This is a genomic window from Empedobacter sp. UBA3239, assembly GCF_002362875.1.
Taxonomy (GTDB): Bacteria; Bacteroidota; Bacteroidia; order Flavobacteriales; family Weeksellaceae; genus Empedobacter; species Empedobacter falsenii_B.
Window position 1 is genome coordinate 1 of sequence record NZ_DEVJ01000073.1, and the last position, 57,671, is coordinate 57,671.

Consider the following 57,671-nt stretch of genomic DNA (forward strand, 5'->3'; position numbering starts at 1 on the left):
CGAAATTATGCAAAGACTTTAGAAGGATTTAAAACCAGAATTTTAGCTAAAATTACTGCACTTACTGTGGTTCAGTACATTAATAAAACATACTTTAATCGAAATATTAATAATCTAAAAACTCAAATTATTTAAAATGCACAACGGGTGAAGAAATATATTGCATTATTCTCTTTCGTTATGATTACGACGTCATCATTTTGTCAAAATTATAATTTAAAAATTGATTCTTTGAGTAGTAAACAAACAACTAATTTTAATCGATTTAATAGTTTTGTTTATAAAACAAATCTTGAAAAAGATTTAAAACTAATTCCATCTAACAGAAAAATAGATCTAAATAATCCAAATTTTGGAAAAGTGAATTATGATATTTCTAACCCGAATAAATCGACTGATTTACCAAGTTTTTTCATTCATGGTGTATCTAATTTAATTGAGAGTCTACTAAATTAATTCTTAACCTTTATTTTGTAACTCAAAAAATACAATACAAAACTGATTAAAATCGAAAAAGTTGCTGGCACAAAATAAGCCAATGCGAGATTTTTGGTTGCAATAAAATTAATTGGAAGATTGATTAATCTGAATTGAAAAACTAAAAAACACAACACTACTATAATTACAGACATTTTCCAATCGTAATTGCGTTTATGGTTGATAACTGAACATAAAATATATGCCAAAACAATACCTACAAAACTCAAAATTGTTTTCATTGTAGCTAAATGTTTCAGTTTTTCGCTGATTCCGAATTCGTCACTTTTTCTAACCAAAAAGGCAAAATTATCTTTTCCCATTGAATGAATTAATTCAATCAAATCTAATTCAACCAAAACGTAAAATTGTTGAATTCCTAAAAATAACAAAACGCTTGCTACAAGTTGAATTGCAAATATTTTTATGTCAAAATTTTTCATTCAAAATAGGTTTAAAATCGATCATAGAAACGTGCAATATTCGCTTCTTTATCAATAGGTTGATTATTTTCTAAAAAATCGTACAAATCATCCACCATCACAGGGGCCAACATTGTTCCGCGCGTTCCCATTCCATTCAAACAAATCAATTGTTGATGCGTAGGATGCACTCCAATAATCGGACGACGATCGACAACCGTTGGACGAATTGACGCATGTTGTTCCACAACTTCAAAATCATCTTTAAAAAAATTCTGAACACCTTCAACCAAATATTGTTTTGCATCCTCAGTATTTTTATAATTCACATAATCGCGATCGTAAGTTGCGCCTACAAAATATTGTTTATTTTCTAAAGGCATCAAAAATTCTTTTCCTTTCACAACTGCTTCAGGTAAATTAGCTTCTGTTTTAATTCTCAACACTTCACCTTTTACACCAATTATAGGTAAATTTTTGAAATAAGGATTGTTCAAAATATTATAACCTTCGGCAAAAATTATTTTAGTTGCTTCGATTTTTTTATAGCTCGTTTGATTATCCTCTAATTTTAATTCATTAAAATCAAAAGTTTCATCTAAAAAAGCATCATTTTCGACTAAATAATCTTTAAAATCAGCTAGAAGATTTGTCAAATCAACACGACCTGTGTGCAAAACTTCACCAGAACCAATTGGAGAATTGATTGAGGAAAAATCATTCAGTTGTTCTGAATCTGTTGCTAAATAATCAATCAAATCTGGATGAGTTGTCGCTTTTTTCAACCACGTTTTTTTCTCTTGTTCGTCATTAAAAATTCTATAAACTGGAAAATTGTAGATATATTTTTTGTTTAATAATTGTTCAAAATCACCAAAAACCTCGCGCAATCTTTCGATTTGTTTTGTCGCATTCCAAACAATTGAAAAACGTTTTAGCACAACAGGATTAAAAATTCCAGCAGCAATCGCCGATGCTTTATGAAAATGATTATCAATCACCACAAAAGTTTTCTTTTCCTGCAACAATTTCATCGCCATACAACTCCCTGCAACACCTTGACCAACGATGATATATTCTACTTTTTTCAATTTCTAAAATTTGATTACAAAGGTAAATAATGTTTCGGTTTTACTTATCTTTATTCTTAAAATCAACCATTTTATGCAAATATTCTATACCATAATTTCTTGTCTCATTATCCTTTCCGTCATTATTCCTTTCATCAAACATACACATTGGATGGTTAGAGTATTTGATTATCCACGATTTCAGAAATTTGTTTTGGTAATTGCTACTTGTATTTTATTCATTGTTGTGCCTAAAACTTCAATTACAATAAGTCTATTTATTTGCTTAATTTTTACTTCAATTTATTTACTTTGGGTCATTATTCCTTATTCTCCATTTGGTAAAAAAATGATTGAACAAGTATCCTTAAAACCAAATGAAAAACCGCTTGATTTACTTGTTTATAATGTTTTGCAAGACAATACGAAATATCAAAATTTGGTTGAATTAATTAAGAAAAGAAATCCTGATATCGTTTTTTTATTAGAAACGAACAACGAATGGATGGAACAAATAAAAGAAGCTACAAACGATTTTGAGTACAAAATAGAAGTTCCGTTAGAAAACACTTATGGATTATTGTTTTACTCTAAATTACCTATAAAATACCAAGAAATTAATTATTTAATCAGCACAGAAATCCCTTCAATTATTGCTGATATCGAATATAATAATCAAATTGTGCGTTTGTATGGTTTACATCCAACTCCGCCAGTTCCGCAAGAAAATGAAGAAAGTGCTGAACGCGATGCTGAGATTTTGATTATTGGAAAACAAGCGAAAGAATATGGAAAAGCGTGTATTGTTTTTGGAGATTTGAATGATGTTGCGTGGAGCAGAACAACACGTTTATTTTTGAAAACTTCGCAACTTTTAGATCCTCGTCGTGGTCGTGGAATGTTCAATACTTTTCATGCGCATCATTGGTTCTTACGTTGGCCTTTGGATCATTATTTTTTGAGTTCTCAATTTCGATTAATTGATATGATAAGAGAACCAAATATTGGTTCGGATCATTTTCCTATTAGTATTCAAGTTGTTTTACGTAGTGATGATGATTCGGGAGAAATGAAATTAGACCATAAAGAAAAGGCAGAAGTTGAAGAAAAAATAGAGGAAGGAATTGAAAAAGGAGATGCAAATTAGATTTTAGATTTTAGATTTTAGATTTTAGATTTTAGAAAGTTAAATTCTTATAAATACATAAACAAAAAAATCCAGTCAAATGACTGGATTTTTTGTTTTGTATTCTGATTAGTAATTCCACATATCAGCTTCTGACTGAATGATAGAATTTCTAATTTTGTGATGTTCTTCTAATTGACCTTTCGCATCATTTGGAATGTAATCATCAATCATTTTCGTTCCATACATTGTTTGAGCTTTGTAAATAATAGAACTAAATCTACGTGCATTTAACATCTCATCATATGTAATTGCCGAATTTGAATTACTTGGATTGAATACCGTTGCATTCACCAAAACATTACGAGCATCTGGATACCAAATCCAGAATAAATCTACGAAAGCTCCGTCAGCAAACTCAGTTCCTAACGATTGCGCATCAGGTCCCATAATTGCTAAACCTAACAAACGATATTTTAATTCTCCTAAACGACGGTCGATGTACCATAGACCTTTCGTTTTTACCATTTTGATATCGTCAGATTTAATTTTATAATTAAAAATAGCAGCTTCGTCAGGAGTTTCTCCAGCAGCTTTCATATCGTAGTAATACTGTTGTGTATCTTTCTTCTCATTACGAGCCATAATTTGCTCATAACTCATTTTAGTTTGAAAGTACTCATCGTCGTAAACTTCTCTAATCTTTTTGCTACGAACTCCGTCAACCAATACATCATATAATGATTTTGAATTTTGCACTAACTCATCACCAGATCTATAATAAGGTTGATTTAGACGCTCATTCAAATCAATTACTTCCCATACAACTTTCGACCATAAAACATCTTTATCTTCGATAAAGCCATATTTCAAAGGATCTTGAGCCGTACTTACTGTATCTCCAGCTTCATCAACTCTTGTTTTATTTTCGCGGTCTTTTCTTAACTGTTCTGGCGAAACAGCGTTAAGAACATTTTGCGCCATTGTAAGAGTTGAGAAAAAACTCATTAAACCAAACAAAAGATACTTCATATTTTAAATTTTTACTTTTTAAATTATTGTACTTGAATTGCGATAGATGATGCTTCTCCAGTTGCTCCTGAATTTGTACGATATTTAATATCGAAAACACCAATTACATCACCTTTTTTCGCTTTAGAAATTGCTCCAGCTGCTCCTGACATTTTATTTCCAGAAACACGTACTGTTGCTTGACCTGGTACTCTTACATTGAAAGATGTTACTTCACCCGAAATTGGGAATAAGAAATCTGGCCAATCTACACGAATTGTTTGTGCTGCGATTCCATTATCTGGAATAGCTGGACTTGTATTTCCTAAAATAACACCACGTGCCGGTGGAACTGGTTTGATACGGAATGTTTCGCGAACCGATAATGTTTTACCAGAACTTGCTCTTGCAGATGCCGTAAACACCACTTCGTTTCCTCCTCCAGGCGTATAATTCCATTTGTTAGCTCCCGCTCCAGAAGGACTTCCAGAAGAAGCACTTAAACTAACAGGTCCGTTTGCACCGTTAATTGTTGCTGAAATTGGATTAGATACTCCACGATAAACTACACGTAAATTATCTGCAACAATAGACCCTCCTGTTGGGTCTTTTTGAATAACCTCTTTAAATTTAACATCTGATGTTTGGGCTACAACTTGATAAGTTGAAGGTGCTATGGCTACCGTTTTCGTTTTTCCATTCGATACGTATGTAATGTTACCTGTTAATTGATGCATACCAACTGCAGATGTATTCAACTTAATAGATGCTTTACCATCAACAACAGTAGCAGAACCAACACTTGTAGAAACAGAACCTTTGATTGAATTATCGTAAGCTCCTAAAACTACATTAAGAACAGCTTCATCTCCGACTTTCACAACACCTGGCGATAAGAATAAACCTTGGAATGCATCCAACTCAATTTTTTCTTCTAATTTACCAGATAATAATGCTCTTACTAAGTTACCTTCTTCTGTACGTGCATCCATTTGCATTTTAGATAAATTCGTTAATGACGCAACCATTGGTTGGTCATAGAATTTCTCTTGCATCCAGCTTTGATTTTTCGTTTTTGGAGTTGTTCCAAAAAATTCATTGATACGCGCTTCAGCATTTTTAGCATCTGGACTTTGTTTAGCAAAAGTCATTAAGAAATTTCTGAACCCATCAATTTTATTTGTAAACTCTTGTGCTTTCTCATTTCCTTTGTCTCCTCCTTTTCCTTTAAAGAATAAAGAAACTACAGGCTCTGTATTAGACAATGCATTGTAATCTGTATCTTCTGATCCTGAAACAAAATCAGCACCAGCTAATTCTTTTTTCAATCCATCGATATAAGCAACAAAATCATTTGTTTGTTTTTTAACTTCTGCAGCATCTGCTTGAGTTTTTGCATAAGTTGGATCATCCTTCGCTTTTAGATCAATTTGACCATAGAAGGTATCGTTATTTGTTTTCGTTAAAGTCGTTGTTGACTCTAAAGATGTATTTATCGTTTCGAAAGATCTCAACACCTCACGATCCACGTTCAAAGCCATCATTGCAATGAACACGAGATACATCAGGTTGATCATCTTCTGACGTCCGGTTAGTCTACCACCTCCTGCCATAATAATTTATAGAATTAATGAATAATTAGTTTAATTTATCGTACAACGATTAGTTATTTTTCATTGCAGAAAGCATACCTCCGTATACTTTGTTTAATGCATTAATGTTTGCAGAAAGCTCTTGCATTTCTTTCAAGAATTGCTCTGAACTACCTGAAGATTTTTGCATTTCTTCGATAAATTGTTTATTTAATTCTACTTGTTTTTGGCTATTAACAATTTGCTCAGCATAAACAGCGTTTAATTGGCTGATGTTAGTTGATGCTTTTGCAATTTCGTTGCTATATTGTTCTGTTGAAGCGACAGCAGATGTTGTTGTGTTTAATTCGTTAACAGCTGAACCAAATTTATCTAAAGAACCACGTAATCTTTCGAAAACTTCTTTATCTAATTTAGCATCTGCTAATACTTTGTCTAATTCTGCAGTTAAATTATTTCCTGCAGTTGCAACAGCAGCAGTTTTTCTTTGTACTGGCTCTCCAGTTAATAATTCTGGATAAGCTTTTTCCCATTCGTAGCTTCCTTCTGGTTTATCGAAGAATGCTGAATATAAGAAGACGATTGCTTCAGCTACTAAACCTACTGTTAAGATTAAATTGGCTGATATTGGTCCTATATTCGTATGTGTAATTTTACATAATGCCCCGATAATTACTACTGCGGCAAAGAAATTATACAAAAAATTTGTAAGACGTTCTTGTTTTGAAGCTTGTACTGCCATAAGAGTGCTTTTTATTAAATTATTTTATTAATAGGTTATTTGGTTTTTCTAAAATTTACTTTTGATCCTTCTGGGAAAGATTGTACTGTACGGAATCCGATGAAACTTCTTGCAGAATCTTTGTGTTCCCAATCGCGAGATGATACCATCAATAAGTATCCAACATCTTTCCAAGATCCTCCTCTAACACTTCTGTTTACTTCTCCAGACATTGTAATTGACGGATTAAGTGATGAAGACATTGTGTAAGATGATCTGTTGTAAGGAGAACTTGTCCACTCAGCTACGTTACCAGCCATATCATACAATCCGTATCCATTCGCTTTGAATGTTTTTACAGGAGCTGTATACATATAACCTGTTTTCTTACCATCGTTGATTTCTAAATAATCTCCACGTTTTGGTTTGAAATTCGCTAAATAACAACCTCTATCGTCAGTTAAGTAAGGACCTCCCCAAGGGTAAGGTGCATTTTCTAAACCACCTTTTGCAGCATATTCCCACTCAATTTCTGTTGGTAAACGGTAGCTAATTACTTTTACTTGACTTCCTCTTTTCTTTTTATTATTCAATGCTGTGTTATGATATCTTGTGCGGAAATCACAAAAAGCTGTTGCTTGATTCCAGTTAACACCTACAACAGGATAATTTGCATAAGCTTTGTGCCAAAAATAGTCTTGGTGCATTGGATCATTGTACGAATAGTTGAAATCTCTTACCCAAACTGTTGTATCAGGATAAATATTTAAACTAAATTCTTTACGAAAATCTACACGGAAAGTACCACGTTTTTTTGCTGCAGCAGTTTGATCAACTGTCACATAAGAATAGTTTAATTTACGCGTATCAATACGTCTTTCTCCATTCATACGCTCTTCTGGTGGATAATATAATCCTTCCATAACCTCAGCATAATCTACATCTGGATATTTGTATTTATCCCACTCCAAGCGCTGTTTCCAATTTAATTTCTTTGCATCTAAAGATTGACCATCACGACCTGTATTACTATTTTTTAAATATTCGTCATATGGCGTTCCTTCTCCATCTGCAGATCCCGAAACGTAAGCATAAGCTCCAATTCCATCGTTCTCAGTTGAAGGATTCATTGGATCAAAACCTAAAGTTTCTGCCTTGTTAGCCAAAGCAGTACGAGCGATAGAATCTTTTACGTAGTTTACAAAAATTTGATACTCAGAGTTTGTAATCTCTGTATCATCCATAAAGAAACCTGTAACAGTAACCGTTTTTACTGGAGCATCATTTGTTTTTGTAAAATCGTAATCGGTCTGTCCTAAAACAAACGATCCACTCGGAATCGGAACCATTCCCTTTGGACGAACTGGCGTCCAAGCCGAAGATGTTTTCGAAACTATTTGTCCATCATTTCTATCACTACTCCCTCTGTTTTTCAACATTTTACATGATGATAAAGAAAGAGATAGCAACAATGCACTTACCAAAATTCTATTCATTCTGTTATAGATTTATTTTTATACAGGTTTTATACTTTTAGTTCTCAATTAATAAGGCTACAAATTAAGGCAATTTATTAATTGATTTTTAAAATTGTTCTTTATTTTTTAATAAAATTTTTTGAAATATTTCCACCACCTATTTGGTATATCACCATTAAGGGCTTGTTCGTAATCTTTTTCTGAACACGGAATAATTTCAAATTTTCGCTCTCCATCAACAGTGTTATCAACTTCTATCCACAATTGATTGGTTAATACATTTCGGTAAAAAATATAATTGTATCCTTCTGTAGGAACAAAAATTTTTTCAAAATATTGTGTATCGTCAAAACTTTTTATCTCTGGACGGTGATTTTTTCCATCAATAAAATACCAAATCATCTGCGAAATTAATAGATGATCTAATTTTTTATAATTCTCGATATAATCACAAACGTAAAGTGAAGTCAATTTATTGCTGAAACCTAAATATCTTGTCAACGCACAAATTTCGCGCGAAGTAAATCCATTTGGCGTCATATTTTTTGAAGAAGAGAAATCCGAACCTTGTAAACTCGATAAATTAAGCAAAGCCGCATTTACATCTCTCGAATAAGGTTCTATTTCTTTTACATTTTCAGAAATCACACCCAAACGAATAGCATCAAAATTTAACTGATCTAACAAATCTAATTTTTCTTGAGCAACAAAATACGTTTGAAAACCAATATTTGTGTAATCCAATAAATTGAAAGGCTCATTAGAAATAATTTTTGTTAAATAATTATTTTCCGTTGTTTGCGCTTCATCTTTTCCTAATCGTAATTTATGATCGATTGTTAAGTAGTAAACTTTATCAACAATTTCATCATACGCACGATATTGTTGATAACCTAAACTTGGATTTCCACCCAAAATAACAACAACGTATCCATCACGAATTAATCCGTTTGTAACTTCTCTAAAAACTTTTTCGGTTTCGGATTTATCATCATAATAAATAACATCACCAAAATCGTACAAATCGATCGACCAATTTCCCATTTGCAATTCGTACAATTGTGTACGAACAAGGCTAAAATCTACATCTTCGATCAAATCTTTTTGTTTCGAACGAGATTCTGTCACACCAATAATCGCGATTTTATCGTTCGATTTTTCATCGATTTCGATCACATCTTCGCGAAATTTTATAGCTTGTCCTAACGCAAAAGAATTACAAGATTTAGCAAAATCTTGTAATTCTTCAGAAACGGGTTTTAAAAAGTCGTTATACATTACTTTTTAGTCGTTGTTTTTTTAGTTGTCGTTTTCTTCGCAGTTGTCTTTTTTGCTGGCGCTTTCTTTTTAGGTTTTGCTGCTTCTATTAATTTTTCAACCTCAGCCAAAGTCAACGCTTCTGGATTCGTCTCTTTCGATAGCTCAACTTTTACTTTTCCTTGAATCAAATTATAACGTCCCCAACGTGCTTTCTCCAAACGAATTTCCTGTTCTGCCCATTCGCGTACCACACGTTCAGATTCTTTACGTTTTTTATCTTCAATCAATTCGATAATATCAGCTTGAGATAAATGATCGAAATCGTATTTTTTTGGAACATTAATAAACCATTCATTCCATTTGATAAATGGTCCAAAACGTCCTTTTCCTTTTGTTACATCATACCCTTCGTATTGTGCAATCGGTGCATCAGCTTTTAATTTTTCTTCAATTAATTCTACTGCACGATCAAATGATAAATCCATTGGATCTTCCTCTTTCGGAATCGAAATATATTTATCATCAAATTTCACATAAGGCCCAAAACGTCCAATATTCACTTCTACTTCGTGCGCTTTATACTCACCCAAAGTTTTTGGTAATTCGAATAATTTCATTGCCTCTTCTAAGGTAATATTATGAATAGATTGATGCTTTTGAAGACTTGCAAAACGAGGTTTTTCTTCATCTTCTGCTTCACCAATCTGAATCATTGGTCCAAAACGTCCAATACGTGCATGCACTTTTTTACCCGAAACAGGGTCAATTCCCAATTCGCGTTCTCCAGTTGCACGATCTGCATTTTCTTGAACATCTTCTACAACATGATGAAATTTCGTATAAAATTCATCAATCATTTTTGTCCAATTCAATTTACCTTCTGCAATATCATCAAAACTATTTTCAACACGTGCCGTAAAATCGTAATCCATCACATTCGTAAAATAATCAACCAAGAAATCATTTACCACGATTCCGATATCAGTTGGCATTAATTTGCGACGATCAGCTCCAAAAATTTCTTTTTGTTGAACTTTTTTGATTTGATTATCGATTAACGTTAAGGTATTATATTTTCGTTCTTGACCATCCAATTCACCAACTTCCACATAACCTCTATTTTGGATTGTAGAAATCGTTGGTGCATAAGTTGACGGACGACCAATTCCTAATTCTTCTAATTTTTTCACCAAAGATGCCTCTGTATAACGAGCCGCAGGACGAGAAAAACGTTCAGTACCGTTTATTTCATCTGCTTTCAATTGCTCATTAACTTTTACATTTGGCAATAATACTTTATCGTCATCTGCATCTTCTTCGTCAAACGATTCTTGATATACTTTTAAGAAACCATCAAACACAATTATTTCTCCTTTCGCTTGGAAAATAAAGTTGTTTTTGTTGTTATCAATATCAATAATAGTTCTCTCCAGTTCTGCATTTGCCATTTGAGAAGCAACTGTACGTTTCCAAATTAATTCGTACAATTTTCGCATTGAATCGTCTGCATTAATCGAATGATTTTCGAAATGTGTTGGACGAATCGCCTCGTGCGCTTCTTGTGCAGATGAATTTTTATTTTTGTATTTTCTTATCTCAACATATTTGTTTCCGTAAGCAGATTCTATCTCAGCTTTTACCGCTGTTAAAGCGTCATCAGACAAATTCACACTATCCGTTCTCATATAGGTAATATGTCCAGATTCGTATAATTGTTGTGCGACACGCATCGTTCTCGAAACTGAAAAACCTAATTTGCGAGATGCTTCTTGTTGCAAAGTTGATGTTGTAAACGGCGCAGAAGGTGTACGTTTTGCTGGTTTCTTTTGTAAATCATTTACTTTAAAATCTGCTCCAACACATGTTTCTAAGAAATCTTCGGCTTCTTTTAACGTAGAAAATTCTTTTGTTAAAACTGCTTTTAATGTTCTTCCTTCATTCGTTTCGAAAATTGCAATGAATTTGTATGATGAAACTGGAACAAAATTTTGAATTTCTTTTTCACGTTCGACAATTAATCGAACAGAAACTGATTGAACACGTCCTGCAGATAAACCTGGTTTTATTTTTTTCCATAAAATTGGCGACATTTCGAAACCAACTAATCTGTCCAAAACACGACGAGCTTGTTGCGCATCAACCAAATTTTCGTCAATCTGACGTGGATTTTCTACCGCACGTTGAATTGCTTTTTTCGTAATTTCATTAAAAACAATACGCTTTGTATCCTTTTTTTCTAATCCAAGAACATGATACAAATGCCAAGAAATTGCTTCTCCTTCGCGGTCCTCATCGGATGCTAACCAAATTGTTTGGGCTTTCGAAGACAATTTTTTTAGTTTACTTACAACCTCCTTTTTATCAGGTGTTACTTCGTATATTGGCTTATAATGATTCTCGATTTCGATTCCCATTCCTTTCTTTGGTAAATCGACCACGTGACCAAAACTTGATTCCACGATAAAATCATCACCTAAAAAACCTTGAATGGTTTTAGCTTTTGCTGGGGACTCAACAATAACGAGATTTTTAGACATATTGTTTTCTTAAAAAATTTCTGCAAAATTAATAACAAAAAAATGAAGCAGCCAAAAATGATTTTCAACTGCTTCATAATTTTGTCTATTTCATGTAAGGATTATCCTTGTAAATATCTGTTCCGATTTGGTCTATTTCTGATTGTTCGTCATCAAAGCCAATAACTTCTTTGTATATAACATAAATTAAGACAAAACAAAATGGATAAGCTGCTATAATTCCTATACAACAAGCTAAAAATCCTAATATACAAACTCCTATTAAAGCTAGAATTAATTTTAAAAAACCAAGAAAATTTTTCGATGTTAATTTAAAACTCAGATTAATTGATTCACCTACACCTGCATTTCCAAAAATAATTAAAGGAATTACAAAAGTCAACATAACCATAACAAGTATTCCAGGGAAAAAACACAATGTAAATCCTATCATAAAAAATATATTTAATAAAATTGTTGCTAAAAATAATTTTCCTAAGCGTCCATTTTTATACATAATAAATATATCTGAAATCTCTACATTCTGTTTTAAATCATATTTTCTACACATATGATAAACACTATACCCTATAGGTGCAATTAATCCATTTAATAACAATTTATAAATATACAAGGCTTTAAATTCTGTTTTTCCGAATTCTGTTCTATACCATTCAATTAATTCATTATAATCGCTACCTCCCATGATACTTTCTAATTCTTCTTGATTTGGTTTATAAAAAAGATCTCCAAGTAACTCTCCTAAAACATAAAAAATTGAATAGAAAACACCTGCAAGAATAACATATAAAGCGAGCTCTTTAAAAATTGTTCCAGCTTTATCTAATGCCGCACGGACTTTAAAATTGTATCCATTTTCTAATCTTGAATTAATCCTATCTTGAAGTTTTTGATCAATCATACCTGTTTTTCATTTAGATTTCCTCAAATCTACAAAATGTTAATAAAATGCAAAAGAAAATTTTACTGCCAATATGTCACATAGATTTATTATTTTTGCACGATAAAATATCCATTTTAGAATGCATACAGAAGAAAAACATATAGATGAAGCAAGACAAGGAGAGGCTTTGATGACTGCTCCTACTCGTAATGCAACAAAGAAATTATTCTTAGAAAGTTACGGATGTCAAATGAATTTCTCGGATAGTGAAATTGTTGCATCTATTCTAAATAACGAAGGTTATCAAACCACTCAAAAAGTTGACGAAGCAGATTTAATTCTTTTAAACACTTGTTCTATTCGTGAAAAAGCGGAACAAACAGTTCGTAAACGTTTAGGAACATTAAACGCGATCAAAAAACAAAATCCAAGTCTTAAAATTGGTGTTTTGGGTTGTATGGCGGAACGTTTGAAACATAAATTTCTTGAAGAAGAACATTTAGTTGATATCGTTGTTGGACCTGATGCTTACCGCGATTTACCAAACTTAATCAACGATGTAGAAGATGGTCGTGATGCGGTAAATGTACAATTATCAAAAGAAGAAACTTACGCAGAAATTTCTCCTGTTCGTTTAGGAGGAAATGGCGTTACAGCTTTCGTTACGATTACTCGTGGTTGTGATAACATGTGTACGTTCTGTGTTGTACCTTTTACACGTGGTCGTGAGCGTTCTCGTGATCCGCACTCAATTTTGAATGAGTGTAAAGAATTAGCAGAATCTGGTTATAAAGAAATTACACTTTTAGGTCAAAATGTCGATTCATATTTATGGTATGGTGGAGGACCAAAAAAAGATTTCAAAAATGCAACTGATATTCAGAAAGCGACTGCTGTAGATTTTGCTCAATTATTAGACATGGTTGCTACGCAGTTTCCTAACATTCGTTTACGTTTTTCAACTTCTAATCCACAAGATATGGAAGAAGGCGTATTGCAAATGATGGCGAAACACAAAAACATTTGTAAATACATTCACTTACCTGTTCAATCGGGCTCTACGACTGTCTTAGCACGTATGAATCGTCAACATACTCGTGAAGAATATTTCGAATTAATTGATAAAATTCGTCGTATCGTTCCAGATTGTGCTTTATCGCACGATATGATTGCAGGTTTCTGTGGCGAAACAGAAGAAGAACATCAAGATACATTATCATTAATGGAATATGTGAAATATGATTTCGGTTATATGTTCGCTTATTCTGAGCGACCAGGAACACCAGCCCACAAAAAAATGCCTGATGACGTTTTACCAGAAGATAAAAAGCGTCGTTTACAAGAAATCATCGAAATGCAACAAAAACATTCTGCAGAGCGTATGAATAGTTATGTTGGAAAGACGCATGAAGTTTTGATTGAAGGAAACTCTAAACGTGACGAAAATTTCTGGTACGGACGTAATACACAAAACGCGGTTTTAGTTTTCCCTAAAATAGAAGGAACTAAAATAGGAGATTTTGTAAACGTAAAAGCAAATAGCTGTACAACGGCTACTTTGATTGGTGAAATGATAGAAGGATAAACAATCAATCCGTCAATTGTATACTAAAAATAAAATTCGTCAATTCGAGTGATTTTTATAAATGAAATGATTAAAAATCGTATTGAGAATAGAATTTTAATAGTTTAAAACCTTATTTTCGATACAAACTCTAAAAAATTTTACTCGAAATGACGGTTTTAATAAGACAATAATTGAAATTTGATAGATCATTTTTCAAAAACCTAAAAAATAAAAAAATGGATTCTTTACAAACTATCAAACAACGTTTTGGAATCATTGGAAATAATATAGCCTTGAATCGTGCTTTAGAAAAGGCGATTCAGGTTTCACCTACAGACATTTCTGTTCTTGTTATCGGAGAAAGTGGTGTAGGTAAAGAATTTATTCCGAAAATTATTCACAATCAATCTGCACGCAAACACAACAATTATATTGCAGTGAACTGTGGTGCGATTCCAGAAGGAACAATCGATTCTGAATTATTTGGACACGAAAAAGGTGCTTTTACAGGCGCTACACAAACACGTAAAGGTTATTTTGAAGTAGCAGATGGTGGAACAATTTTCTTAGACGAAGTTGGTGAATTGCCTTTAGCTACACAAGTGCGTTTGTTGCGTATTTTAGAGTCGGGTGAATTTATGAAAGTTGGCTCTTCGGAACTTCAAAAAACAAATGTTCGTGTTGTTGCTGCAACGAATGTAAAATTGAAAGAAGCTGTTGAAAAAGGGAAGTTTCGTGAAGATTTATATTATCGATTAAATACAGTTCAAATTGATATTCCAGCTTTGCGCGAGCGTAAGGAAGATATTAATTTATTGTTCAGAAAATTTGCTTCAGATTTTGCAAATAAATACAGAATGCCTCATATTGAGCTTTCTCCAGAAGCCCAAAATTATATTGCGAATTATCCTTGGCCGGGAAATGTGCGTCAATTAAGAAATTTTGCTGAACAAGTTTCTGTTGTGGAAAAAGACCGTGTGATTTCGTTAGAAAAAATCATGGAATTATTACCCAATAATTCAACAATGTTGACGGTAACAAATACATCAAAAGATGGAAGTTCTTCAGATTTTATGGAACGTGAATTATTATTCAAAGTTTTATTGGACATGAAAAAAGATTTGAACGATTTGCGTGCTTTAACATTAGATTTAATCAAACACAAAGATGTTGAAGATTTTAATGGCAATACACAAGAATTGATTCAGCGCGTTTATCAAGATCAAAACGAACCAGAAGAAGATTTTGTGCCAAGTCAATATAATTTGGTTCCAACGAAATCTGCTCCAATTACACCAAATTATCAACAATCGCAATACGATTATTCGAACGATGTATATGATGTAAGTCCAATCGAAGAACCAGAATCTCTTTCCTTACAAGATAACGAAAAAGAAATGATAAAATTGGCGTTGGAAAAACACAAAGGAAAACGTAAAATGGCGGCTGACGAATTGGGAATTTCTGAGCGTACATTGTACCGAAAAATCAAACAATATCATTTGTAATATGAACAAAATAAAACTATTCGTCCTTAGTATTTTTGCTATTTTTAGTTTAACAGGATGTATAAGATATACTCTTTCAGGAGCTGCAATTCAAGATGATTGGAACACAATTTATGTGGCAACTTTTCCGAATTACGCACCTCAACAAAATCCCACTTTGAGTCAAGATTTAACGATTGCGATTCAAGATATTTTTAGAAGTAGAACGAAGTTAAAGTTAAATTCGAACGAAAATTCTGACTTAATTATCGAAGGTGAAATTACGGGATACGATGTTGTTCCAGAAGCAATTCAATCAAATGATATTGCGGCAAAAAACCGTTTGACGATTTATGTAAAAGTTCGATACATCAACAATAAAGACGAATCAAAAAGTTATGACAGAACATTTTCTGCTTTCCAATTATATGACGGAAATGCGATGTTAAGCGCTGTAGAATCGTCAATTGTTCCTTTAATTATTGATGATATTCGCGACCAAGTTTTTGCGTCTATTGCGATGGATTGGTAAAAAAATAACCTTATATTTGAGCAATGACCAGAATTGAATATTTAGTAGCACATCCGTACGAAGTTGAGAAATCGGACATTCCACTTCTTAAAAAAGAGGTAGAAAAATATCCGTATTTCTACACATTGCGCGCTTTGTTACTTTATGGTTTAAAAAAGGAAAATCATCCTTCTTTTGAGGATTATTTGAACAAAACTTCAATTCACAGCAGCAATCGTGTCGATTTGTATCATTACATCAATTCAGAACCAATTCAGAAAGAAATTCAAACAAAAACTGAAACTATTTCTCCTGAAATGGAAGAAGAAAAAGTGGAAGAATTAGTTGAAAACGAAATTATTTCTGAACCAATTTTAGAAAACTCTACTTCTGAAATCATCGAAAACAATAACGAAACAGTTGAAGTTATTGATGAAATCATTGAAGAAAAAGAAGAAGAATTAAACCAAGAAATTGAAGTTGTTTCTGAAACTAATTCAGAAGAAATCAATGAAGATATTGTGGACGAAATGATCGAAAATGATACAGAAGAATCTGAATTGAGAACGGATCATGTTGTTGATATTATTTCGGATGAAGAATTGAACGAAGTTGCTGAAATCACGAATAAAGTTGTGGTAGAAAATAATTCGAAAGAAGAAAATTTAACTTCTGAGAATGATATCGAAAATGCTGTTCAACAAACTTCTGGAATTGAAATTATTGAATCTGAACCTCAGCAGGTAATTGAAACAATTGAAGATAATCAGGAAGAAGAAATTATAGAAGGATTGTCTGAAAATGCTGAAGTAATTGAAGAATCTGAATCTGAAACGATTGAAGAAAAAATAGAAATCATTGAAAATAATTCGGATGATTCGACGTTCTCTTTTTCGGATTGGTTGAAGAAAGTTCCTTCTCAATCAAAAACTCAACAAGAGATTGAGGAAGAGCAAGAAACTGCAGAAAGAGAAATAAAATATAAGTTGATTGATGACTTTTTGGAAAAAAATCCGAAAATCGTTCCGATGAAAAAAACGGATATTACACCAGTCAGCACACCTTCAAATTTCGTTCAGAATACGGAAGAATATTCGGATTTGATGACCGAAACTTTGGCTCAGATTTATACTGAGCAAAAAAAATATGATAAGGCAATTAAAGCTTATAAGATATTAATTTTGAAATATCCAGAAAAAAATAGTTTATTTGCAAATCGAATTAAAGAAATTGAAAATTTAAAAAACTCTAAATAATAAAATGGGACTATTTCAGTTTTTCATGATTATTATCATGATTTTATGTGTATTATTAGTACTAATCGTATTATCTCAAAACCCTAAAGGAGGAGGATTATCTTCTACTTTTGGAGGTGGCGGAGGAAGCCAAATGTTTGGAGTTCAAAGAACGAATAAATTCTTAGACAACACAACTTGGGGATTATTTATCGCTGTAATCGTATTGATTATTGGAGCAAGTGCTTCGCATGAAAATCCAAATGCGATAAAACCAATTAAGCCAAATGTTACGGCACCGGCTAATAATTTACCAACGCAACCTGCTGCAAACGGAGCAAGTCAAAATCAATTACCAGCTCAACCAGCGAAGTAATTTTGATAAGAAAATAAATTAAAAAACGCGAATCATCGAATGATTCGCGTTTTTTAATGCCTATAATTGAATATTTATTCATAATTTAGTCCTAAACATTGAATATGAAACACTATTACATCTTTATACCATTAATATCTTTGTTTCTTATTAATTGCAGTCAACAAAAAATTTTAAAAACTATTTCTATGAATGAATTAAATATTTTTAGAACTGCATTTGATGGCAAAGGGTGTAAAAACGAAATAAAAGTTTTCTCAAATATGAAAGATTTTGATGAATTTCAAAAGTCATTAATTATTCCGGGACAACGAAACGCTCCATTAGAAATAATCGACTTCTCAAATAAAAATATTGCAGTTATTTGTAAAGAAGATATTGATCGTTACGAAATCTCTGAATTAACTAGTTCTTCAAAAAAAAACATTTTAAAACTACATCAATATAAAGATGAAGCTGATAAATCCATCAACTTATTTTTTATAGAAATACCTAAAGAAATTAATTATTTAACACTAGAATATTGAAATTTATGAAAACAAAATTTATTATCTTATCTCTTCTGATGGGAGGAAGTTCGGTTTTTGCGCAAAGTAATCATTGGCTAGAATTGAAAAACAAAAATTTTCAACCTACTAATTTAGTTGAAAGATCAACTGTTCCTAAAGAATTCACTTTATTTAAATTAGATGTTACAAGTTTACTTAATGACTTAAATTCTATTGCCAACAAAGGGAATAACAATGCTCAGTTAGTAAACATTCCGAATGAAAATGGAGAAATAACAAAATATCTTGTTGAAGAAGCATCTATTATGGCGCCTAAATTACAAGAGAAATATAACATGATTAAATCTTATGTAGGGAAATCTGTTGATGGAAAAGCTACAATCCGTTTTAGCTATTCTCCATATCACGGTTTTAGTGCAATGATACAGAAAGGTCACGATATTTCTTATATTGATGCTTATACAGAAGATTTATCAACTTACATTTCTTACAGTAGAAAAAATGTTGATGATAATATTAATTTTTCTTGCCATACAGATGATGTATATCAACAGAAATTAATCAATCAAATCACAAATGATATACCAACAAATAAAACTGCTATTGATGGTAAAATGAGAAAATATCGTTTAGCTTTAGCGACAACTATAGAGTACTCTAGATACCATGTAAATAGAGCAGGATTATCATCTGGTACATACGAAGAAAAACTAGCAGCTGTTATTTCAGCTATAAATGTAGCTATGACTCGCGTAAATGGTGTTTATGAAAAAGAGTTTGGTGTAACTATGGAACTAGTGGAAAATAATGATAAAATTATTTTTATTACAACAGATGAATACACCAACAATAGTGGAAGTGCTATGCTAAAAGAAAATCAAATTGTTTTAGACAGAGAAATAGGTGTAGATAATTATGATATTGGCCATGTTTTTTCTACTGGTGGTGGTGGAGTAGCTTACTTACAAAGCCCTTGTAGCACAATTAAAGCAGGAGGTGTAACTGGATTAGGAGCACCTATAAATGACCCTTTCTATATCGATTATGTAGCTCATGAAATGGGACACCAATTTGGAGCACCACATACTTTTAACAATTCTTGTAGTGGAAATCGCTCAGGCGCTACAGCAGTTGAACCTGGTAGTGGAAGTACCATTATGGCTTATGCTGGTATTTGTCCTCCTAATGTACAAAATAATAGTGACCCTTATTTTTCTACTGTAAGTGTTAATAATATATATAATTTTATTACTTCTACAAATGGAAGTTGTTCAGTAAATACTGATTCAGAAAACAATGAACCTGTCATTGTTCTAGATAAATTGTCATATAACATTCCTCACTCAACCGCTTTTGTTTTGGAAGCAACAGCTAGTGATCCTGATGGAGATGCAATAACATACAACTGGGAACAAACAGATACACAAATAGCTACGCAACCTCCTGTATCTACTAATAAAAATGGACCAACATTTCGATCTCTTAATCCAACTACAGTAGGATACAGATACTTCCCTAATTTACAATCAATTGTTGATGGTAAATTAACTTTAGAGACAAATCCAGCTCCTATGAACTGGGAAGTTATTCCAAGCGTTGCTCGTACGCTAAAATTCTCTCTTTTAGTTAGAGATAACAATCCTAAAGGAGGTCAAACTGATCGTAAAAATGTTGTGCTTGTTACAAAAGATTTTGGCCCATTCAAAGTGACTTCGCAAGCGACAACTGATTATTGGACACAAAATTATCCTGCTACAATTACTTGGGATGTTGCGGGAACGGATGCAAACGGAATTGATACACAAAACGTAAAAATCTTATTATCAGTTGATGGAGGGAAAACATTTGATTATGTTTTAGCTGAATCAGTTCCAAATAATGGAAAATATGATTTCACAGTTCCAACGAATGTTTCGTTAACAAAGGAAGCGCGCATTATGATTAAAGCAATTGATAATGTTTTCTTAGCTGTAAATGCCGCAAATTTTGAAATTTCTGATAAATTAGCAACTTCTGAGATCAATTCGAAAGATTTAGGTACGATTTCTCCAAATCCTTCAAATGGAATAATCAATTTAGATTTTACAAAATCATTTACAACAGGTAAAATTACGGTGACAGATTTAGCAGGAAGAACAGTTTACTCAAACAAATTGAATTCTTCGAAATCTCAACAAGTTAATTTATCTAGTTTATCAAATGGTGTTTACATTGTTTCGATTGAAGCAGGTAACGAACAATTCACGAAAAAAGTGATTATCAAAAAATAATTATTCATAAAAATCACTTTAAATGCCAAGTTGTCATACAACTTGGCATTTTTGTTTTAAGGAGTGAAATTAACTTATCCATAATGGCAGAAATTGTGTGTTGGCACGTTTTTCGTTTATTTAAAACCATCAATTATTAAAATAAAAATACAAATATGTCACAATTAAACATTAAACCATTAGCAGATCGAGTGGTTATTGAGCCTGCTCCTGCAGAAACTAAAACAGCATCAGGAATTATTATCCCAGATTCAGCAAAAGAGAAACCTCAAGAAGGAATCGTTGTAGCAGTTGGTAATGGTAAAAAAGATGAACCAATAACTGTTGCAATTGGAGACAAAGTTCTTTACGGAAAATATTCAGGAACTGAATTAAAATTAGAAGGAAAGGACTATTTAATCATGCGTGAAGCTGATATTTTGGCAATCATCTAAATTTAGTTGTAATTAGTAAAATGTATTAAGTACAAAGTAACTTATTTTTTAATTTTTAATTATATTCGACTTAAGACTTAAGACAACAAAACTTATAAAAAAAATGGCAAAAGATATTAAATTCGACATTGAATCAAGAGACGCTTTAAAAAGAGGTGTTGATGCATTAGCAAATGCAGTTAAAGTAACATTAGGACCAAAAGGTCGTAACGTAGTTTTAGAAAAATCTTTCGGTGCTCCACATGTAACAAAAGACGGAGTTTCTGTAGCAAAAGAAATCGAATTGGAAGATCCAATCGAAAACTTAGGTGCTCAAATGGTAAAAGAAGTTGCTTCTAAAACAAACGACGTTGCAGGTGATGGTACTACTACTGCAACAGTTTTAGCGCAAGCTATCGTTCGCGAAGGTTTGAAAAACGTTGCTGCAGGTGCAAACCCAATGGACTTAAAACGTGGTATTGACAAAGCTGTTGCTGGAATTGTTGCTAACTTAAGAGAGCAATCTCAAGAAGTTGGTGATTCATCAGAAAAAATTAAACAAGTTGCATCTATCTCTGCAAATAACGATGATACTATTGGATCATTAATCGCAGAAGCTTTTTCTAAAGTTGGAAAAGAAGGAGTAATTACTGTTGAAGAAGCAAAAGGAACAGAAACTTACGTTGACGTTGTAGAGGGAATGCAATTCGATCGTGGATATCAATCTCCTTACTTCGTTACAAACGCAGATAAAATGATTGCTGAATTAGAGAATCCTTACATCTTATTATGTGAGAAAAAAATCTCTAACTTACAAGAAATCTTACCTTTATTAGAGCCAGTTGCTCAATCAGGACGTCCATTCTTAATTATTTCTGAAGAAGTTGAAGGTCAAGCTTTAGCTACTTTAGTAGTGAACCGTTTAAGAGGTTCTTTAAAAATTGCTGCTGTTAAAGCACCAGGATTTGGAGATCGTAGAAAAGCGATGTTACAAGATATCGCAATCTTAACAGGAGGTACAGTTATTTCTGAAGAGCAAGGAATTACGTTAGAAACTGCTACTTTAGAAATGTTAGGTACTGCTGAAAGAGTAGTTATTGACAAAGACAATACAACTATTGTTAATGGTGCTGGTGATGCAGAGCAAATCAAATCTCGTGTTAACCAAATTAAAGCGCAAGTAGAAACAACTACTTCTGACTATGACCGTGAAAAATTACAAGAGCGTTTAGCTAAATTAGCTGGAGGTGTTGCTGTATTATACGTTGGTGCTGCTTCAGAGGTTGAAATGAAAGAAATTAAAGACCGTGTTGATGATGCTTTACACGCAACTCGTGCTGCTGTAGAAGAAGGTATCGTTGCTGGTGGTGGTGTTGCTTTTGTCAGAGCTTTATCTAACTTAACAATTGATACTACAAATGCTGACGAAGCGACAGGTGTTAAAATTGTAACACGTGCAGTGGAAGAACCTTTACGCCAAATTGTTCATAACGCTGGTGGAGAAGGTTCTGTAGTTGTTGCAAAAGTAAAAGAAGGAAATGGTGATTTCGGATACAATGCGAAAACTGACGAATATGTAAACATGATCGAGGCTGGAGTTATTGATCCAACTAAAGTCGCTCGTGTTGCATTAGAAAACGCTGCTTCTGTTGCAGGTATGTTAATTACGACTGAAGCTGTTGTTACAGAAATTAAAAAAGATGAGCCTGCTATGCCACCAATGGGTGGAGGAATGCCAGGAATGATGTAATCATCAACTCATAAAAATATACAATAGAAAAAGCCATTCAGAACTCTGAATGGCTTTTTCATTAAGTCATAAATAATAAAAACTATATAATCGTCGATTTCCCCATCAATACATTTTCAAAATTAAAATATGAATGATGATCATGATCGCTCAATAATATCTTCGCAATATAATTTACCACAACAGACGTCGAATAATCGCTCGTTTCATCTAAATCTGAAGTTACAATCAAATTATTAATCGCATTTTCCACCGCATTTTCTATTGCTTTTGCCCCTTCTTCTAATCCCAAATAACGCAACATCATTGCGGCACTCAAAATAGAAGCCATAGGATTTGCAATTCCTTTACCTTTTGCCTGTGGATACGAACCATGAATAGGCTCGAACAATGCATTTTCTGTACCAATAGAAGCCGAAGGCAACAACCCTATACTTCCACCAATTACACTTCCTTCGTCCGAAATAATATCACCAAACATATTCTCTGTCAAAATCACATCAAATTGTTTTGGATTGATAATTAATTGCATCGCTGCATTATCAACAAACAAGAAATCTAATTCAACTTCTGGATATTTTTGGCTAATATCCATCGCAACTTTTCGCCATAAACGAGAGGTATCCAACACATTTGCCTTGTCTACCAACGTTACTTTTTTGCGACGCTTCATTGCTTCCTGAAAAGCTAAATGTGTAATTTGCTCAATGTCTTTTCTGTTGTACGAACACGTATCATACGCATGAGAACCATCTTGCGCTGTAAATTTTTCTCCGAAATAAATTCCATTAATCAATTCACGAAAAATAACCATATCTGTTCCTTCGATGTGCGAACGTTTCAATGGACTTTTCCCCAACAAAGATTCGTAAGCCTTGATTGGACGGATATTTGCAAATAAACCAAGTTCCTTTCTCAGCTTTAACAAACCTTGTTCGGGACGAACTTTAGCGTTCGGATTATAGTCATATTTTGGATCACCAATAGAACCAAACAAAACCGCATCTGCATCTTTACATAATTGCAATGTCGCATCAGGCAAAGGATTTCCCGTTTCGTCAATCGCAATTGCACCAATCAAAGCTTCCTCAAATTCGAAATTATATTTAAAAATTTGTTTAACGACTTTCAGAACTTTTATTGTTTCCGAAACGACTTCTGGTCCTATTCCATCGCCAGAAAGTACTGCAATTTTATGCGTTTTCATGTTGTAAAGATTTTTGGTTTTGTTCGTAAGTTTCTATTTTATCTTTTTGACTGATTAAAAAATCAATGTCATCATATCCGTTTAATAAACAGATTTTTTTATAAGAATCAACATCAAAGTTGATGGTTTGATCTTGAATTTTTAAGGTTTGATTTTCTAAATTAACTTCAAATTCAGTTGAAGAATTTTGATCGATGATTTCAAAGATTTGATTTAAAATTTCATCTGAAACAACGATTGGTAAAATTCCGTTATTCAATGCGTTTCCTTTAAAGATATCTGCAAAATAACTACTAATCACTACATCAAACCCATAATCTTTAATTGCCCAAGCGGCGTGTTCTCGGCTACTTCCACAACCAAAATTTTTACCTGCAACTAATATTTTTCCAGCATATTTTGAATCATTCAGCGGGAAATTTTCAATTGATTGATTATCTTGATTAAATCGCCAATCTCTGAATAAATTATCTCCAAAACCTTCTCTACTAATCGCTTTCAAAAAACGAGCTGGAATAATTTGATCGGTATCTATATTTTCTATTTTAATCGGAACAGCCGATGATTTTAGTTGATTGATTGAATCCATTTTGAGTAAATTTTAATTGATATCAACAATTTTTCCGTGAATTGCAGCAGCAGCAGCAATCAAAGGACTTGCTAATAATGTACGAGAATTTGGACCTTGACGACCTTCAAAATTTCTATTCGAAGTCGAAACACAATATTTTCCTTCCGGAACTTTATCGTCATTCATCGCCAAACAAGCCGAACAACCTGGTTCGCGCAATCTGAACCCAGAAGCTTCAAAAATTTTATCCAAACCTTCTTCTATCGCTTGCTTTTCTACTTGTTTCGATCCTGGAACAATCCACGCTGTTACATTTTCATTGCGCTGTTTTCCTTTCACATAATTTGCCACTTCACGCAAATCTTCGATTCTTGCATTGGTACAACTTCCGATAAACACATAATCAATTGGATGATTGATGATTGATTGATTATCTTGGAATCCCATATATTTCAACGCTTTTTCAAACGATTCTTTTTCATTATCGCTTAATGAATCTTTAGAAGGAATAATATCTTTCACCGAAATTCCCATTCCTGGATTCGTACCAAACGTAATCATTGGATAAATATCCGCAGCGTCAAATTCTATTTCTTCATCAAAAATTGCATCAGTATCACTTGGTAAAGTTTTCCAATATGCTACTTTTTGCTCCCAATCTTCTCCTTTCGGTGCAAATGGTTTATCTTTTAAATAAGCAAAAGTTGTTTCATCTGGTGCAATCATTCCACCACGAGCGCCCATTTCTATCGACATATTACAAACTGTCATTCGACCTTCCATCGACATATTCTCAAAAACATCTCCTGCATATTCACAGAAATAACCTGTTCCCGCATTTGTACCAACTTTAGAAATGATATACAAAATCACATCTTTTGGCTGAACATTTGGATTCAGTTTTCCATTAACTGTAATTCGCATCGATTTTGGTTTATTCATCAACAAACATTGACTAGCAAAAACCTGTGCAACTTGACTTGTTCCAATTCCGAAAGCAATTGCTCCAAAAGCTCCATGCGTAGATGTGTGACTATCACCACAAACCATGCTCATTCCTGGTTGCGTAACACCCAATTCTGGCGCAATAATGTGAACAATTCCTTGATACGGATGACCTAAGCCATAAAAAGTAATATTATTTTTTTCGCAATTAATCGCTAATTGCTCTAATTGTTGTTTTGATAATGGATCTCGAACTTGCTGATCTTGATTAATCGTTGGTACATTGTGATCCGCAGTTGCAACAATTTGATTTGGTCGAAAAATTGGAATATTTCTCGCTTCTAATTCTGCAAAAGCTTGTGGACTTGTTACTTCGTGAATTAAATGTTTATCAATATAAATCACTTGTGGTCCATTTTCTACTTGGCTGACAACATGGGCATCCCACACTTTATCGAATAATGTTCTCATGCGAATTTTCTCTGTGATGTTTGATTAAACTGATGCATTAATCCAAGTAAATCTTCACGAACAACTTCTTTCTTCAAATCTGCAATTTCTAAAAATTGTTCATATAAAATATCTAATTCATTTTTAGATGTATCGAAACCGATATCTTTTAGACGATAAGCTAACGCCGAACGCCCGCTACGAGCTGTCAAAATAATAGAGGATTCATTAACTCCAACATCTGCTGGATTGATAATTTCATATGTTTCACGGTTTTTAATCACACCATCTTGATGAATTCCAGAACTGTGCGCAAAAGCATTCGATCCAACAATTGCTTTGTTTGGTTGAACCATCATTCCCATTGTTTCAGAAGTTAATTGACTTAATTCTGTTAACATTTGAGCATTGATATCTGTATAGAAATTCAATTCTTTATGTTGTCTAAAAATCATCACAATTTCTTCTAAAGCTGTATTACCAGCGCGCTCACCAATTCCATTAATCGTACATTCTATTTGGCGTGCTCCATTTATTGCACCTGCAACTGCATTCGCTGTCGCTAATCCTAAATCGTTATGATTGTGACAAGAAATAATAACATTATCAATTCCTTGAACATGATCTTTCAAATATTTAATTTTACTTCCGTACTCAAAAGGCAAACAATAACCCGTTGTGTCTGGAATATTAAGAACCGTCGCACCAGCTTTTATCACTTCTTCACAAACTTGAGCAAGAAAAGCATTATCCGTTCTTCCTGCATCTTCAGCATAAAACTCAACATCATCTACAAATGTTTTTGCATATGCAACCGCTTCAACTGCACGTTCGATAATCGCTTCACGATTCGAATTAAATTTGTGAATAATATGAGAATCCGAAGTTCCAATTCCGGTATGAATTCTTGGTTTTACGGCATATTGTAAAGCTTTAGCTGCAGATTCTATATCTTTTTTGTTTGCACGAGTTAAACCACAAACTGTGGCATTTTTCACTAATTTTGAAATTGCATTTACGGCTTCGAAATCTCCAGGACTTGAAATTGGAAAACCAGCCTCGATAATATCAACGCCTAATTCGTCCAATCGAGCCGCAATTTCTAACTTCTGTTTTTTGTTTAACTTACACCCCGGCACTTGCTCTCCATCTCTCAGTGTCGTATCAAAAATTTGAATCTTCTCAGCACTCATTGCAATTAGTTTTGTTTGTTATTGTGATGTAAAATTAAAATTGTACTAACTTTAAATTTTCAAATTGAAAAGTGTTTTACAATTCTTAAAGCTAAAATATTTATCATAATCATTTTATTTTCAATACATTATATATAATTTAATTACAATGTCAAATCATAACAAAGACGCACTATTTAGTTTAATAAAGTCACTTAATCGTTCCGAAAAACGTCAATTCAAACTTTATGTAAATCGTCTGCAAATTAATGCAGATGCAAAATTTTTGTTATTATTTGAAGCATTGGATAAGTTGGAAGAATATGATGAAACGGCTATTTTGAAGAAAAAAATTACCACGAAACAACAATTATCTAATCTAAAAGCGCATTTGTACAAACAAATTTTGTTTAGCTTGAGAATGAATCCTTCGCAACAAAATTCGCGTATGCAAATACGTGAACAGTTTGATTTTGCTACGATTTTGTATCAAAAAGGCTTACACAAACAAAGTCTAAAAATGTTGGACAAAGCCAAAACTCAAGCCTTAGATTTTGACGAAAAAGCCATTGCTTATGATATTTTAGAACTCGAAAAAATTATCGAATCACAATTCATTACACGAAGTATTTCTGGTCGTGCAGATCAGTTGATTGAACAATCGGAGGAATTGAGTTTACAGAATTTACAAGCAAGTAAATTGTCTAATTTATCGCTAAAATTGTATAGTATTTTGCTCGAGAATGGATACGCAAAAGATGATGATGAAATTCAAAAAATTCAGAATTTCTTTGATTCGGAAACAAAAAATATCGATTTTAAGAAATTAAAATTCAAAGAGAAACTGTGGTTTTACAAAGCAAATGTTTGGTTGTCGATGTTAACGCAAAACCTACACTCTGCCTATGAATTTTCGAAAAAATGGGTTGAATTATTTTACGAGAAAAAAGAACGAATTCTTAGTCATCCAGTTTGGTTTATTAAAGGAAATAGCTATTTATTAAAGATCTTATACCTGAAAAAAAATTCTGAAGAATTTAAATTTTGGTTTGATAAATTAGAATCTGTTTACGAGATTTTGCCTCAAAATGATAATGTGGAAGCGCTTTGGTTTATCAATAAATTTAATAGCAAACTGAATTATTTTTTCATTAATCCGAAAGAAAATATTAGTCCATTTTTGATTAAAGATATTTTACGCGAAATAAAATTGCATCAACATAAAATCGATAATCATCATATTTTGGTGCTTTATTTAAAGATTGCTGCGTATTATTTTCTGAATAAAGATTGGGATAATTCCTTTGATTATTGTCAAAAAATTATCAATAGTGAATCTACAATTCAAGAAGATTTACATTTTTATACCCTGGTTTTGATTATGATGAATTTATATGATTCTGGCAACGATCAAGAATTGGATATGTATTCGTACAAAACGCATCAATTCTGCAAAAAGATGAAAAATAGTAACATTATTACACGAAAAATTAGTTTATTTTTTATTGAGTTGAATGATTTGTATCCACATGAAAAAGTTAAAGCTTTCAGAGAATTAGATGATTTCTTGAAAGATTCGGACAATCAAAATCTATTGCGAAGAAATACCAATTACATCAATCTTAGACGTTGGATGGAAGATAAAATTTAAATTTCATGAATTCAAATTAATAATTTCTCTCTATTTATCAAGTAAAGACATCTAATAATCTTGAAGTTGAATAATTTTCTATAAAATAAAATCTATTCAAATTATCTCAAAACAATAATTTATGTAAAAAATCATTGTTTTTTCTGCGTATTATTTCGCAAAAAAGGCTATTTATTAATACCTTTGCAACGTAAATATATTTTTGAGAAATGGAAAAACAACCTCAAGAGGTAGTGTTAGTTGGTGCTGGTATCATGAGTGCTACTTTAAGCATACTTCTTAAAAAAATTAATCCGGCTATTAAGATTTCTGTTTTCGAAAAATTAGATAAGATTGGATTTGAAAGTTCTGATGCTTTTAATAATGCAGGTACTGGTCACTCTGCTTTTTGTGAATTGAATTATACGCCAATGGACAAAAATGGAGTGGTTAATATTGATAAAGCAATTAATATTGCAAAACAATTTGAAACTTCGAAAGAGTTTTGGTCTTACTTAGTCGAAAATAATTACGTTTCTTCTCCAGAAAAATTCTTACGTCCTACTCCACATATGTCTTTTGTTTGGGGCGATGACGATGTAAATTTCTTGAAAAAACGTTACGAAAAATTATCTCAACATCCTTTATTTAAGGATATGGAATATTCGGATGATGTTTCTAAAATCAAAGAATGGGCTCCATTAATTGTTGATGGTAGAAAAGGTAACGAAAAAGTTGCGGCAACGCATATGAACTTGGGAACTGATGTAAATTTTGGTGAATTAACGCGTCAAATTTTCAAAGGTTTACAAGACAAAAAAGAAATTACATTAGAAACTGAACACGAAGTAAAAGACTTAACTCGTCTTAGCAACGGAAAATGGGCAGTAAAAGTAAAAGATTTAAAATCTGGAAATAACAAAGCACTTAATGCTGATTTCGTATTTATTGGTGCAGGTGGAGGAGCAATTTTATTGTTGCAAAAATCTGGAATTCCTGAATCGAAAAAATTTGGAGGTTTCCCAGTTGGTGGACAATGGTTAATTTGTCAAAACGAAGAAGTTATCAAAAAACATCATGCTAAAGTATATGGAAAAGCAAAAATTGGTGCACCACCAATGTCTGTTCCTCACTTAGATACACGTGTTATTGATGGAAAACAATCTTTATTATTTGGGCCATTTGCAACATTCTCAACAAAATTCTTAAAATACGGATCTAATTGCGATTTATTCAAATCTGTAAACTTAGGAAACGTAGGATTTTTGATGAATTGTGGTTTAAACAATATCGATTTAACAAAATACTTGGTAGAACAAGTGATGTTGTCTAAAGCGAAAAAAGTAGAAGAATTACAAGAATATTTCCCAGAGGCGAAATTAGAAGATTGGTTCGAACAAACTGCAGGACAACGTGTTCAAGTAATCGAAAAACAAGACGGAAAAGGAGTTTTGAAATTTGGTACAGAAATCGTAACATCTCAAGATGGAACAATGTCTGCCTTATTAGGAGCGTCTCCAGGAGCATCTACATCTGTTAGCGCAATGTTGAACTTGATGAAACAATGTTTCCCAGACTTGATGAAAAACAACTGGAACGAAGCGATCAAAGAAATGATTCCTTCTTACGGAGAAGATTTAGCGCAAGCTGAATTAGTTGAAGCATCAAGAGCTCGTACAACTAAAGTGCTTAAAATTTTAGATTAAGATTTTCTTACATCATATAATTATAAATCCTGATTTTCATTTATCAGGATTTTTTTTTTTGCACGAAACTTAAGAGCATAAAAAAGGTTTGAGAATAAATTCTCAAACCTTTTAATTTTTTCTGAACATCTTAGTCTTTCTAGTCTTCGCTTTTGATAATTTCGTATTCAACTTGCATCACTCCTGTGTTGGTGTGACCAATTTCGCTGAATGCAGCTTGACTTAAGTCTAAAACTCTAGATTTAGCGTATGGACCTCTGTCGTTGATTTCTACAACCACAGATTTACCATTTCTGATATTCGTAACTTTTACTTTCGTACCAAATGGTAAAGACTTATGGGCAGCTGTTAGTTCGTGTTTGTCATACGTTTCACCACTAGCTGTCTTGCGTCCGTGGAATTTGTCTCCATACCAAGAAACAACTCCTGTCGAGATTTTTCGAGCGCTATTCTCGATAAGTTCTCCAACCAACTTTTCATCTTCAACTGATAATGTATCTTTTTTGATGGTATCATTATCAATATCTTTACTAAATCTTTTCTCAGAAGCTGGCATAATAATTGTGTCATTATTACCAGAATCCTTAAAAATTTTACCATCAGCATTTGCTATTGGAAAAATCATTAACATTGCTATAAACGCTGTAATGCTTTTCGTCATCCTTTAGATATTTCTGATTTACTTTGCAAATTTAAGGGTATAAACAGCTTCTTATTTAGAATTATTCTAATCGATTGATTTTTAATTCTAAAATCTCTTGTGCTTTGCGAATTTAGATGCCTACAGCGATTTGTTAATTTAATGTTAAAATAAACTTGTAATCATAATTTTTTTGGCAATTATTTACTTAAATCGGATATATTACTGATTATCAATAAATAATCATTTTATATAATTTGAAGAAATTTATCAAATAAAGAAATAAAAAAGGTAAAGTTTACAAAACTTTACCTTTTCTTAATTTTTAAAGATTTAAAAATCAATTATAAACTAGCTAAAATGTCTTTTACTTTAGCCGAAATTAATTTTCCTTCCGCTTTACCAGCTAATTTAGAAGCAGCAGCTCCCATTACTTTTCCCATATCTTTTGGAGAAGTAGCGCCAACCTCTGCAACAATTTCTGTAATTGCAGCTGTTAATTCCTCGTCTGATAATTGAGCAGGTAAAAATTGTTGAATAACTTCTGCTTGCGCCAATTCTTTTTCAGCTAATTCTTTACGTTCGTTTGCTTCGAATTGTTCAGCAGCTTCTTTACGTTGTTTTACTAATTTTTGTAATAAAGCAATTTCTTGATCTTCTGATAATTCTCCGTTAGCTCCAGATGTTTTTGCTAATAATAATTCAGATTTTACAGCTCTTAAAGCTTCTAAAGCAACATTATTTTTAGCTTTCATCGCTTCTTTTAACTGTGCCATTATTTGAGTTTCTAAATTCATTTGTTTTGCTTTTAGACTACAAATTTAATACAAAAAAAGGCTCATCGCAAAAGCAATGAACCTTTTCTATAATAAGAATATTTTTTACGAGTGATCGTTTATTAATCTACGTTATCGTGTAGAAAATTGTTTGGACGAATTTGTGTTTCGTTATTACGATTTGTTCCGACAGAAAAATCAGAAGATTGATTATCATTACGATCAGATAAATTCAATCCTTGACGTTTGTAAGCAGGAATTGCTTCGTATTCGTCTACTTGAGAATTCGTCATCGTATTGTTGAATTTAAAATTAAATTGTTTCAAACGATTTCTTCTCTCTTCAATCATACTATTTAATTCAGGATCATTTGATTGCTCAATTGGTTGACTAAATGGATCTATAGCAACCTGTACTTCTTCAGCTTGTGGAGCAGTAGAATGAGCTATATTAGATTGAATTGGCTCTACATTTCCATATCCTTCGTTCTTTGGAGCTTGGTATCCAGCATAATTATTTTGAGGATAATTTGACTGTTCTGAAGCTACAGGATTAGAATATGAATTATATGTTTGATTATTATTTACATTATTCGTTGGTTCTTGCGGACGATTAAAATCAGATTTCAAACGTGGTTCGAAATCGTCGTAAGAACGTCTTTCTTGAACTGGCTCATCTTCAATATCATCTAAAACATAACGCTTTGGAGAATTGTTTTCTTCGAAAGATTCTTCTGGCGTATTGTGATAAGTTTGTTGTTGAAAACTTTGGTTAATATCTGCTTGACGATAATTATTTTGAGGAGCCTTTGGCGTTTGATTTTGTTGAGACGTTTGTGGTTCTTGTTGAGAAGCATTAGAACGACCAAAGTCTAACGTCATTGGTTTTACACGATTTACAAAAGGTTGCTCAACTGATAATGTTTTATTTATTGGTTGCTCTTCCTCTAATGTGTGTACAATTTTTTGTTCCTCTTTTCCTGTATAAGCTTGATCTTCTGTAGGAAAACCAGTTGCCACAACAGTTACAGAGATAGAATCTCCTAAATCTAAGTCTTCACCAATACCCATGATAATATTTGCACTATTACCAGCTTCTTGTTGAATGTAATCATTGATGATACCGATTTCATCCATTGTAATTTCGTTATTACCAGACAAAATCAATAACAATACGTTACGTGCACCTGTAATTTTGTTGTTGTTTAACAATGGAGAATCTAAAGCAGAAGAAATTGCATCTTTCGCTTTGTTTTCACCAGAACCTTGCGCAGATCCCATGATTGCTGTACCAGAATTTTTAAGTACTGTACGCGCATCACGTAAATCGATGTTCATTGCATAGTGTTGTGTAATAACTTCTGCAATTCCTTTAGCTGCTGTTGTTAAAACCTCATCAGCTTTTGAGAAACCATTTTTGAAACCTAAGTTTCCGTATAATTCACGTAATTTATCATTATTAATCACAATCAATGAATCTACGTTTTGTCTTAATTTTTCGATACCTTTTTCGGCTTGTTCCAACCTCATTCTTCCTTCGAAAAAGAATGGCGCTGTAACAATCCCTACTGTTAAGATATCCATTTCTTTTGCAATACCAGCAATTACTGGTGCTGCTCCGGTTCCTGTACCACCACCCATTCCGGCAGTAATAAAGACCATTTTAGTTCCTTCGTCTAAAACAGCTTTTACATCATCCATACTTTCGATAGCAGATTGCTCTCCTACCTCAGGATTTGCTCCAGCTCCTAAACCTTCTGTTATTGCTTGTCCTAATTGAATTCTTGTTGGTACTGGACTATTTGCTAATGCTTGAGAGTCCGTATTACAAATTACAAATTCTACACCTGCAATTCCTTGTTCAAACATGTAGTTTACGGCATTACTACCTCCACCACCTACTCCGATTACTTTGATAGCTTGAGATCGGCTCTTTGGTAAGTTGAACACAATATCTCCTGTTAACATATCACTCATATTTTCTTATTAAATTGGTTCGTAATTTATTCTATTTTATTCTTATTATTCAGTTTCGTTGATCATTTGGATAAATTTATCCGTCCATTTCGAAAAGAAATTTTTCTTTTCTGGTTTAGATTTAGCTTCTTTCTTTTCACCAATTTCTTGATCCAAGAATTCATCTACTACTTCTTCTCTTTTTGGTTTTTGGATAATTTCTTCCTCAACAACAATTTCAGCTTTCACAGTCTTTGTTTGTTGTGTTGGTTGAATTCCAATTTCTAATTCTTCTTGGTTATTTAAATTATTAATAACTGGTTTTTCATAAATTTCGTGCTGATAATTCGCCGCTAATTCTTCTAAACCTTTCATTAATAATCCAACAGATGTTGCATATTCTGGTCCGCTAATTTCCTCAGCTTTTGCTCCGACAATATGTTCGTTAGAGTATCCAATTCTTACATCCATTCCTGTTACATATTCTGTAAGTTGACGAATGTGTTTCAATTTAGATCCACCACCTGTTAAAACGATTCCTGCAATCAATTTTTTGTTTTGATCTTCGCAACCGTAGTTTTTTAATTCCAAATATACTTGTTCCAAAATTTCCTGCACACGTGCATGAATAATTTGTGACAATCTTTTTAATGATATTTCTTTTGCTTCGCGTCCTTTTAAACCAGGAATCGATACAATTTCAGTTTCTTTATTTTCTCCTGGCCAAGCAGAACCAAATTTTTCTTTTAAAGCTTCGGCTTGCTTTCCAATAATAGAACATCCAACTTTAATGTCTTCTGTAATCACATTTCCTCCAAACGGAATAACAGATGTGTGTCGAATAATATTATCCTTAAAAATTGCAATATCCGTTGTTCCACCACCTATATCAATCAATGCAACACCAGCTTCTTTTTCTTCTTCGCTAAGCGCAGCACTAGATGATGCAATTGGTTCTAAAGTAATACTTGCCAAACGTAAACCAGCAGCTTTTACACAACGTGCAATATTTCGGATCGATGAAACTTGTCCTACAACCACATGGAAATTAGCCTCTAAACGGCTTCCGTACATACCGATTGGTTCGCGGATTTCACCTTCGTTATCAACCTTAAATTCTTGAGGAAGAACATGGATAATTTCTTCTCCAGGTAACATGACTAATTTGTAAACTTGATTTGTTAATAACTTTAAATCAGTATCATCAATCACGTCTTCTGAATTGGTACGAGTAACGTAATCACTATGTTGTAAACTACGAATATGTTGTCCGGCAATACCAACAGTAACATCAGTAATTTTGACACCAGATGATCTTTCAGCCTTATCAATTGCCTCTTTTATCGAGTTAATGGTTTGTGTAATATTATTTACAACACCTCTGTGTACACCTAAGCTTTTTGCTTGTCCGTGTCCAAGAATTTCGATTTTTCCGTTCTCATTTTTTCGTCCGACAAGCGCTACAATCTTTGTAGTCCCTATGTCTAAGCCAACTGCAATCTTACTATTGTTCTCCATTTTTTATTCGTTTGGTTGCTACAACTTGGTTTACAAATTTCAAGCTCAATTTTTCATAATCTTCAGTTCCTATAAAATCAATGTATTGATTATAGAATAATTTTAGATTATGTAACTTCTGTTCAAAGTTGTTTAAAGTTCCTAATTCTATATAATAGTTTCCTGTGTTTACAATTAAATTAAAAGAACGTTGTCCCACTTTTTGAATTGCTATGATGTGATTTTTTAATAAATCGTCAGCTTTCAAAGCTTGAACAAATTTACTCAAATCTTCATATTCATTCGGTTTTACATCACCAGAAACTAAAATTACATCCGCTGAATTTAATTTAGATAAAGGCATTTTTCCGCCTTTTGTTGTCAAATAAAATTCATTTTTCAGCGTCTTTATTCTTGCTACTGCTGAGTTTGCTTTTATGTCAAGTCGTAAATGTCCGTTGATATCTTTACTGACTTGTACAGAATCCACAAAAGGACTCTCACTTACTATTTGTTCGATTTCTTTTACATTCACTTCTCTTAGAGATTGTTTCATAATGTTTTTTCCATCTTTGTTGATAATTTCTCTTATAGATTCATCATTAATAAAATAATTATCAACTGGCTGAACAAACGCCACGTCAATTTTATTCACTGTACGCGAAGCATTCTTAATTACCGTAAAACTAATCAAACCGATTAGCAAGGCAACTCCAAAAATCACTTTTATGATTTTCAATTTACGCTTCACTTAACCACTCTTTTATTGGTTTAACAATTGTATCAATATTTCCTGCTCCAACAGTCAATAATACATCAAAATCTTGTTTTTTGATGTTTGCTAAACTATCTTCTAATGAAGATACTATTTTTTCATTTAAATTCACCTTTTCTAGCAACCAATTTGAAGTAATTCCTTCGATTGGTAACTCTCTGGCAGGATAAATGTCTAATAAAATCAAACTATCTAACTGCGATAAACTTTGTCCAAACTCTTCTGCGAAATCTCTTGTACGTGTAAATAAGTGAGGCTGAAATACTCCCAACACTTTTTTACCCGGATAAAGTTCACGAACTGAACGAATTGCTGCATTCAATTCTGTTGGATGATGTGCATAATCGTCGATGTAAATTTTTCCATTTGCTTCGAAACGATTAAAACGTCTTTTAACTCCAACAAAAGTTGATAAAGCTTCTTTAATTTTATCATGAGGAACACCCATATAATCTGCAACAGCCAAAGCCGCAACCGCATTTTCCATATTGTGATGGCCTGGTAATAAAATTCCAACGTCTGTCAATGAACCGTTTGGCGTTTTTACATCAAACACATAATGTCCATCAATAATTCTTACATTGTGTCCATCATAATCTGCGTCCAAATCTACTCCATACGTAAAAGCTCCTTCGAAAGGCAAACCTTTGTGAACAAATAATTTTTCTTCCACAATTGCCGCAAATTCTTGAAACGATTTTTTCACTTCATCACGCTCACCATAAATATCCAAATGATCTGCATCATCACTTGTGATAATCGCTAATTTTGGAGAAAGACGTAAGAAAGAACGGTCAAACTCATCGGCTTCTGCAACTGTATATTTAGATCCATTTAAGATGATATTCGAATCGTAATTTTCTGCAATACCACCTAAAAAAGCTGTACATTCTACATTCGCAACTTTTAGGATATGTCCTAAAATAGATGAAGTCGTTGTTTTTCCATGTGTTCCCGCAACACCAATATTGTATGTATGTTTGGTAATTTCACCTAACACTTCTGAACGTTTCATGACTTTAAAATCATTCACTAAAAAATAATTTAGTTCTGAATGATCTTTTGGTACTGCTGGCGTATAAATTACCAACGTATTTTTTGGATTAATTCCTGCTGGAATTAACTCGATGTTATCTTCAAAATGAATATCAATTCCTTCAGCAATCAATTCAGTTGTTAACTCGGTTTGTGTTTTGTCATAACCTACAACTTCTTTTCCGATTGACTTGAAGAAACGTTCCAAAGCACTCATTCCGATTCCTCCTGCACCGATGAAATAATAATATGTTTTATCTAAAATATTCATTATAATAAATTCAATAATATATCTACAATCTTTTTTGTTGCGTACGGTTTCCCTAATTGCTTAATGTTTTGAGATAATTTATTTTTTAATTCTTCATTATTCGCCAAAGCAATTACTTCTTTGACTAAAATTTGTTTTGCATCTGCATCTTTCACCATGATCGCTGCATCCTTTTCAACCAATGCTTGTGCATTTTTGGTTTGATGATCTTCTGCCGCTGTTGGCAATGGAAGCAAAATAGTTGCTTTTCCTACAATACACAATTCCGAAATCGCCATTGCTCCTGCACGAGAAACAATCATATCCGAAGCTGCATAAGCATCTTTCATGTTGAAAATAAATTCGGTTACATGAATCGTTGGATATTTATCGCCAACCAAATTTTTGATTTTTTGATAATCTAACTTTCCTGTTTGCCAAATCAATTGAACGCCACTTGCAACAAATTCGTCAAGGTTTTCTAACCAAGCATTGTTCATTGCTCTTGATCCTTGTGAACCACCAACTGATAAAATAGTTGGTTTTTCTGGATCTAATCCAAAAGCTGAAATTGCTTCTGCTTTTGAAGGTAAATTTTGAAAAATTTCGGCACGAATAGGATTTCCTGTGTAATGCACTTTTTCTTGCGGAAACTGAGAAATTCCTTCGTAAGCTGTACAAATAGCACTAGCTTTATTTTTCAAAATTTTGTTGGTAACTCCTGGAAACGAATTCTGTTCTTGTAATAAAATCGGAACATTTTTACTTCCCGCTACCCACAACATTGGTCCACTTGCATAACCTCCTGTACCAACAGCTAAATCTGGCTGAAAATCTTTGTAGATTTTCTTTGCAAGATTTAAACTTTTTATCAATTTGAAAGGGAACTTTAAATTCGCTTTCATGTTACTTCTATCAAATCCAGAAATTGGTAAACCTTTTATGTCATACCCAACTTTTGGCACTTTTTCCATTTCCATTCTTCCTTCTGCTCCAACGAACAAAATTTGTGCATCTGGCAAACGACGTTTTATTTCGTCTGCAATTGCAATGGCTGGATAAATATGTCCACCTGTTCCTCCGCCGCTTATTAAAACTTTAGGCGATGTCTTCGATGTATTCTTCACTTAATACTTTTCTATCTTGTTCTAATTCTTCTTGCGATTTAATCTGAGTACTTACACTCAAAATTATTCCGAACGAAATACATGTCATCCAAATGGATGTTCCTCCGTAACTAATCATTGGTAAAGGTTGCCCTGTTACTGGAATTAAATTAACCGCTACAGCCATGTTTACCATTGCTTGTATAATAATTGGTAAGCCCACTGCAAACACAAGTAGCGTACCAAAAACGGTATGAATTTTTGATGCGATGATACAAATCCGTATTAAAATCAGAAGGAAAATTCCGATTAATAGAATTGCACCAATTGCACCATATTCTTCTACAATAATCGCGAAGATAAAATCGGATGATGACTGAGGTAAAGTTTGTTTGAAAACACTTTTTCCTGGTCCAGCCATTTCATTCAATCCTCTTGCAATTGCAGCTTTTGCATGTAAAACTTGATAACTTTCTAATCCAGAATCATCATTAAATTTCTCGATACGTGACATCCATGTGTGCACACGAGAATTTGTTACTAAATCTGGTCGAGATAAAGCCATCCACACAAATCCGCCACCAAGAATAAAACCTACCGCAGCAATTGTAAATAAATATTTGAATGGAAATCCACCAATAATCAACAATATTCCACACATTCCAGCTAACATCAACGCTGTTGAACCATTAGAAGGAAAGATTAACCCTACAATTACAATAATTGGTAAGAATAACGGAACTGCTGTATTTTTCCACGTATATTCTTTGTCTCTATTTTTTGTTAAATAACGAGCTATATAAATCAACAACGCTTGCGAAGCAATCATCGAAGGCTGAATACCAATTCCAGTTCCCGGAATCGTTAACCAACGTGCAGCATTTGCACCACCAATAGTTTGTCCTTGTACGAGTGTTATTGCCAAAACTCCAGAAAGTATAACAACAGCCGTTAAAGCAAACAAACCAAACCAACGATAATCAATACGTTGTAATCCATAAATGATAAATAAACCAATTAATAAAATCCCCGCGTGCTTACCTAAATGCCCAAAAATAGTACCCGATCCTACCGTATACACCAAGTTAGAACTCGCTGAATAAACAGGTAAAAACGAAAATAGTGCTAACAATAAAATGAAAGCCCAAAGCGGTTTATCGCCTTTAAAATATTTTTGTACGATGTTAGACATTGGTTAGTTGTGTTATTATAATTTGCGTACGTTTTCTTTAAATTGATCTCCACGATCTTCATAACCGCTGAACAAATCGAAACTTGCACAAGCAGGTGATAGTAAAACCGTTTCTCCTTTTGCTGCTAATTTATATGATTGCGCAACACAATCTTTCATATTATTTGTTTCAACAATTGTATCGATGTATGGCCCGAAAAATTCAACAATTTTTGCGTTATCAACACCCAAACAAACAATTGCTTTCACTTTCTTTTTCACGAAAGGTAAAACTTCGTTATAATCGTTTCCTTTATCAGTTCCTCCAACAATCCATACAACTGGTTTCGTCATACTTTCCAAAGCAAAATACGTTGCATTCACATTTGTTGCTTTAGAATCGTTGATAAAATCAATTCCTCCAATTGTCAAAACAGGCTCTAAACGATGTTCAACCGATTTAAAATCAGACAAACTCTTTTTTAGTTCCTCATTATTGATATCAATAATTTTTGCAGCTACAGCCGCAGCCAATGAATTAGAAACATTGTGTTTACCAATTAATCCTAAATCATTTACTAACATTGTAAAATCACCATTCGAATCGTTCACACGGAACAATTCATTGTTTGCGTATGCTTCATTTGTTGCATCCATCATTGTGAACGGTTTGCGATGAGCACGAATATCAATCTGATCAATCATCTCCATTGTTTTTGGATCATCCAAATTGTAGATAAAATAATCGTTTTCATCTTGGTTTTCAGTAATTCTGAATTTAGCCTTTGCATACAAATCAAACTGATAATTGTATTGGTCTAAATGATCTGGTGTAATGTTCAGCAAAATTGCAACATACGGTTTGAAATCTGTTTTGATATCATCTAACTGAAAACTACTTACTTCTAGTACATAATAATCGAAGTTATCTTCAGCTACAGATTTTGCAAAACTTTTTCCGATGTTGCCACCTAATCCTACATTTAATCCAGCTTGCTTTAGGATATGGAACATCAAACTTGTTGTTGTTGTTTTTCCATTAGATCCTGTAATCGCAATAATTTTTGCATCTGTATAACGAGACGCAAATTCAATTTCAGAAATAATTGAAATTCCTTTCGCTTCTAATTTCTGAATTAGCGCTGCTTTTTTTGGAATACCTGGACTTTTCATTACTTCATCGGCATTCAGAATTAATTCTTCTGTGTGCTGACCTTCTTCATAAGCAATTCCGTGCTCCTCCAAAAGTTGTTTATACTTGTCTTTTATTTGTCCCATGTCCGAAAGAAAAACATCAAAGTTTTCTTTCTTCGCAAGAATAGCTGTTCCTACGCCACTTTCTCCTCCTCCTAAAACGACTAATCTTTTCATTTTTTATCTAATCTTTAAGGTAATAATACTAATTACTGCTAAAATGATTCCGATGATAATTGCACGTACCACGATTTTACTTTCATGATAACCTAACTTCTGAAAATGGTGATGTAGAGGAGACATCAAAAAGATTCTACGACCTTCACCAAATTTCTTTTTCGTGTACTTGAAATAAGACACCTGTAACATTACTGATAAACTTTCTGCGAAAAATATTCCACACAAAATTGGTAATAATAATTCTTTACGAACGATAATTGCTAAAACAGCAATAATTCCTCCGATTGTTAAACTTCCTGTATCACCCATGAACACTTGAGCTGGATAGGTATTATACCAAATAAATCCTATCAAACCTCCAAGGAAAGCTCCACAGAAAATCAAGACTTCTTCTGAACGCGGAATAAACATAATGTTCAAATAATCGGCGAACATTAAATTTCCGGAAACGAAAACAAACATCGAGATTGCCGCCATAATCACAGCCGAACTACCTGCTGCTAAACCGTCGATTCCATCTGTTAAATTTGCTCCATTCGAAACTGCTGTAATGATAAAAATTACTGCAAAAATAAAAATCGCTGCAACCGCCCATGTTGGTCGATCTTGCGCATCCATCCAAAATAAAATATCAGAATAGTTAAATTCATTTCCTTTCACGAAAGGCATTGTTGTTTCTAACGTTTTTTCTTCTGAACCAAATTTTATTTGTCGGCTGTATTCTGTTTGTTCTGTTCCTACAGGCGTTTTTACTCTATTTTCTTGATGTTTTACAGTCACTGTTGGACTGAAATAAAGCATTAATCCAACTACAACTCCAAGACCAACTTGTCCTAAAATTTTAAATTTACCTTGTAAACCTTCTTTGTTTTTTCTAAAAACTTTGATGTAATCGTCTAAAAAACCAATCACACCTAACCAAATTGTTGAAACCAACAAAATGATAATGTAAATATTATCTAATCTCGCAAAAAGTAAAGTCGGAATTAATGTCGCCAAAATGATGATTAAACCACCCATTGTTGGCGTTCCTGCTTTTTCGATTTGTCCTTTTAAACCTAAATCACGAACAATTTCGCCCATTTGTTCTTTACGTAAATAACTGATGATTCGTTTTCCGTAAAACAAACTGATGAACATTGCCAATAAAATTGCCATTCCCGCACGGAAAGACGTGTATTGAAACATACGCGCTCCTGGAAAATGGATACCTTCTAAATAATCAAATAAATAGTATAACATTCTTTATTTGTTCAATATTTTACTCAATTCTGATGCAACTTCTACATCAGAAAAATGTGTTCTTACTCCGTTAATTTCTTGATACGTCTCGTGACCTTTTCCCGCAATCAAAATAATATCTTTTGATTCGGCCATTTTAAGTGCTGTTTTTATAGCTTCTTTTCGATCTGTAATCTTCAAGGTGCGATTATAAAATTGCGCTTTTACACCAATTTCCATCTCACGAAGAATTTCTTCTGGATCTTCTGTTCTTGGATTATCTGATGTAAAAATGGCAAGATTAGATTTTTCGCTCGCGATATCCGCCATTTCTGGACGTTTTGTTTTATCACGATCTCCACCACAACCTACAACTGTTATTAGTTTTTCATTTTTGGTACGAATTCCTTCTATTGTATCTAATACATTTTCTAACGCATCAGGCGTATGTGCATAATCTACGATTACAATAATTCCTGATTCTGTTTTGAATGTTTGAAAACGACCATCAACATTTCCAAGTGTACTCAACGCTTTTAGAACTTCTAATTCATCTTGTCCTAATATTGACGCTACACCAAAAACTAATAATAAATTATATGCATTGAATTGACCAATTAATGATGTCCAGAATTCTTTTCCATTGAATTCTAATTGCATTCCATCAAATTGGTGTTCAATAATTTTTCCTTTAAAATCTGCATCAGTTTTTAGCGCATACAATTTTTTCGTAGCAACTGTATTCTGAAGCATTACTTTTCCGTTTTTATCATCTGCATTCGAAATTGCCGTAGACGTTTTTGGTAAATCGTCAAAGAATTTCTTTTTTGCTGCAAGATAATTTGCAAACGTTTTGTGATAATCTAAATGATCGTGTGTGATATTCGTAAATCCAGCCACTTCAAAATGCAAACCAGCAATTCTATTTTGATGAATTCCGTGCGAAGAAACTTCCATAAAAGCAAATTCGCATCCTCTATCTACCGCTTCGCGAAACATTTTGTTCAATGTCAAAATATCTGGCGTTGTATGGGTAGACGGAATCACTTCACCATCAATTACAATTTTAATCGTCGAAATTAATGCACAAGCATAACCTAATTTTGTAAACAATTCGTACAACAAAGTTGTCGTTGTTGTTTTTCCATTCGTACCTGTAACTCCAACAAGTTTTAAATCTTTTGTTGGATTTCCATAAAAATTAGAAGCTAAAATTCCTAATGCAATCGTTGAATTTTCAACTTTCACATACGTTACTCCTTCAACTAAATTTTCTGGCAAAACTTCGCAAACAATTGCTTTAGCACCTAAACCAGTCGCTTTTTCTATATACTGATGACCGTCAACTGTAACTCCATTTACAGCGACAAAAACATCATCGTTTGAAACTTTTCTTGAATCAAATTGAATATTATTGACTTCAACTTTTGTTGAACCAATCGTTTCTGAGATGGAAACTTTATATAATAAATCAACTAAATTTCTCATCCTTCCAACATTAAATAAATTGTCTCACCCTTCTTAAATCTTGTTCCCGCAGGAATGGATTGATTTGTTACTTTTCCAAACCCTGAATATTGTACATCTAAACCTAAATTTTCTAATACCGGAATTGCTTTAGATCCTGTATGACCAGTCACATTTGGCACTATATTTTTAGAATTACTAACATTAATATCATCTCCTTTTTTAAACTCTTTCACCGCGTTCTTTTTTACTAAATCGCGTGGCAAAGGTATGGGAGTTTTTGAATATACCCAATCGGCAATTTTCTTAAAAACTGGAGCAGTTACACTACCTCCATAAAACCCTTTGGCTGTATTTGGTTTGTGAACAACAACAATACAAGAATACTTTGGTTTTTCTGCTGGAAAATATCCTGCGAATGATGCACGATATTGCATTCCTTTACCATCTCGCTTCCAATAATCAACACGAGCAGTTCCTGTTTTACCAGCAATATCGTAATTACTATTACTAATAATACGTCCCGTTCCTTGTTCTACTGCTCCTCGAAGCATTTCTTGCATTTGTTTTACATTTTCCAAAGTAGTTAATTGATCAACCAAAACAACTGGTTCGAAAATTTTATCAGGTTCACCTTTACGTGTGATTTTATCCATAAATAATGGCTTCAGCATTTTACCATTATTTGCCACTGCGTTATAGAAAGTCACAATCTGAATTGGAGTTAATTGTAAACCATACCCGTATCCCATAACAGGTAACGTAATATTACTCCAAGATTTACTATCTGGACGGTGCATAATTGGACTTCCTTCTCCAAGAATATCTACTCCAAGAGGCGAAGTCATATGCCATTTATCCATTTTTTCGAAGAAAGCCTTTGGATTTTCTCCGTAAAATTTATTTATGATTTTTGCTGTCCCGATGTTTGAGGACTTCTTCATTACTCCATCTACAGTTAAGGTTCCATAACCATGTGTATCTGTAATTGTACGTCCATAGAATTTATAACTTCCACCTCCCGTTTCTACTGTCGAATTTTTATTGATAAATCCATCATCCATTGCCGCAAGCAACGAAACTGTTTTGAAAGTAGATCCTGGCTCAGCAGCTTCACCAACCGCATAGTTATAATCGTCGATATATGTTCCGTCTTTTTTACGAGATAAATTTACAATTGCACGAACTTTTCCTGTCTGAACTTCCATCACAACCACACTTCCGTGTTGCGCTTCAAATTCAGAAAGTTGTTTGTACAAAGCATCATAAGCAACCATTTGCAAATCGGCATCTATTGTTGTGTAAACAGATGATCCGGCTTGAGGCTCTTGTTCCCAACTTTTCATTGGTTTCCATTTTCCACGTCCCATAAATTGCTCCCAACGACGACCTTCAATACCGCTTAATAAGTCAGAATAAGCTCCTTCTAATCCAACTTTTCCGCGTTGATCATCGTAACCAATTGTACGAATACCAATATCTTGAACGATTAATTCTCGTTTTGATTCAGTTTCATGAATAAATCCACCTTTGTTTTGACCTTTGTTGAAGATTGGAAATTTTTTGATGCGTTGATATTGCTCATAATCCAAATCTTTCACCAACATCATGTAACGATTTTTCTTTTTACGTTCTGTAGAAAATTTGTCGTAAAAATAAGAGGGAGATTTTGTAAACATCTTACCTAAAGAATCGGCAAGATTATGCATTTCTGTTTTGAATAATTCATCTTTGATCACCGTCAAATCCACATAAACATTGTGTTTTGTAACAGTTGTAGCCATTAGTGCGCCATTAGAAGCATATAAATTACCACGCTCCGCCGTAACAGTATCTAATCTAAAATTATTCTTTTCGGCAAAACGCTCTAATTCAACCCCTTCTACAATGTTAATTCGAAACATAAAAACAATAATAAAGATGGCCCAAATCGCAAGCGCGCCGGCAAATACCCATCCTTTGATGACAATATTGTTTTTATTTTTCGCTGACTTCGTCATAAACTTTGTCTACTATATAATAAGGTTGTTTATCTGGAATTTTCAAACCATACACTGCCGTACGCTCCAAAATTTCCGTTTCTAATTGCATACGCATCAAATCGCGATGCTTATCTGTATATTGAGATTTTAAATCTTCTACTTTATCTTGCAATTCAGCGATTCGAACCACTTTTCGATCAACTAAATGCGAACTCGAAATACTCAAAAAAGCCAAACCTACCAGATACAACATGAACTTCCAGTTTTGTTCTGAGCCAGTTTTGATTAAAAACTCACCTCTCAACAAACCTGTAAAAGTTTTTTTCTCTGGTAATATTTTTTTCTTTTTTGCCATTCCTATTTTTTAATCCTCATTACGAACCGCAATACGCATTTTCGCACTACGAGCTCTAGGATTTTCATTAATTTCTTCTTGCGTTGGCACAATCACCTTTGATTGTAAAGGTTTGAAAGGCGCCGACCAATTTCCAAAAACATCACGTTCAGGTTCACCTTCAAACATTCCGTTTTTCATGTAGCGTTTTGTTAAACGATCTTCTAACGAATGATACGAAATTATCACCAAACGACCACCTGGTTTTATCACTTCACCACATTGCGTCAACATCTCTTTCAATGCAGCCATTTCATCATTTGCTTCAATACGTAAAGCCTGAAACATTTGAGCGAAAAATTTATTTTCTTTCATTTTTGGAATGAATGAAAAAATTTGCTTCAACTCATCAATTGTATTGATTTGTTTATTTGCTCTTGCTTTCACAACTTCTCTCGCCAAACGATACGAACCTTGCAATTCTCCAAAATCATAAAAAACACGAGCAAGATCTTCTTCTTCGTATTCATTAATAATTGTTTTGGCAGAAAGTTTTGCATTCTGATTCATTCGCATATCCAATTCTCCATCAAAGCGAGTTGAAAAACCACGTTCAGGCGTATCAAACTGATGAGAAGAAACTCCCAAATCCCCCAAAACACCATCCACTTGTTTTATTCCACGAAATCTTAAATTATTTTTCAAGAATCTAAAATTTTGCTCAACTAACTCAAATCGATTATCATCAATTTTATTACGAACCGCATCTATATCTTGATCAAATGAAAACAATTTCCCATTTTGATCCAAACGACTTAATATTTCACGTGAGTGACCTCCACCACCGAACGTACAATCTACATATATACCTGATTCGTTAATAATTAACGCATCAACACTATCTTTTAATAATACTGGATTATGATATTCACTCATCTTCTCCTAAATTTCCCATTACATCCTCTGCCAAAGAAGCAAAATCTAAATCATCTACATTAATCGACTCTTCATATTTGTCTTTATCCCAAATCTCGATCATGTTTACAGAAGAATTAAGAACTACTTCTTTATTAATTTCTGCAAATTTCACTAAATCTTTTGAAATCTGTAGCCTTCCATTTGCATCAACTTCGACAATTTTTAATCCAGCCGTAAAAATTCTAATAAAATCATTGTTTTTCTTCACAAATCGATTCAATTTATTCAAATCATTCATCACTTTTTCCCATTCTTTCATAGGGTGCAGTTCTAAACAATTTTGAAACACAGATCTTTTCAATACAAAGCCATCTTCCAAATATTCAGCAAGTTGTTTCTTCAAACCCGCTGGTATTGGGAGTCTACCCTTTGTATCTACCTTACACTCATATGTTCCAATTAATGAATTCATGATAGAATTTTTCCAAAAATAAAGAAAATATTACCACAAATTACCATTTTTTACCACTTTTATTGAAATAGTTATCAACAATTTAAAATTTAGTATCAGATAGTTATGTTTTTTCTAACGCAAATACCATGTATAAAATCAAAAATAATTTTTATATAGACCTTGTTTTGGTAATTGATTAATATAGATTGTTAAAGTTTTTCATATAAACCACGAAATAAAAAATATAATTAATTAAATTTGTCGACTTAATATCGAGTAAATGTTTTTTAGCTTAAAGAAAAAAGATAAGTTCTCTTACATAGAAGAAGGAGAGGGACAACCAATTGTTTTGCTTCATGGATTAATGGGTGAACTTAGCAATTTCAGCTCACTTACAAATTATTATGCACAAAGAGGATATAAGGTTTTCGCACCAGAATTACCATTATATTCTTTATCTGTCATCAATACCAATATCAAAAATATTGCAAAACATGTTGCAAATTTTATTGAAGAAGTCGTTAAAGAACCAGCTATTTTAGTTGGAAATTCTTTAGGAGGGCACATTGGTTTGATGGTTTGTCACAGACATCCAGAATATGTAAAGGCACTTTGTTTAACAGGAAGTTCTGGTTTGTACGAAAAATCTTTTGGAGAAACTTACCCAAAACGTGGTAATTACGAATATGTAGAACGTAAAACGCGCGAAGTTTTTTACGATCCTGCAATCGCGACAAAAGAAATTGTAGATGATGTTTTTGACACTGTAAATGACAGAAATAAAGCTATCAAAACTTTATATATTGCAAGAGATGCCATCAAATCTAACATGAAAGATGATTTAAAAGACATCAAAATGCCTGTTTGTTTGATTTGGGGAAAACAAGATAATGTAACTCCACCAGAAGTTGCAATAGAATTTGAAGAAGAATTACCAGACGCTTCTTTATTTTGGATTGATAAATGCGGGCACGCTCCAATGATGGAACACCCTGAATTATTCAACGAAATTTTATACAAATGGCTAATCGAAAAACAATTAGATCCAGCCACTAAAGCATAATTATGATTAAAAAAGCTGAATTCGTAAAAAGTTCGCAAAAATATACAGATTGTCCAGATCCCTTCAAACCAGAATATGCTTTTATTGGGCGTTCTAATGTTGGAAAATCGTCATTAATCAATATGTTAGCAGAAAAAAAAGCGTTAGCTAAAACTTCTGCAACTCCAGGTAAAACTCAATTGATTAATACATTCGAAATGGATGACACATGGTATTTAGCCGATTTACCAGGTTATGGTTTTGCTAAAGCGCCAAAAGGTGTTCGTGGTGGTTTCAATAAAATGATTTATGATTACATTGAGTTTCGCAAGAACTTGGTCAATGTTTTTTTATTGATTGATTCTCGACACACGCCTCAAAAAATAGATTTACAGTTTATGGAATGGTTAGGAAACAAACAAATTCCGTTTGCGATTGTGTTTACAAAATTAGATAAACTAACGAGTACACAAATGCAAAAAAACTTGAATCATTACAAAAACGAGTTATTAAAAACTTGGGAAGAGTTACCAAAAATTTTTACAAGTTCGGCTTCGAGTAAAATTGGTAAATTAGAAATCTTAGGCTACATTGATAGTTTGAACGAACATCTTGTAGACGAGTTCAAGAAAGAACAATACAAAAAAGAATATTAAAAAAGTCGGAACGAAGTTCCGACTTTTTGTTTATCACTCTCCTAATTCAGCAGATTTTGTTTTCAAATCATTGATGCAAGGTTCTATTAATTTCATTAATCGTTCTTGTAATTCAGGTGTTGGATTATTCATTTGCATCATTTCTGTATGCGTAAATTCATCCATCATTTTATCTGTCGAACAGTCACAATATTTTGTAATCAGTTCTTTTTTAGCCGCAGATATCCCTGGTGTTATTGCCGCTTGTTCACAAGCCGTCATTGCCTGAGCTTTTTGCTCTGCATTGTGTTTATCAGCTTTCGAATTACAACTAACAATGGTTAATCCAAAGATTAATCCTAAAATAATTTTCTTCATAGGTAATAGATTTTAATCTTGTTAAGATAATGATTATTAATTATTTCACAAAATCATTCACAGCTTCAACATAACCTGGCAAACCTTTTCCTGAAATAATTTTTAGACAACTTTCACCTGTTACACTATTTTTTCTAAAATCTTCGCGCGCATAAATATCCGAAATATGAACTTCTATTACCTTTGTTGTAATCGCTTTTATCGCATCTGCAATCGCATACGAATAATGCGTATACGCACCAGCATTCAAGATAATTCCGTCATATTTAAAACCAATTTCGTGCAATTTATCAATAATATCTCCTTCGTGATTTGATTGAAAATAATGCAACGAAACTTCTGGAAATTGCTTTCTCAATTCATGTTCAAAAAAATCTTCAAAAGTTTGTGTTCCATAAATTTCTGGTTCGCGAACCCCAAGTAAATTTAAATTAGGTCCGTTTATAATTTGTATTTGTTTCATTTTCTTTATTTTATAAATATAAATCTCTTTTTCAAATAGAAAAAGTTTAATTCTTTCTATTTTTTAATCAATTTTTTACTTTTTATTAAGTTTTGGCACAAACCTTGTATGTATACATTTACCAACCTATTATCATATAAAACCAATCTAAACCAAAAAATCAACCAAACCTTAAAATCTCAGTTAACAAATGATTAACTGGGATTTTTAATTTTAGTACCCATACTTACCTTTCCACTTTTGATTAAGTGATTGTTTATCTACTTGCTCACGTTTATTATTTCCTGGTTCATAAAATGTCATTCCAGAAATTTCATCAGGCAGAAATTCTTGTTCAGCAAAATTACCTGGAAAATCGTGCGAATATTTATACTCTTTTCCATAATCCAAATCTTTCATCAACTTAGTTGGTGCGTTTCGTAAATGCAACGGAACAGGTAAATCCCCTGTTTGTTTCACAACTTGTTGCGCTTTACCAATCGCTAAATAAGTCGCATTACTTTTTGGAGAATTCGCCAAATAAACCGCACATTGACTCAATAATATTCGAGATTCTGGATAACCAATCACCGAAACAGCTTGAAATGTATTATTCGCCAAAATCATTGCAGTTGGATTTGCATTTCCTACATCTTCGGAAGCTGAAATCAACATTCGTCGCGCAATAAATTTCAAATCTTCACCACCTTCAATCATTCGAGCTAACCAATAAACCGCTCCATTCGGATCTGAACCACGAATCGATTTGATAAAAGCCGAAATAATATCATAATGCTGCTCACCCGTTTTATCGTAACGTGCTAAATTTTGCTGAATACGTTCATGTACAATTTCATCGTTGATGATGATTTTATCAGTTGGAGAAAAACTATTAATTACCAACTCCAAACCATTCAATAATTTTCTTGCATCACCTCCCGAATATCTTAATAATGCATTTGTTTCAACTAATTCAATATTTAATTTAGATAAAACTGTATCTTTTTTTGTAGCTCGTTCAATCAAATCGACTAAATCTTCTTTTTCGAGATGTTTCAACACATAAACTTGCGCACGTGAAAGCAAAGCTGGCACAACTTCGAAACTTGGATTTTCGGTTGTCGCTCCAATCAAAGTCACCAAACCAGTTTCTACCGCTCCCAACAAACTGTCTTGCTGTGATTTATTGAAACGATGAATTTCATCTATAAATAAAATCGGATTTTTCGTTCCCGAAAACAAATTTTGATTCTTTGCTTTTTCAATTACTTCACGCACTTCTTTCACACCAGAATTTATGGCGCTCAACGTATAAAATGGTCGATCAGTTAATTCGGAAATCAATTGAGCTAGTGTCGTTTTTCCTGTCCCTGGCGGTCCCCAAAAAATCATCGAAGCAATCATATCATGTTGCAACATCATTTTTATTGGCCCGTTTTCGCCCACCAAATGCTTTTGATTAATGTATTCTTCAAGCGTTTTTGGACGCATTCTTTCAGCTAAAGGCGCATTCATAAAATCTTGTTTAGATTTCAAAGTTAGGGAATGTTTTGTCAAAATGAATGATTTTTTGGACGACATATTTTGGCTTTTAGATTTATTTTCTTTGTGTTAGAATAAAAATTAAAATGATGAAGAAAGCGTTAGAATGTGCTTTAATTTTAACAAGAAAGCACCAACTTTTGGGTGATAAAATTGCTTTATCAACTGATTATTTGAAAAAGATTGAACTAAAAGATAAACAATCAGAAATCAATAAACAAATGATTGAGTTTTTGGTCGAATTGCAAGAATTTGTAGAATTTATCAGAGTAAATCAAGAACTTAGATTGATGTATGTTGAATTGGTGAATTATTATTTCACACAAATTCATCATCAAATTAATTTTTATGAAATAGAATTGGACCGTTTAGAATTTGAATCAAAATTCTCTATCAATATGATTAATCAATTTAATCAAAACGAAAAAAATAATGAAATAAATTCGGTTCAAGAAAAACTAAATTTATATTACACGATTATTAATTCGTAGAAAAACGTTTTCGGCATAATTTTTTATTGTAAATTCGACTTAATATTTAGAATTTGAAATGAAAAAATTAACTATGTTTTTTAGCTTAATGATTTTATCGTTAAGTTTTGCATTTGGTCAACAAACTGAAAAACCAAAAATTTATAGTGAAGAAGCAAATCCGAAAGTAGATATCGCGAATGCGGTGCAAAAAGCTTCTGCTGAAAAGAAACACGTTTTATTGCAAATTGGAGGTAATTGGTGTGCTTGGTGTGTGATGTTTGATAAATTGACAAAAGAAAATCAAGAAGTAAAAGATTATATTGCGAATAATTATGAAGTGGTTCATGTAAATTATTCTCCAAAAAATAAAAACGAAGAAACGTTAGCTGCATTGAAACACCCAGAGCGTTTTGGATTTCCTGTTTTTGTAATTTTAGATGAGAAAGGAAATTTAATTCACACACAAAACTCAGCTTATCTTGAAAGCAAAGAAGTGAAAGGACACGATCCGAAAGTTGTGTTAGAGTTTTTACAAAACTGGTCTTACAAAGCATTAGATCCAGCGAGTTATACTAAAAAATAATATGCGTTAAGCACGTATCGTATAGAGAATCAATCTGCAAAAGCATAAACTTTTTAGATTGATTCTTTTTTATTTCGGTTATTGATTAACTTTGTGAGATGAACAAAATTTTGGTTACACCATTTATTCTGTTGGTAAGATTTTATCAATTAGCAATTTCTCCTTGGATGGGAAGCAATTGTAGATATCAACCAACTTGCTCTTCTTATATGATAGAGGCGCTAAAAGAACATGGTTTGCTAAAAGGTTTGTGGCTCGGAACAAAAAGAATTGGTCGCTGTCATCCTTGGGGAGGACATGGATACGACCCTGTACCTAAAAAGAAAAATTAATGATTAACTTAATTTCGTTTATCGATTGGGATCCAAAACCTTATTTATTTGAAATAGCAGGATTCAAAGTACATATTTATAGTTTATGTTGGATAGTTGCCTTTGTCGTAGGCTGGTATTTGATGTCAAATATTTTCAAGAAAGAAAATCAGAAAAAAGAATTACTTGACCCTTTATTCCTTTACACATTTATTGGAGCAATTGTAGGTGCAAGACTTGGAGAATATATTTTTTATGATCCAGCAGCGTTTATCGAACGACCAATCGAAGTTTTCTTACCTGTACAACATTCATCAGGACAAAGTGCTTTCTTTGGTTTATTACAAGATTACGAATTTGTAGGATTTAGTGGACTTGCAAGTCACGGAGCAGCATTAGGTGTAATTTTAACTTCCTATTTATTTAGTAGAAAATATTTGCATCGTAATGTATTGTGGTTATTAGACCGTATGGCTGTTGTTGTTCCTTTTGGTGGAGCTGCGGTTCGAATTGGAAACTTTTACAACTCAGAAATTGTAGGAAAAGCATCAGAATTGCCTTGGGCAGTAAAATTTCATCAACAAAGTTTGGGTTATGGAGAAGTAATTCCTCGCCATCCAGCTCAAATTTACGAAGCGATAGGGTATGTCATCTTAGGAATTATCATGCTTTATATGTATAACAAAACAGACAAGAGAAAATATTTAGGAGCCTTGTTAGGCGTATTCTTATTTTTATTATTTTTAATACGATTTGTTGTTGAGTTCTATAAAGAAAATCAAGGAGAAGAAGCAGTTGCTCAAATGTTGAATATAGGATTAAACAACGGTCAAATCTTAAGTATTCCTTTTATGATAATTGGATTATATTTATATTTTTCATCTAAAAATAGATTAGAAACTAATCAACCGAATTAATATTAATTATAAACTTTGAAATAAATTTTAAACTTATGGGATTTTTTAAAGAATTTAAAGAGTTTGCAGTAAAAGGTAACGTAGTAGATTTAGCTGTCGGTGTAGTTATCGGTGGTGCTTTTGGTAAAATTGTTACTTCGTTGGTTGAAGATATCATTACGCCAGCCATTTTAAATCCAGCTTTGAAAGCTATTAATGCTGAAAATTTAGCTGCATTAGTAATACCAGGGACTGCAATTAAATATGGTAGCTTTTTAGCTGCTGCTATTTCTTTTATAGTTGTTGCATTTGCTTTATTCGTAATGATTAAAGGAATTAACAAATTGAAAAAAGAAGCCCCTGCTGAAGAACCAGCTCCTGCAGGACCAACACAAGAAGAATTATTGGCTGAAATTCGTGATTTGTTAAAAAACAAATAATTCGTTTTCATTCAAAATGATAAAAAAATGGATCGCAATTGCGATCCATTTTTTTATCGATTATTTTCAAACGCTTAAGAAGCTGCTTGCATTTGCATTTCTTCTCCACCTCCCATTTCTTCTCCATCTGGGCGTTGTTCTTTATTCTTTTCTCTTTCGTTTGTTTTCTTAAAACGATATGTAAACGATAAGTTTAATGAACGTTTCATCCAACGCATACTTTCGTAATTAGTGTAATCTGCTCCATAAGTAGTAGACTCTCTTTTTCTTGAGTTGAACACGTCACGAATATTTAAAGATAATGTAGCTTGTTTCTTGAACAAATCTTTTGATAAAGAGAAATCCATTGACAAATTATCTTCAATTTTTTGTTGAGCCGTTTTCATGCTTCCCATATAATTTCCAGCAACCTGAATTTTGAAATCTGCAGGTAATATAAAGTTAGAAGACAAACGTCCACGAGAACTAAATCCGTCTCCAGAGAAATCTTGCGTATCTACTTTTGTACTTTCTACTCCTGTTACAGGATCTTTTACAACGTTTGTTTCTTCGTAGAAACCTGTTCTATTGTATCCAAATAAATTTACATTGAACATCAAACTCCACCATTTAGCTGGTTTGTAAGTCGCTGTTAAATCTAAACCATAACGATCTTCATCACCAATGTTGATTGGTTTTGTAATAAATACTTCATCTCCGTTATCGTTATAATTTTTACGTTGAAACTGATTAATCATATCAGTTGTTCTTTGGTAAAATAAACTTGGCGTTACCATCAACTTTCCTACAGTTGTGATATAAGCTAACTCGTATGAGTTTGTATAAGTAGGATTAAGATCTGGATTACCATTTCTTACATTTCTATCATCTGTTGCAGAAAAGAAAGGCATTAACATGAATCCCATTGGACGACGAACACGACGAGAATAACTTAATTGTAATTCGTTTTTCTCAGTAAACTTATAATTCAACGTTAATGTTGGGAATAAATCTGTATATTTTTTTGAAATATTTTCTCCGCTTGTGTAGTTTTTGATTTTCATATCAGAACTCTCCAAACGTAAACCCGCGAAGTATTGAAATTTTTCTCCAATTGCGTTTCCATATTGTGTATAAGCTGCAAATACATTTTGTTGATTATCTACATTTGCAAAGAATCTACTATCTTCTTCATAATCTCCAGCGTCAGTTAAAAAGAATGTTTTGTTATTAGTTTTCGTATCACTAAAATCTGCACGAGCACCTAATTCAAATTTTCCTTTTTTACCAATCGGACGAACATAATCTGCTGTCAACACTACATTTTTCTGATCTTCTAAATTATCAGTAATACGATTTGTAATTTCATCTACATAGTTACCTGTAGTTTTGTCTAATACTTTTGTCAAACCATTAACAAAACCATCTTCGTCTTCTTTTTGAGAAGAAAAACGTCCTGTAAATACAAATTCATGACCTTTTTTATCAAACTCGTGTTTGTAGTTAAAATCTAAATCAAAGTTATTTTCGATTTCTTTCTCATTCTGAAGATTATATTCATTCTTCAAGAAAGTCATTGCATTATCAAAATAATTATAATCAACTAAAGCATTGTTATTTCCATTGTTATAACGATAACCTGCAGATAAACCTATTGTATTTTTATCATCTAAATAATATTCTCCACCCAAACGAATGTTGTAATTTCTACGAATTCTATTATTATCTCGGTTTGTAGATCTATATTGTTTTACAACATCTGTTCCTTCATTATAACTTGTCATAAAAGCAGAACCTTCACCTTCTCTATCCATATAACGAGAACCTAAAGTTGTAAAAATGTTATATTTTTTTGTTTTATAATTCAAGTTTACATTTCCTCCAACCATTTTAGGAATTCCTCCATTCAATGTTACAGAACCATTAAAACCTGTATTAGAACCTTTTTTCAATACAATATTAATAATCCCCGCAGAACCTGAAGCTTCGTAACGAGCAGACGGATTTGTAACCAACTCAATACGTTCTACACTTTCGGCTGGAATATTTTTTAATGCTTCCGAAACATCCGAAACACCCAACATTCCCGAAGGTTTTCCATCAATCAAGAACTTTACATTATCATTTCCTCTCAACGAAACATTTCCTTCTGCATCAACAGAAACTGATGGTACATTTGCTAAAGCATCAGACAATGTTTGACCTTGCGACATTGGATCATTCGCCATATCATACACTTTTTTGTCCAATTCTACTTTATAAATTGGCTTTTCCGCTGTTACAACTGCTGCTCCTAATGAAACTGTTTGCGTCGTTTTTAAAGTAAAAGTACCTAGATCTAATGCAGACTCTAAATTAACCTGTTTTTCTATTACATCGTATCCCAATGGCTCAATCACAAGAACATATTGCCCAACCTTTGCTTCTACTGTAAATTCTCCTTTTGCATCCGTTGCCGCTTCTGCCACAACTCCATCTTCCGAGCTTTCAAGCGATATTGTAGTGTATTCTACAGGTTTGTTTTCACTTGATAAGACTTTCCCTTTAATTTTTAAAAGCTCTTGCGCATTCAATCCTGCACAAACACAAATAAATATCAAAGCAAATAAACTTCTTAACCTCATTTGTTTAATTTTTCGTTTTGTAGTTTTATAATTTTACAACTTGTTTGACAATCCTTTTTAGAAAAGGTTTAATCGATTTCAAAAATAATTTCAAAAAATATTGGTCGATAATTCGTCTCAAATGTTACATCTTTTAAAAGATTTCATCATAAACGAAAAACTTTAACATTTATCGTTTTAAACCTTTTTATTTTTTTGAAGTCTTAAGAATAAATAAAACAAAAAAGTTGATAATTATGAGAACAGCATTTTATAAATATGTAGGATTAGGATTAATTGCTTTCACTTTAACAACTGCTTCAGCGCAAGACAGAAATGAAGGATCAAGAGAGCAGAAATTACAACAATTAAAAAAAGATTTGAACTTGACAGATGCTCAGGTCATCAAAATCAAACAAATTGAGGACAGCTACAAAGACGAAAAACTTGAGTTAAAAAAGAAAATGAAAGAAGTTCGTCAAAAAGAGTTTAATGAAATCAATGCTGTTTTTACACCAGAACAAAGAGCAACATTGAAAGAATTGCACGCCAAAAAACATCAAAATAAAAAAGGAGCTAATTAATAGCTCCTTTTTTATTTTGATAATTATTGTAACTTAATACGTTTATGCTTTTGTATAAAGCAACTATATTATCATCATAATATTAAACTACAAAAATCTTTTACATACATTCTACTGCCACTATGTTGCCTTCATCTTGCCTTGATGTTGGGAGTATCCCGGTACTATGACCCGTCCTAAAATAACTATACATGTTTTTAAATAAATCCTGTTATAGTTATACACCAATTGATCTTAATCCTAAATTTATTATACAAGGAAGTTTTGATTATTAAAACTTCTATTATAGTTTTTCCATCTTTTCTTTAATTTTCTGACTGTAAATGTGCAGCATTTGGAGTTAAATAATCACAACTTGTATATGGTCTTAATTCATTATATGATTTAATACTATTAACCCGTTGTGCATTTTAAATAATTTTGGTTTTTAGC

The 57,671-nt window shown here is 32.8% G+C and carries 53 protein-coding genes and 2 pseudogenes (1 of these 55 running past the window's edge); 22 read left to right on the plus strand and 33 right to left on the minus strand.

The genetic code is table 11. From position 1 onward, the window contains the following. Together B4G36_RS11100 and B4G36_RS11105 are read left to right on the plus strand one after the other, a co-directional pair. Positions 1-135: pseudogene (locus B4G36_RS11100) on the plus strand (IS982 family transposase); the annotation flags it as partial. A 12-nt stretch (positions 136-147) separates the two neighbouring features. After that, a complete protein-coding gene (locus B4G36_RS11105; protein WP_221856095.1) occupies positions 148-456 on the plus strand; it encodes a hypothetical protein in 309 nt (102 codons plus the stop codon). Here B4G36_RS11105 and B4G36_RS11110 read toward each other — a convergent pair. Both B4G36_RS11110 and B4G36_RS11115 read right to left on the minus strand, forming a co-directional pair. Then, entirely contained in the window at positions 453-920 is a 468-nt protein-coding gene (locus B4G36_RS11110; protein ID WP_291064059.1) for a hypothetical protein, read from the minus strand. The genes B4G36_RS11105 and B4G36_RS11110 overlap by 4 nt on opposite strands. Positions 921-931: 11 nt before the next feature. Continuing rightward, positions 932-1,990, minus strand: coding sequence for an NAD(P)/FAD-dependent oxidoreductase (locus B4G36_RS11115; RefSeq protein WP_291064060.1), 1,059 nt, complete (start codon positions 1,988-1,990; stop codon positions 932-934). A 328-nt stretch (positions 1,991-2,318) separates the two neighbouring features. On the opposite strand from B4G36_RS11115, the gene B4G36_RS11120 reads away from it, so the two are divergent. Beyond that, positions 2,319-3,116 (plus strand): endonuclease/exonuclease/phosphatase family protein, encoded by a 798-nt coding sequence (locus B4G36_RS11120; protein ID WP_291064061.1) that lies wholly within the window; start codon positions 2,319-2,321, stop codon positions 3,114-3,116. A 108-nt stretch (positions 3,117-3,224) separates the two neighbouring features. Here the strand turns inward: B4G36_RS11120 and gldN are convergent, their stop codons facing one another. From gldN to B4G36_RS11155, 7 genes are all read right to left on the minus strand, one after another. Next, positions 3,225-4,127, minus strand: coding sequence for a gliding motility protein GldN (gene gldN / locus B4G36_RS11125; RefSeq protein WP_286494777.1), 903 nt, complete (start codon positions 4,125-4,127; stop codon positions 3,225-3,227). A 23-nt stretch (positions 4,128-4,150) separates the two neighbouring features. Beyond that, on the minus strand, positions 4,151-5,647 hold the full coding sequence (locus B4G36_RS11130) for a GldM family protein (RefSeq protein WP_291064062.1): 1,497 nt from the start codon (positions 5,645-5,647) through the stop codon (positions 4,151-4,153). A 121-nt stretch (positions 5,648-5,768) separates the two neighbouring features. After that, positions 5,769-6,440 (minus strand): gliding motility protein GldL, encoded by a 672-nt coding sequence (gene gldL, locus B4G36_RS11135; protein ID WP_221856103.1) that lies wholly within the window; start codon positions 6,438-6,440, stop codon positions 5,769-5,771. A gap of 35 nt (positions 6,441-6,475) precedes the next feature. Next, the gene (gldK, locus tag B4G36_RS11140; protein ID WP_221856105.1) at positions 6,476-7,915 is read right to left on the minus strand and encodes a gliding motility lipoprotein GldK; all 1,440 of its coding nucleotides are present in this window, start codon (positions 7,913-7,915) and stop codon (positions 6,476-6,478) included. Between the two features lie 108 nt (positions 7,916-8,023). Then, a complete protein-coding gene (locus B4G36_RS11145; protein ID WP_291064063.1) occupies positions 8,024-9,175 on the minus strand; it encodes a hypothetical protein in 1,152 nt (383 codons plus the stop codon). Next, the gene (gene topA / locus B4G36_RS11150; RefSeq protein ID WP_291064064.1) at positions 9,175-11,694 is read right to left on the minus strand and encodes a type I DNA topoisomerase; all 2,520 of its coding nucleotides are present in this window, start codon (positions 11,692-11,694) and stop codon (positions 9,175-9,177) included. Before topA ends, B4G36_RS11145 begins: the two co-directional genes overlap by 1 nt. A gap of 85 nt (positions 11,695-11,779) precedes the next feature. Beyond that, complete coding sequence (locus B4G36_RS11155) at positions 11,780-12,595, minus strand: hypothetical protein (protein ID WP_221856111.1); 816 nt, start codon at positions 12,593-12,595, stop codon at positions 11,780-11,782. 121 nt (positions 12,596-12,716) lie between these two features. Between B4G36_RS11155 and miaB the strand changes: the two genes are divergently transcribed. The 9 genes from miaB to groL all read left to right on the plus strand — a co-directional run bounded on the left by miaB (position 12,717) and on the right by groL (position 22,695). Next, on the plus strand, positions 12,717-14,162 hold the full coding sequence (gene miaB, locus B4G36_RS11160; RefSeq protein WP_221856113.1) for a tRNA (N6-isopentenyl adenosine(37)-C2)-methylthiotransferase MiaB: 1,446 nt from the start codon (positions 12,717-12,719) through the stop codon (positions 14,160-14,162). 218 nt (positions 14,163-14,380) lie between these two features. Further along, positions 14,381-15,652 carry a sigma-54 interaction domain-containing protein gene (locus tag B4G36_RS11165; RefSeq protein ID WP_291064065.1) on the plus strand — a complete coding sequence of 424 codons (1,272 nt, stop codon included), beginning with the start codon at positions 14,381-14,383 and terminating at the stop codon, positions 15,650-15,652. Between the two features lies 1 nt (position 15,653). Further along, positions 15,654-16,163 (plus strand): LptE family protein, encoded by a 510-nt coding sequence (locus tag B4G36_RS11170; RefSeq protein ID WP_291064066.1) that lies wholly within the window; start codon positions 15,654-15,656, stop codon positions 16,161-16,163. Between the two features lie 23 nt (positions 16,164-16,186). Next, positions 16,187-17,398 carry a tetratricopeptide repeat protein gene (locus B4G36_RS11175; RefSeq protein WP_291064067.1) on the plus strand — a complete coding sequence of 404 codons (1,212 nt, stop codon included), beginning with the start codon at positions 16,187-16,189 and terminating at the stop codon, positions 17,396-17,398. A gap of 4 nt (positions 17,399-17,402) precedes the next feature. Next, the gene (gene secG / locus B4G36_RS11180; protein WP_038332909.1) at positions 17,403-17,753 is read left to right on the plus strand and encodes a preprotein translocase subunit SecG; all 351 of its coding nucleotides are present in this window, start codon (positions 17,403-17,405) and stop codon (positions 17,751-17,753) included. A gap of 188 nt (positions 17,754-17,941) precedes the next feature. Continuing rightward, positions 17,942-18,280, plus strand: coding sequence for a hypothetical protein (locus B4G36_RS11185; RefSeq protein ID WP_152606104.1), 339 nt, complete (start codon positions 17,942-17,944; stop codon positions 18,278-18,280). A 5-nt stretch (positions 18,281-18,285) separates the two neighbouring features. Beyond that, on the plus strand, positions 18,286-20,532 hold the full coding sequence (locus B4G36_RS11190) for a reprolysin-like metallopeptidase (RefSeq protein WP_291064068.1): 2,247 nt from the start codon (positions 18,286-18,288) through the stop codon (positions 20,530-20,532). A 155-nt stretch (positions 20,533-20,687) separates the two neighbouring features. Then, positions 20,688-20,966, plus strand: a complete 279-nt coding sequence (locus B4G36_RS11195) for a co-chaperone GroES (protein ID WP_125349629.1) — start codon at positions 20,688-20,690, stop codon at positions 20,964-20,966. Positions 20,967-21,069: 103 nt separating this feature from the next. After that, positions 21,070-22,695, plus strand: a complete 1,626-nt coding sequence (gene groL, locus B4G36_RS11200) for a chaperonin GroEL (RefSeq protein WP_115001715.1) — start codon at positions 21,070-21,072, stop codon at positions 22,693-22,695. Positions 22,696-22,777: 82 nt separating this feature from the next. Here the strand turns inward: groL and leuB are convergent, their stop codons facing one another. Genes leuB through B4G36_RS11220 form a run of 4 tightly spaced genes read right to left on the minus strand, consistent with a single transcriptional unit; the run spans position 22,778 to position 27,061 of the window. Beyond that, positions 22,778-23,902: a 3-isopropylmalate dehydrogenase gene (gene leuB / locus B4G36_RS11205; protein WP_291064069.1), complete on the minus strand. Its 1,125-nt coding sequence runs from the start codon at positions 23,900-23,902 to the stop codon at positions 22,778-22,780. Further along, entirely contained in the window at positions 23,889-24,491 is a 603-nt protein-coding gene (gene leuD, locus B4G36_RS11210; RefSeq protein ID WP_291064070.1) for a 3-isopropylmalate dehydratase small subunit, read from the minus strand. The genes leuB and leuD overlap by 14 nt, the downstream gene beginning before the upstream one ends. Positions 24,492-24,503: 12 nt before the next feature. Further along, on the minus strand, positions 24,504-25,889 hold the full coding sequence (gene leuC / locus B4G36_RS11215; protein WP_291064071.1) for a 3-isopropylmalate dehydratase large subunit: 1,386 nt from the start codon (positions 25,887-25,889) through the stop codon (positions 24,504-24,506). Then, positions 25,886-27,061 (minus strand): 2-isopropylmalate synthase, encoded by a 1,176-nt coding sequence (locus tag B4G36_RS11220; RefSeq protein WP_291064072.1) that lies wholly within the window; start codon positions 27,059-27,061, stop codon positions 25,886-25,888. The genes leuC and B4G36_RS11220 overlap by 4 nt, the downstream gene beginning before the upstream one ends. A gap of 148 nt (positions 27,062-27,209) precedes the next feature. On the opposite strand from B4G36_RS11220, the gene B4G36_RS11225 reads away from it, so the two are divergent. Together B4G36_RS11225 and mqo are read left to right on the plus strand one after the other, a co-directional pair. Beyond that, entirely contained in the window at positions 27,210-28,691 is a 1,482-nt protein-coding gene (locus B4G36_RS11225; protein ID WP_291064073.1) for a hypothetical protein, read from the plus strand. A gap of 209 nt (positions 28,692-28,900) precedes the next feature. Next, positions 28,901-30,376, plus strand: coding sequence for a malate dehydrogenase (quinone) (gene mqo / locus B4G36_RS11230; protein WP_286484939.1), 1,476 nt, complete (start codon positions 28,901-28,903; stop codon positions 30,374-30,376). A gap of 139 nt (positions 30,377-30,515) precedes the next feature. Here mqo and B4G36_RS11235 read toward each other — a convergent pair whose 3' ends face one another. The 15 genes from B4G36_RS11235 to mraZ all read right to left on the minus strand — a co-directional run bounded on the left by B4G36_RS11235 (position 30,516) and on the right by mraZ (position 47,349). After that, complete coding sequence (locus B4G36_RS11235; RefSeq protein WP_180905147.1) at positions 30,516-31,037, minus strand: septal ring lytic transglycosylase RlpA family protein; 522 nt, start codon at positions 31,035-31,037, stop codon at positions 30,516-30,518. 323 nt (positions 31,038-31,360) lie between these two features. Further along, positions 31,361-31,813 (minus strand): GatB/YqeY domain-containing protein, encoded by a 453-nt coding sequence (locus B4G36_RS11240; protein ID WP_291064074.1) that lies wholly within the window; start codon positions 31,811-31,813, stop codon positions 31,361-31,363. Positions 31,814-31,914: 101 nt separating this feature from the next. Beyond that, complete coding sequence (ftsZ, locus tag B4G36_RS11245) at positions 31,915-33,759, minus strand: cell division protein FtsZ (RefSeq protein WP_291064086.1); 1,845 nt, start codon at positions 33,757-33,759, stop codon at positions 31,915-31,917. A gap of 54 nt (positions 33,760-33,813) precedes the next feature. After that, on the minus strand, positions 33,814-35,265 hold the full coding sequence (ftsA, locus tag B4G36_RS11250) for a cell division protein FtsA (protein ID WP_291064075.1): 1,452 nt from the start codon (positions 35,263-35,265) through the stop codon (positions 33,814-33,816). After that, positions 35,252-35,983 carry a cell division protein FtsQ/DivIB gene (locus B4G36_RS11255; protein WP_291064076.1) on the minus strand — a complete coding sequence of 244 codons (732 nt, stop codon included), beginning with the start codon at positions 35,981-35,983 and terminating at the stop codon, positions 35,252-35,254. Before B4G36_RS11255 ends, ftsA begins: the two co-directional genes overlap by 14 nt. Position 35,984: 1 nt before the next feature. Further along, positions 35,985-37,325 carry a UDP-N-acetylmuramate--L-alanine ligase gene (gene murC, locus B4G36_RS11260; protein WP_221855345.1) on the minus strand — a complete coding sequence of 447 codons (1,341 nt, stop codon included), beginning with the start codon at positions 37,323-37,325 and terminating at the stop codon, positions 35,985-35,987. Next, positions 37,325-38,431, minus strand: coding sequence for an undecaprenyldiphospho-muramoylpentapeptide beta-N-acetylglucosaminyltransferase (murG, locus tag B4G36_RS11265; RefSeq protein ID WP_286494790.1), 1,107 nt, complete (start codon positions 38,429-38,431; stop codon positions 37,325-37,327). Before murG ends, murC begins: the two co-directional genes overlap by 1 nt. Beyond that, entirely contained in the window at positions 38,403-39,602 is a 1,200-nt protein-coding gene (locus B4G36_RS11270) for an FtsW/RodA/SpoVE family cell cycle protein (RefSeq protein ID WP_221855348.1), read from the minus strand. Before B4G36_RS11270 ends, murG begins: the two co-directional genes overlap by 29 nt. Before the next feature lie 15 nt (positions 39,603-39,617). After that, positions 39,618-40,952 carry a UDP-N-acetylmuramoyl-L-alanine--D-glutamate ligase gene (gene murD, locus B4G36_RS11275; RefSeq protein ID WP_291064077.1) on the minus strand — a complete coding sequence of 445 codons (1,335 nt, stop codon included), beginning with the start codon at positions 40,950-40,952 and terminating at the stop codon, positions 39,618-39,620. A 3-nt stretch (positions 40,953-40,955) separates the two neighbouring features. Continuing rightward, the gene (gene mraY, locus B4G36_RS11280; RefSeq protein WP_221855353.1) at positions 40,956-42,197 is read right to left on the minus strand and encodes a phospho-N-acetylmuramoyl-pentapeptide-transferase; all 1,242 of its coding nucleotides are present in this window, start codon (positions 42,195-42,197) and stop codon (positions 40,956-40,958) included. Between the two features lie 3 nt (positions 42,198-42,200). Next, positions 42,201-43,664 (minus strand): UDP-N-acetylmuramoyl-L-alanyl-D-glutamate--2,6-diaminopimelate ligase, encoded by a 1,464-nt coding sequence (locus tag B4G36_RS11285; RefSeq protein ID WP_291064078.1) that lies wholly within the window; start codon positions 43,662-43,664, stop codon positions 42,201-42,203. Next, the gene (locus B4G36_RS11290) at positions 43,661-45,643 is read right to left on the minus strand and encodes a penicillin-binding protein (RefSeq protein ID WP_291064079.1); all 1,983 of its coding nucleotides are present in this window, start codon (positions 45,641-45,643) and stop codon (positions 43,661-43,663) included. Before B4G36_RS11290 ends, B4G36_RS11285 begins: the two co-directional genes overlap by 4 nt. Continuing rightward, a complete protein-coding gene (locus B4G36_RS11295) occupies positions 45,621-45,980 on the minus strand; it encodes an FtsL-like putative cell division protein (protein WP_052217625.1) in 360 nt (119 codons plus the stop codon). Before B4G36_RS11295 ends, B4G36_RS11290 begins: the two co-directional genes overlap by 23 nt. A 9-nt stretch (positions 45,981-45,989) precedes the next feature. After that, positions 45,990-46,895, minus strand: coding sequence for a 16S rRNA (cytosine(1402)-N(4))-methyltransferase RsmH (gene rsmH / locus B4G36_RS11300; RefSeq protein ID WP_291064080.1), 906 nt, complete (start codon positions 46,893-46,895; stop codon positions 45,990-45,992). Next, a complete protein-coding gene (gene mraZ / locus B4G36_RS11305; RefSeq protein ID WP_291064081.1) occupies positions 46,888-47,349 on the minus strand; it encodes a division/cell wall cluster transcriptional repressor MraZ in 462 nt (153 codons plus the stop codon). The genes rsmH and mraZ overlap by 8 nt, the downstream gene beginning before the upstream one ends. A 262-nt stretch (positions 47,350-47,611) precedes the next feature. Between mraZ and B4G36_RS11310 the strand changes: the two genes are divergently transcribed. Together B4G36_RS11310 and yihA are read left to right on the plus strand one after the other, a co-directional pair. After that, a complete protein-coding gene (locus B4G36_RS11310) occupies positions 47,612-48,394 on the plus strand; it encodes an alpha/beta fold hydrolase (RefSeq protein ID WP_038332809.1) in 783 nt (260 codons plus the stop codon). Positions 48,395-48,396: 2 nt separating this feature from the next. Next, positions 48,397-49,029, plus strand: coding sequence for a ribosome biogenesis GTP-binding protein YihA/YsxC (yihA, locus tag B4G36_RS11315; protein WP_135834075.1), 633 nt, complete (start codon positions 48,397-48,399; stop codon positions 49,027-49,029). 33 nt (positions 49,030-49,062) lie between these two features. On the opposite strand, the gene B4G36_RS11320 is transcribed toward yihA, so the two are convergent. From B4G36_RS11320 to B4G36_RS11330, 3 genes are all read right to left on the minus strand, one after another. Beyond that, positions 49,063-49,386 (minus strand): hypothetical protein, encoded by a 324-nt coding sequence (locus B4G36_RS11320; RefSeq protein WP_291064082.1) that lies wholly within the window; start codon positions 49,384-49,386, stop codon positions 49,063-49,065. Between the two features lie 40 nt (positions 49,387-49,426). Next, positions 49,427-49,849 carry a type II 3-dehydroquinate dehydratase gene (locus B4G36_RS11325; protein ID WP_125349650.1) on the minus strand — a complete coding sequence of 141 codons (423 nt, stop codon included), beginning with the start codon at positions 49,847-49,849 and terminating at the stop codon, positions 49,427-49,429. Between the two features lie 213 nt (positions 49,850-50,062). Next, complete coding sequence (locus tag B4G36_RS11330) at positions 50,063-51,343, minus strand: replication-associated recombination protein A (RefSeq protein ID WP_291064087.1); 1,281 nt, start codon at positions 51,341-51,343, stop codon at positions 50,063-50,065. 116 nt (positions 51,344-51,459) lie between these two features. Between B4G36_RS11330 and B4G36_RS11335 the strand changes: the two genes are divergently transcribed. From B4G36_RS11335 to mscL, 5 genes are all read left to right on the plus strand, one after another. Then, positions 51,460-51,861 carry a hypothetical protein gene (locus B4G36_RS11335; protein WP_125349651.1) on the plus strand — a complete coding sequence of 134 codons (402 nt, stop codon included), beginning with the start codon at positions 51,460-51,462 and terminating at the stop codon, positions 51,859-51,861. A gap of 58 nt (positions 51,862-51,919) precedes the next feature. Continuing rightward, a complete protein-coding gene (locus tag B4G36_RS11340; protein WP_125349652.1) occupies positions 51,920-52,426 on the plus strand; it encodes a thioredoxin family protein in 507 nt (168 codons plus the stop codon). Between the two features lie 98 nt (positions 52,427-52,524). After that, positions 52,525-52,758, plus strand: coding sequence for a membrane protein insertion efficiency factor YidD (gene yidD, locus B4G36_RS11345; RefSeq protein ID WP_125349653.1), 234 nt, complete (start codon positions 52,525-52,527; stop codon positions 52,756-52,758). After that, positions 52,758-53,654, plus strand: a complete 897-nt coding sequence (gene lgt / locus B4G36_RS11350) for a prolipoprotein diacylglyceryl transferase (protein WP_291064083.1) — start codon at positions 52,758-52,760, stop codon at positions 53,652-53,654. Before yidD ends, lgt begins: the two co-directional genes overlap by 1 nt. Before the next feature lie 35 nt (positions 53,655-53,689). After that, positions 53,690-54,073, plus strand: a complete 384-nt coding sequence (mscL, locus tag B4G36_RS11355; protein WP_115001768.1) for a large conductance mechanosensitive channel protein MscL — start codon at positions 53,690-53,692, stop codon at positions 54,071-54,073. 74 nt (positions 54,074-54,147) lie between these two features. Here the strand turns inward: mscL and B4G36_RS11360 are convergent, their stop codons facing one another. Continuing rightward, a complete protein-coding gene (locus B4G36_RS11360; protein WP_291064084.1) occupies positions 54,148-56,676 on the minus strand; it encodes an outer membrane beta-barrel family protein in 2,529 nt (842 codons plus the stop codon). Positions 56,677-56,912: 236 nt separating this feature from the next. On the opposite strand from B4G36_RS11360, the gene B4G36_RS11365 reads away from it, so the two are divergent. Then, the gene (locus B4G36_RS11365) at positions 56,913-57,239 is read left to right on the plus strand and encodes a hypothetical protein (protein WP_291064085.1); all 327 of its coding nucleotides are present in this window, start codon (positions 56,913-56,915) and stop codon (positions 57,237-57,239) included. A 410-nt stretch (positions 57,240-57,649) separates the two neighbouring features. Here B4G36_RS11365 and B4G36_RS11370 read toward each other — a convergent pair. Beyond that, positions 57,650-57,671: pseudogene (locus B4G36_RS11370) on the minus strand (IS982 family transposase) (its annotated part continues 70 nt past the right edge of the window); the annotation flags it as partial.

What these genes read in the sequence shown, in the direction of transcription:
- B4G36_RS11195 (WP_125349629.1), top strand. Translation starts at nt 20,688, where the DNA reads ATGTCACAATTAAACATTAAACCATTAGCAGATCGAGTGGTTATTGAG.
- yihA (WP_135834075.1), top strand. Translation starts at nt 48,397, where the DNA reads ATGATTAAAAAAGCTGAATTCGTAAAAAGTTCGCAAAAATATACAGAT.
- lgt (WP_291064083.1), top strand. Translation starts at nt 52,758, where the DNA reads ATGATTAACTTAATTTCGTTTATCGATTGGGATCCAAAACCTTATTTA.
- B4G36_RS11310 (WP_038332809.1), top strand. Translation starts at nt 47,612, where the DNA reads ATGTTTTTTAGCTTAAAGAAAAAAGATAAGTTCTCTTACATAGAAGAA.
- leuC (WP_291064071.1), bottom strand. Translation starts at nt 25,889, where the DNA reads ATGAGAACATTATTCGATAAAGTGTGGGATGCCCATGTTGTCAGCCAA.
- gldL (WP_221856103.1), bottom strand. Translation starts at nt 6,440, where the DNA reads ATGGCAGTACAAGCTTCAAAACAAGAACGTCTTACAAATTTTTTGTAT.
- murD (WP_291064077.1), bottom strand. Translation starts at nt 40,952, where the DNA reads ATGAAAAGATTAGTCGTTTTAGGAGGAGGAGAAAGTGGCGTAGGAACA.
- B4G36_RS11295 (WP_052217625.1), bottom strand. Translation starts at nt 45,980, where the DNA reads ATGGCAAAAAAGAAAAAAATATTACCAGAGAAAAAAACTTTTACAGGT.
- gldN (WP_286494777.1), bottom strand. Translation starts at nt 4,127, where the DNA reads ATGAAGTATCTTTTGTTTGGTTTAATGAGTTTTTTCTCAACTCTTACA.
- B4G36_RS11360 (WP_291064084.1), bottom strand. Translation starts at nt 56,676, where the DNA reads ATGAGGTTAAGAAGTTTATTTGCTTTGATATTTATTTGTGTTTGTGCA.
- B4G36_RS11190 (WP_291064068.1), top strand. Translation starts at nt 18,286, where the DNA reads ATGAAAACAAAATTTATTATCTTATCTCTTCTGATGGGAGGAAGTTCG.
- mraY (WP_221855353.1), bottom strand. Translation starts at nt 42,197, where the DNA reads ATGTTATACTATTTATTTGATTATTTAGAAGGTATCCATTTTCCAGGA.
- rsmH (WP_291064080.1), bottom strand. Translation starts at nt 46,895, where the DNA reads ATGAGTGAATATCATAATCCAGTATTATTAAAAGATAGTGTTGATGCG.
- mscL (WP_115001768.1), top strand. Translation starts at nt 53,690, where the DNA reads ATGGGATTTTTTAAAGAATTTAAAGAGTTTGCAGTAAAAGGTAACGTA.
- B4G36_RS11270 (WP_221855348.1), bottom strand. Translation starts at nt 39,602, where the DNA reads ATGTCTAACATCGTACAAAAATATTTTAAAGGCGATAAACCGCTTTGG.
- leuB (WP_291064069.1), bottom strand. Translation starts at nt 23,902, where the DNA reads ATGAAAACGCATAAAATTGCAGTACTTTCTGGCGATGGAATAGGACCA.
- B4G36_RS11235 (WP_180905147.1), bottom strand. Translation starts at nt 31,037, where the DNA reads ATGACGAAAAGCATTACAGCGTTTATAGCAATGTTAATGATTTTTCCA.
- B4G36_RS11285 (WP_291064078.1), bottom strand. Translation starts at nt 43,664, where the DNA reads ATGAGAAATTTAGTTGATTTATTATATAAAGTTTCCATCTCAGAAACG.
- mqo (WP_286484939.1), top strand. Translation starts at nt 28,901, where the DNA reads ATGGAAAAACAACCTCAAGAGGTAGTGTTAGTTGGTGCTGGTATCATG.
- B4G36_RS11130 (WP_291064062.1), bottom strand. Translation starts at nt 5,647, where the DNA reads ATGGCTTTGAACGTGGATCGTGAGGTGTTGAGATCTTTCGAAACGATA.
- ftsA (WP_291064075.1), bottom strand. Translation starts at nt 35,265, where the DNA reads ATGGAGAACAATAGTAAGATTGCAGTTGGCTTAGACATAGGGACTACA.
- groL (WP_115001715.1), top strand. Translation starts at nt 21,070, where the DNA reads ATGGCAAAAGATATTAAATTCGACATTGAATCAAGAGACGCTTTAAAA.
- secG (WP_038332909.1), top strand. Translation starts at nt 17,403, where the DNA reads ATGGGACTATTTCAGTTTTTCATGATTATTATCATGATTTTATGTGTA.
- B4G36_RS11325 (WP_125349650.1), bottom strand. Translation starts at nt 49,849, where the DNA reads ATGAAACAAATACAAATTATAAACGGACCTAATTTAAATTTACTTGGG.
- B4G36_RS11120 (WP_291064061.1), top strand. Translation starts at nt 2,319, where the DNA reads ATGATTGAACAAGTATCCTTAAAACCAAATGAAAAACCGCTTGATTTA.
- B4G36_RS11225 (WP_291064073.1), top strand. Translation starts at nt 27,210, where the DNA reads ATGTCAAATCATAACAAAGACGCACTATTTAGTTTAATAAAGTCACTT.
- B4G36_RS11185 (WP_152606104.1), top strand. Translation starts at nt 17,942, where the DNA reads ATGAATGAATTAAATATTTTTAGAACTGCATTTGATGGCAAAGGGTGT.
- B4G36_RS11145 (WP_291064063.1), bottom strand. Translation starts at nt 9,175, where the DNA reads ATGTATAACGACTTTTTAAAACCCGTTTCTGAAGAATTACAAGATTTT.
- topA (WP_291064064.1), bottom strand. Translation starts at nt 11,694, where the DNA reads ATGTCTAAAAATCTCGTTATTGTTGAGTCCCCAGCAAAAGCTAAAACC.
- B4G36_RS11170 (WP_291064066.1), top strand. Translation starts at nt 15,654, where the DNA reads ATGAACAAAATAAAACTATTCGTCCTTAGTATTTTTGCTATTTTTAGT.
- B4G36_RS11165 (WP_291064065.1), top strand. Translation starts at nt 14,381, where the DNA reads ATGGATTCTTTACAAACTATCAAACAACGTTTTGGAATCATTGGAAAT.
- miaB (WP_221856113.1), top strand. Translation starts at nt 12,717, where the DNA reads ATGCATACAGAAGAAAAACATATAGATGAAGCAAGACAAGGAGAGGCT.
- yidD (WP_125349653.1), top strand. Translation starts at nt 52,525, where the DNA reads ATGAACAAAATTTTGGTTACACCATTTATTCTGTTGGTAAGATTTTAT.
- B4G36_RS11240 (WP_291064074.1), bottom strand. Translation starts at nt 31,813, where the DNA reads ATGAATTTAGAAACTCAAATAATGGCACAGTTAAAAGAAGCGATGAAA.
- B4G36_RS11340 (WP_125349652.1), top strand. Translation starts at nt 51,920, where the DNA reads ATGAAAAAATTAACTATGTTTTTTAGCTTAATGATTTTATCGTTAAGT.
- leuD (WP_291064070.1), bottom strand. Translation starts at nt 24,491, where the DNA reads ATGGATTCAATCAATCAACTAAAATCATCGGCTGTTCCGATTAAAATA.
- B4G36_RS11220 (WP_291064072.1), bottom strand. Translation starts at nt 27,061, where the DNA reads ATGAGTGCTGAGAAGATTCAAATTTTTGATACGACACTGAGAGATGGA.
- mraZ (WP_291064081.1), bottom strand. Translation starts at nt 47,349, where the DNA reads ATGAATTCATTAATTGGAACATATGAGTGTAAGGTAGATACAAAGGGT.
- B4G36_RS11335 (WP_125349651.1), top strand. Translation starts at nt 51,460, where the DNA reads ATGAAGAAAGCGTTAGAATGTGCTTTAATTTTAACAAGAAAGCACCAA.
- B4G36_RS11320 (WP_291064082.1), bottom strand. Translation starts at nt 49,386, where the DNA reads ATGAAGAAAATTATTTTAGGATTAATCTTTGGATTAACCATTGTTAGT.
- B4G36_RS11365 (WP_291064085.1), top strand. Translation starts at nt 56,913, where the DNA reads ATGAGAACAGCATTTTATAAATATGTAGGATTAGGATTAATTGCTTTC.
- gldK (WP_221856105.1), bottom strand. Translation starts at nt 7,915, where the DNA reads ATGAATAGAATTTTGGTAAGTGCATTGTTGCTATCTCTTTCTTTATCA.
- B4G36_RS11110 (WP_291064059.1), bottom strand. Translation starts at nt 920, where the DNA reads ATGAAAAATTTTGACATAAAAATATTTGCAATTCAACTTGTAGCAAGC.
- B4G36_RS11330 (WP_291064087.1), bottom strand. Translation starts at nt 51,343, where the DNA reads ATGAATGCGCCTTTAGCTGAAAGAATGCGTCCAAAAACGCTTGAAGAA.
- B4G36_RS11290 (WP_291064079.1), bottom strand. Translation starts at nt 45,643, where the DNA reads ATGACGAAGTCAGCGAAAAATAAAAACAATATTGTCATCAAAGGATGG.
- ftsZ (WP_291064086.1), bottom strand. Translation starts at nt 33,759, where the DNA reads ATGTTAACAGGAGATATTGTGTTCAACTTACCAAAGAGCCGATCTCAA.
- B4G36_RS11155 (WP_221856111.1), bottom strand. Translation starts at nt 12,595, where the DNA reads ATGATTGATCAAAAACTTCAAGATAGGATTAATTCAAGATTAGAAAAT.
- B4G36_RS11175 (WP_291064067.1), top strand. Translation starts at nt 16,187, where the DNA reads ATGACCAGAATTGAATATTTAGTAGCACATCCGTACGAAGTTGAGAAA.
- murC (WP_221855345.1), bottom strand. Translation starts at nt 37,325, where the DNA reads ATGAATATTTTAGATAAAACATATTATTATTTCATCGGTGCAGGAGGA.